40 protein-coding genes (1 of these 40 only partly in view) are annotated in these 44301 nt (G+C 72.6%); 16 read left to right on the top strand and 24 right to left on the bottom strand.

What is annotated here, in order from left to right; genetic code table 11:
- The first annotated feature begins 369 nt into the window (after positions 1-369).
- A complete protein-coding gene (locus tag JNK12_11035; GenBank protein MBL8776462.1) occupies positions 370-2208 on the top strand; it encodes a VCBS repeat-containing protein in 1839 nt (612 codons plus the stop codon).
- 1027 nt (positions 2209-3235) lie between these two features.
- Here the strand turns inward: JNK12_11035 and JNK12_11030 are convergent.
- On the bottom strand, positions 3236-3568 hold the full coding sequence (locus JNK12_11030; GenBank protein MBL8776461.1) for a DUF4279 domain-containing protein: 333 nt from the start codon (positions 3566-3568) through the stop codon (positions 3236-3238).
- An 81-nt stretch (positions 3569-3649) separates the two neighbouring features.
- On the bottom strand, positions 3650-4999 hold the full coding sequence (locus tag JNK12_11025; GenBank protein MBL8776460.1) for a cysteine--tRNA ligase: 1350 nt from the start codon (positions 4997-4999) through the stop codon (positions 3650-3652).
- Positions 5000-5021: 22 nt separating this feature from the next.
- Here JNK12_11025 and valS point away from each other — a divergent pair, with 22 nt between their 5' ends.
- Positions 5022-7622, top strand: a complete 2601-nt coding sequence (gene valS, locus JNK12_11020) for a valine--tRNA ligase (GenBank protein MBL8776459.1) — start codon at positions 5022-5024, stop codon at positions 7620-7622.
- A gap of 176 nt (positions 7623-7798) precedes the next feature.
- Here the strand turns inward: valS and JNK12_11015 are convergent, their stop codons facing one another.
- Both JNK12_11015 and JNK12_11010 read right to left on the bottom strand, forming a co-directional pair.
- A complete protein-coding gene (locus tag JNK12_11015) occupies positions 7799-8179 on the bottom strand; it encodes a hypothetical protein (protein ID MBL8776458.1) in 381 nt (126 codons plus the stop codon).
- 1 nt (position 8180) lies between these two features.
- Positions 8181-8864, bottom strand: a complete 684-nt coding sequence (locus JNK12_11010) for a hypothetical protein (protein MBL8776457.1) — start codon at positions 8862-8864, stop codon at positions 8181-8183.
- 85 nt (positions 8865-8949) lie between these two features.
- Here JNK12_11010 and JNK12_11005 point away from each other — a divergent pair, with 85 nt between their 5' ends.
- Positions 8950-9183: a hypothetical protein gene (locus tag JNK12_11005; GenBank protein ID MBL8776456.1), complete on the top strand. Its 234-nt coding sequence runs from the start codon at positions 8950-8952 to the stop codon at positions 9181-9183.
- Positions 9184-9253: 70 nt separating this feature from the next.
- Here the strand turns inward: JNK12_11005 and JNK12_11000 are convergent, their stop codons facing one another.
- The 7 genes from JNK12_11000 to JNK12_10970 form a co-directional block, all read right to left on the bottom strand.
- A complete protein-coding gene (locus JNK12_11000) occupies positions 9254-9934 on the bottom strand; it encodes a hypothetical protein (GenBank protein ID MBL8776455.1) in 681 nt (226 codons plus the stop codon).
- Between the two features lie 106 nt (positions 9935-10040).
- Positions 10041-11978 (bottom strand): glycoside hydrolase family 3 C-terminal domain-containing protein, encoded by a 1938-nt coding sequence (locus JNK12_10995; protein ID MBL8776454.1) that lies wholly within the window; start codon positions 11976-11978, stop codon positions 10041-10043.
- Between the two features lies 1 nt (position 11979).
- Positions 11980-13311, bottom strand: a complete 1332-nt coding sequence (gene xylA, locus JNK12_10990) for a xylose isomerase (protein ID MBL8776453.1) — start codon at positions 13309-13311, stop codon at positions 11980-11982.
- A complete protein-coding gene (locus tag JNK12_10985; GenBank protein MBL8776452.1) occupies positions 13308-14423 on the bottom strand; it encodes a mechanosensitive ion channel family protein in 1116 nt (371 codons plus the stop codon). The genes xylA and JNK12_10985 overlap by 4 nt, the downstream gene beginning before the upstream one ends.
- Positions 14424-14476: 53 nt before the next feature.
- Positions 14477-15007 (bottom strand): heme-binding domain-containing protein, encoded by a 531-nt coding sequence (locus JNK12_10980; GenBank protein MBL8776451.1) that lies wholly within the window; start codon positions 15005-15007, stop codon positions 14477-14479.
- A complete protein-coding gene (locus tag JNK12_10975) occupies positions 15004-15258 on the bottom strand; it encodes a hypothetical protein (protein ID MBL8776450.1) in 255 nt (84 codons plus the stop codon). The genes JNK12_10980 and JNK12_10975 overlap by 4 nt, the downstream gene beginning before the upstream one ends.
- 1178 nt (positions 15259-16436) lie before the next feature.
- Complete coding sequence (locus tag JNK12_10970) at positions 16437-18230, bottom strand: DUF222 domain-containing protein (GenBank protein MBL8776449.1); 1794 nt, start codon at positions 18228-18230, stop codon at positions 16437-16439.
- Between the two features lie 257 nt (positions 18231-18487).
- On the opposite strand from JNK12_10970, the gene JNK12_10965 reads away from it, so the two are divergent.
- The 8 genes from JNK12_10965 (at position 18488) to JNK12_10930 (ending at position 26776) form a co-directional block, all read left to right on the top strand.
- The gene (locus JNK12_10965; protein ID MBL8776448.1) at positions 18488-19243 is read left to right on the top strand and encodes a hypothetical protein; all 756 of its coding nucleotides are present in this window, start codon (positions 18488-18490) and stop codon (positions 19241-19243) included.
- Positions 19230-19631, top strand: coding sequence for a helix-turn-helix transcriptional regulator (locus JNK12_10960; GenBank protein MBL8776447.1), 402 nt, complete (start codon positions 19230-19232; stop codon positions 19629-19631). The genes JNK12_10965 and JNK12_10960 overlap by 14 nt, the downstream gene beginning before the upstream one ends.
- The gene (gene modA / locus JNK12_10955; GenBank protein MBL8776446.1) at positions 19631-20503 is read left to right on the top strand and encodes a molybdate ABC transporter substrate-binding protein; all 873 of its coding nucleotides are present in this window, start codon (positions 19631-19633) and stop codon (positions 20501-20503) included. The genes JNK12_10960 and modA overlap by 1 nt, the downstream gene beginning before the upstream one ends.
- Before the next feature lie 159 nt (positions 20504-20662).
- On the top strand, positions 20663-21478 hold the full coding sequence (gene modB, locus JNK12_10950; protein ID MBL8776445.1) for a molybdate ABC transporter permease subunit: 816 nt from the start codon (positions 20663-20665) through the stop codon (positions 21476-21478).
- Positions 21479-21770: 292 nt separating this feature from the next.
- Positions 21771-22823, top strand: a complete 1053-nt coding sequence (locus JNK12_10945; protein ID MBL8776444.1) for an ABC transporter ATP-binding protein — start codon at positions 21771-21773, stop codon at positions 22821-22823.
- Between the two features lie 337 nt (positions 22824-23160).
- Positions 23161-23937: a glucose 1-dehydrogenase gene (locus tag JNK12_10940; GenBank protein MBL8776443.1), complete on the top strand. Its 777-nt coding sequence runs from the start codon at positions 23161-23163 to the stop codon at positions 23935-23937.
- A gap of 77 nt (positions 23938-24014) precedes the next feature.
- Positions 24015-25379, top strand: coding sequence for a glutamine synthetase (locus tag JNK12_10935; GenBank protein MBL8776442.1), 1365 nt, complete (start codon positions 24015-24017; stop codon positions 25377-25379).
- 56 nt (positions 25380-25435) lie between these two features.
- Complete coding sequence (locus JNK12_10930) at positions 25436-26776, top strand: DUF2254 domain-containing protein (GenBank protein MBL8776441.1); 1341 nt, start codon at positions 25436-25438, stop codon at positions 26774-26776.
- Here the strand turns inward: JNK12_10930 and JNK12_10925 are convergent.
- The 3 genes from JNK12_10925 to JNK12_10915 all read right to left on the bottom strand — a co-directional run bounded on the left by JNK12_10925 (position 26749) and on the right by JNK12_10915 (position 28689).
- The gene (locus JNK12_10925; protein MBL8776440.1) at positions 26749-27462 is read right to left on the bottom strand and encodes a DJ-1/PfpI family protein; all 714 of its coding nucleotides are present in this window, start codon (positions 27460-27462) and stop codon (positions 26749-26751) included. The genes JNK12_10930 and JNK12_10925 overlap by 28 nt on opposite strands.
- A gap of 169 nt (positions 27463-27631) precedes the next feature.
- A complete protein-coding gene (locus tag JNK12_10920; GenBank protein ID MBL8776439.1) occupies positions 27632-28342 on the bottom strand; it encodes a DUF459 domain-containing protein in 711 nt (236 codons plus the stop codon).
- Between the two features lie 26 nt (positions 28343-28368).
- A complete protein-coding gene (locus JNK12_10915) occupies positions 28369-28689 on the bottom strand; it encodes a hypothetical protein (GenBank protein ID MBL8776438.1) in 321 nt (106 codons plus the stop codon).
- Between the two features lie 90 nt (positions 28690-28779).
- On the opposite strand from JNK12_10915, the gene JNK12_10910 reads away from it, so the two are divergent.
- Positions 28780-30222, top strand: coding sequence for a M20/M25/M40 family metallo-hydrolase (locus tag JNK12_10910; protein ID MBL8776437.1), 1443 nt, complete (start codon positions 28780-28782; stop codon positions 30220-30222).
- 111 nt (positions 30223-30333) lie between these two features.
- Positions 30334-30984 (top strand): NYN domain-containing protein, encoded by a 651-nt coding sequence (locus JNK12_10905; protein ID MBL8776436.1) that lies wholly within the window; start codon positions 30334-30336, stop codon positions 30982-30984.
- 13 nt (positions 30985-30997) lie between these two features.
- On the opposite strand, the gene JNK12_10900 is transcribed toward JNK12_10905, so the two are convergent.
- The 7 genes from JNK12_10900 to JNK12_10870 form a co-directional block, all read right to left on the bottom strand.
- Positions 30998-31924 (bottom strand): zinc metallopeptidase, encoded by a 927-nt coding sequence (locus JNK12_10900; protein ID MBL8776435.1) that lies wholly within the window; start codon positions 31922-31924, stop codon positions 30998-31000.
- Positions 31925-31948: 24 nt separating this feature from the next.
- Positions 31949-32419, bottom strand: a complete 471-nt coding sequence (locus JNK12_10895) for an RDD family protein (GenBank protein MBL8776434.1) — start codon at positions 32417-32419, stop codon at positions 31949-31951.
- Positions 32416-32892, bottom strand: a complete 477-nt coding sequence (locus JNK12_10890; GenBank protein MBL8776433.1) for a hypothetical protein — start codon at positions 32890-32892, stop codon at positions 32416-32418. Before JNK12_10890 ends, JNK12_10895 begins: the two co-directional genes overlap by 4 nt.
- 256 nt (positions 32893-33148) lie before the next feature.
- Positions 33149-34288 carry a beta-lactamase family protein gene (locus tag JNK12_10885; protein MBL8776432.1) on the bottom strand — a complete coding sequence of 380 codons (1140 nt, stop codon included), beginning with the start codon at positions 34286-34288 and terminating at the stop codon, positions 33149-33151.
- 99 nt (positions 34289-34387) lie between these two features.
- Positions 34388-35638, bottom strand: coding sequence for a cytochrome P450 (locus JNK12_10880; protein MBL8776431.1), 1251 nt, complete (start codon positions 35636-35638; stop codon positions 34388-34390).
- Positions 35639-35698: 60 nt separating this feature from the next.
- The gene (locus tag JNK12_10875) at positions 35699-36382 is read right to left on the bottom strand and encodes a sigma-70 family RNA polymerase sigma factor (protein ID MBL8776430.1); all 684 of its coding nucleotides are present in this window, start codon (positions 36380-36382) and stop codon (positions 35699-35701) included.
- Positions 36379-37563: a hypothetical protein gene (locus JNK12_10870; protein ID MBL8776429.1), complete on the bottom strand. Its 1185-nt coding sequence runs from the start codon at positions 37561-37563 to the stop codon at positions 36379-36381. Before JNK12_10870 ends, JNK12_10875 begins: the two co-directional genes overlap by 4 nt.
- 194 nt (positions 37564-37757) lie before the next feature.
- Here JNK12_10870 and JNK12_10865 point away from each other — a divergent pair, with 194 nt between their 5' ends.
- Together JNK12_10865 and JNK12_10860 are read left to right on the top strand one after the other, a co-directional pair.
- Positions 37758-39674, top strand: coding sequence for a hypothetical protein (locus tag JNK12_10865; GenBank protein MBL8776428.1), 1917 nt, complete (start codon positions 37758-37760; stop codon positions 39672-39674).
- Between the two features lie 26 nt (positions 39675-39700).
- The gene (locus tag JNK12_10860) at positions 39701-40537 is read left to right on the top strand and encodes a YihY/virulence factor BrkB family protein (protein MBL8776427.1); all 837 of its coding nucleotides are present in this window, start codon (positions 39701-39703) and stop codon (positions 40535-40537) included.
- A gap of 93 nt (positions 40538-40630) precedes the next feature.
- Here JNK12_10860 and JNK12_10855 read toward each other — a convergent pair whose 3' ends face one another.
- The 3 genes from JNK12_10855 to JNK12_10845 all read right to left on the bottom strand — a co-directional run bounded on the left by JNK12_10855 (position 40631) and on the right by JNK12_10845 (position 43932).
- The gene (locus tag JNK12_10855; GenBank protein ID MBL8776426.1) at positions 40631-41233 is read right to left on the bottom strand and encodes a class I SAM-dependent methyltransferase; all 603 of its coding nucleotides are present in this window, start codon (positions 41231-41233) and stop codon (positions 40631-40633) included.
- Positions 41234-41812: 579 nt separating this feature from the next.
- Entirely contained in the window at positions 41813-42322 is a 510-nt protein-coding gene (locus JNK12_10850) for a methylated-DNA--[protein]-cysteine S-methyltransferase (GenBank protein ID MBL8776425.1), read from the bottom strand.
- Entirely contained in the window at positions 42322-43932 is a 1611-nt protein-coding gene (locus JNK12_10845; protein ID MBL8776424.1) for a DNA-3-methyladenine glycosylase 2 family protein, read from the bottom strand. Before JNK12_10845 ends, JNK12_10850 begins: the two co-directional genes overlap by 1 nt.
- Before the next feature lie 95 nt (positions 43933-44027).
- On the opposite strand from JNK12_10845, the gene JNK12_10840 reads away from it, so the two are divergent.
- A protein-coding gene (locus JNK12_10840; protein ID MBL8776423.1) for a hypothetical protein crosses the window boundary here: on the top strand, positions 44028-44301 show its beginning. The gene runs 824 nt beyond the window's last position; the window shows 274 of its 1098 coding nt (coding positions 1-274); its start codon is at positions 44028-44030; the stop codon falls past the right edge of the window.

Here is a 44301-nt window from a genome sequence, read left to right as displayed (position 1 = left end):
TCGGCCGCGACGGGGCGCACCACCCCCTCGGCGAAGTCGTGGATCCACTGCTGGATCTGCTGGTGATCCTCGTTCAGCTCCAGCGAGAACTGGGACATGGCGCACACCTCTGCGGGTCGGTGAGAGAACGGAAACGCAAGTTACCCGTCGGTAACAAGACCACGGTAAACGCGCCGGCGGGGTCGCGCCAACCCCGGCGCCACGAGGGGCCGACGCCCTCGGGGCGCACCCGCCGCCGTCACCGGTCGGTTCACGGTCCGTGTTGCGGGATCTCACTGCGAGTGGTCAAGTCCCTGCCCTATCCTCCGATCATGACTGCACGGGCATCCGACCTTCATCGAACTGACGGGGTACCGAAACGTGCAGCACATGTCTCGCAGGATGGTTGCCATCCTGCTCTCGGGAGTGGTGGGGGCAGCCGCTCTCGTCGTTCCCAGCCTGGGCTCCATCGCTTCTGGCACTGAGTCCGGACCCACCTTCGCCAGTTCGCCCGATGCCGGGCTGACCGGCACCCCCATCGAGGCGTCCGGCACGGGCTGCTTCCTGCCCGCCACGACGACGGCGGGTGACGGGGTCATCGTCGACCTCCACACCACCGACGGCCCGGTGGTGGCCAGCGCCACCATCCCGGTGCGCTCGGACGGCCAGTGGAGCGGGGCCCTGGTCGTCCCCGCCGCCACGCCGGCGGCCGAGTACGTGCTCGCCGCCCGGTGCGTGTACCCCGGCTTCGACGAGTTCGACCCGGTGGTCTACGCCCCCCGCGCCTTCACGGTCACGGGCGAGGACGAGAACGCCCCCGCGGCCACGGGCTCGGCGCTCACCGCCGAGGCGGGAAGCATCGAGCCCCTGCCCCGCTACGACGGGCAGTCGACCTGCAGCCCCACCGAGAAGACCGGCACCAAGAAGCTCCGCACGATGGTCATGAACGCCTTCGGCGGCAGCAACATGGGCAGCGCCCGCGCCTGCAACATCGGCGGCACGTCCGAGCACAAGGAGGGCCGCGCCTGGGACTGGGGCATGAACGCGAACAGCAGTGCCGACCGGGCCAAGGTCCAGCGCCTGATGACCTGGCTGCTCGCCACCGACGCCTCCGGCAACCGCTACGCCATGGCCCGCCGCCTCGGGATCATGTACATCATCTGGAACCGCCAGATGTTCCGCCTCTACGACCCGGGCCGCGGCTGGACGTCGTACTCGGGCCCCAGCCCGCACACGGACCACGTGCACTTCAGCCTGACCCGGGCTGGCGGCGCCGGCACCACCAGCTTCTGGTCGGGCAGCTACCCCCGGCCGGGCGGCGGCGGCACCACCCCGACCACGACGCCGCCCCCGACGACCACGCCGCCGCCGACCACGCCGCCGAACCCCACGGTCCGCTCCGAGAAGGTGAACGTGGGCGGCACCTACGACGCACCGGTGAGCGGGGACTTCAACGGTGACGGCAACGCCGACGTGCTCTGGTACGGCGCCGGCAATCGGCCGGACTACCTCTGGTCGGGCAACGGCCGGGGCTTCACGGCCCGGGCCATCACGGTCCGAGGGACCTACCAGCCGCTCGTCGGCGACTTCAACGGCGACCGCCGCGACGACGTCCTGTGGTTCGGGCCCGGCGCCGCATCCGATTACCTCTGGCTCGGCAAGCCCGACGGCTCCTTCGCCGGCCGCGACATCAACGTCGGCCGCTCGTACGACCGCCCGATGGTCGGCAACTTCAACGGCGACCGCTACGACGACGTGTTCTGGTACCAGCCCGGGACCGGGTTCGACTACCTCTGGCACGGCACCGCCTACGGGTTCGCCGGCTCGAACATCAAGGCCAGCGGGGAGTACCGGGCCTTCACCGGCGACTTCGACGGTGACCGACGCGACGACATCTTCTGGTACGGCCCGGGCGAGGCTCTCGACTACCTCTGGTACGGCGACGCCGACGGCGGCTTCACCGGCCAGGGCATCAACGAGACCGGCGACACCACCCCGGTGGTCGGCGACTTCAACGACGACGGCGAGGACGACATCATCTGGTACGGCGTCGGGTCCCGCCCCGACGGCGCCTGGTACGGCCGTCCCGGTCGCACCTTCCACGCCGCCAACCTCACGGTCACCGGCAACTACGACGCCCCCTTGGCCGGCGACTACGACGGCAACGGCCACGACGACGTCATCTGGTACGGCCGCGGCGCCAAGCCCGACTACCTCTGGCGCTACTAGGCCGGCGCCTCAGCGGCGGAAACCATCGGTCGGCGGCGCCGGTCTGCGGCGTAAGGGCGGCGGCGTGCGGGCGGGGCGGCCGGCGCGACCCTCTCCTGTCCGGGAAAGTCGAAGGCGGCACCGGTCGGCGGTGAGCTGGGCTCCTCCGGCTGGGCGAAGGCACAGGCGGCTTCTCAAGGCGGCGCCGGCAGGGGGTCGACGGCGAGACGGCCCTCTCTGGTACAGCGGAAGTCGAAGGTGACACCGGTCGGCGGCGACTGGAGATCCTCCGGCTGGGCGAAAGGCCAAGGCGGCTTCTCAAGGCGGCGCCGACAGGGGGGTCGACGGCGAGACGGCCCACTCCAGCCCAGCAGAAGGTCGAAGGCGGCACCGGTCGACGGTGAGCTGGGCTCCTCCCGCTGAGCGAAAGGCAAAGGCGGCTTTTCAAGGCGGCGCCGGTCTCCTCGTCGCTCATCGGCGGGAGCGCGCCACGGGGTCTGCGAATTGCCGACCAGCGAGATCTCGGGTTCGACCGAGCAAGCCTGCGTCGGCCAGGCCTCCACGGCGGGCGCCACGCTGAGTGGCCGAACCTCGCCCGTTCGGCCCGGAATGGTCTTCTTTGGAGGAAATAGCTGTCGGATTCCGGGGGCTATTTCCTCCAATAGCCCTGCCGGTTCCTCCAATAGCCCTGCCGGCGGGGCGATCGGCCACGCCGAGTGAGATCGGGGCCAGCGCGAGCCTGCAACTGCGCCACCCACCGACCTGAGCGGACCCGAGACGGGCACCACGAACCGGCCCCGCCCCGCTCTTCGCGCCGGTGCCGTTCCATGGAGCGAGTGGCCCGCACCTTCGCCGCCTCGCCCGCACCTCGAGCACCGCCGACGTGAACGGACCCGAGACGGGCATCACGAACCGGCGCCGCCCCGTTCTTCGCGCCGTTGCCGTTCGCTGGGTCGAGTGGCCCGACCCTCCGGCGCCCCGCCCGCGTGTACGGCCCCCGAGATGTCCACCACGAACGGCACCGCCCCGCTGTTCACGCCGTTGCCCTTCAGTAGTGGATGTCGAAGGAGATCGGGAGGCGGCGCTCGGCCAGAAAGGTCGAGGCCTCAGGCGTGAGGTCTGGGCCACCCTGACCGTTGTCCGTCATCCAAAACACGAACACGTCCCAGGTGACGTCCTCCGTCGGCAGGGTGCGCCCTTCGAGCAGTTCCTCCAGCCACTGCAGGTGATCGGAGACTCGCAGCGACGTGACGTGGTCCATCGTCGAGAGCGACCAGAGGTGCTTGGTCGCCGCTGGCGCGTTTCCGCGGCCTCGCTCGCCCTTGACCCGCACCATCGTCGGCGGCACGCCGACCACCGCCGTGATCTCGTCGGCACTCATCGATGCGGAGAAACCTCGGAGCGAGAGGTAGGTCCGGGAACAACTCACGCCGCCGGCCGCCGACTGCCCGTCAGCGCCGCCTCAGCGGCGGACGACGGTGCCGTCGGGGGTGTCCTCGACGGTGAAGCCCGCCGCCTCGATCTCGCCTCGCAACCGGTCGGCCTCGGGCCAGTCCTTGGCCGCTCTCGCGGCATCGCGGGCCGTCGCCATCGCGGTGATCTCCTCGGGGAGACCGTCGTCCTGGGTGACGGGCTCCAGGCCCACGGCGGTGCAGATCTCGGCGATGTTGGCCCACGCCACCGCGGCGTCGTAGTCCCGGCCCTCGTCGAGGGCGGTGTTGGCGGCGCGTATCTGGTCGAAGAGCAGGCGGAACGCGCCGGGGGTGTTGAGGTCGTCGTCCATGAGATCCCGGAACTCGTCGAGCACCTCCTCGTCGGCGGGCCGGGGGGTGAGCTCGGCGGTCCGTCGGGCCACGTTGTCGAGGCGCTTGAGGGACGCGGCGGCGTCGGCGGCCGCCTCTCGGGTGACCTCGACCGGTGAGCGGTAGTGGGCGCGGAGGACGAGCAGGCGGTAGGCCCGCGGGTCCTCGGACTCGACCATGTCCAGCAGCGTCGTGAAGTTGCCGAGGGACTTCGACATCTTCTCCCCGCCCACCTCGACGAAGCCGTTGTGCACCCACAAGGAGGCGGACGTGCGACCGGCGGCGACCGCCTGGGCGCGCTCGTTCTCGTGGTGGGGGAAGGCGAGGTCCTGGCCACCACCGTGGAGGTCGAAGCCGTCGCCGAGCAGGTCGAGCGACATCACCACGCACTCGGTGTGCCACCCGGGACGGCCCGGGCCCCACGGGGAGGGCCAGGTGGGCTCGCCCGGCTTGGCCTTCTTCCAGAGCACGAAGTCGAGGGGCGTGCGCTTCTCCTCCCCCACCTCCACGCGGGCGCCCGAGCGCAGCGAATCGAGGGTCTGGCGGGCGAGCAGGCCGTAGTCGTCGACGTCCTCCACCGAGAAGTACACGCCGTCGCTCGTCTCGTAGGCGCTGCCGCGCTCGATCAGGCGCTCGATGAACTCGACCATGCGCTCGACGTAGGCGGTGGCGTGGGGGTCCTCGGTGGGGCGCTTGACGCCGATGGCGTCCATGGCCTCGTACCAGGTCTTCTCGCAGTCGATGGCGAGCTGCGCGGGGTCGACCCCGAGCTCGGCGGCCCGGTTGATGATGTTGTCGTCGATGTCGGTGATGTTCGAGACGTAGGTGACCTCGGAACCCGACCACTCGAGGTAGCGGCGCAGCACGTCGAACACCAGCGAGAAGCGCCCGTGGCCCAGATGCGGCGGGCCGTACACCGTCGGACCGCACACGTACATCGACACCTTGCCCTCCTCCTTCGGCTCGAAGGGGACGACTGCGCCGGAACCGGTGTCGAAGAGATGGAGCACGACCACTACCGTACGCTCCACCATGCCTGCGGAAGCACCGAGAAAACCGACGCTCGAAGGCCTCGAGGAGAAGTGGGCCGCCCGCTGGCGCGCCGACGGCACCTACGGCTTCGACCGCACGAAGACCCGCGACGAGATCTATTCGATCGACACCCCGCCCCCGACCGTGAGCGGGTCGCTGCACGTCGGGCACGTGTTCTCGTACACCCACACCGACCTCATCGCCCGCTACCAGCGCATGAAGGGCATGGAGGTCTTCTACCCCATGGGCTGGGACGACAACGGCCTGCCCACCGAGCGCCGCGTCCAGAACTACTACGGGGTCCGCGGCGACGCCCACCTCCCCTACGACCCCGACTTCACCCCGCCGGCCGAGCCGTCGAAGCAGCAGGTCGTCATCTCCCGCCAGAACTTCCTCGAGCTGTGCGACCAGCTCGTCCTCGAGGACGAGAAGGCCTTCGAGCACCTGTGGACCCACCTCGGGCTGTCGGTCGACTGGACCAACACCTACGCCACCATCGACGAGCAGTGCCGGCGGGTCAGCCAGCGGGCCTTCCTCCGCAACCTCGAACGCGGCGAGGCCTACACGGCCGAGGCGCCCTGCCTGTGGGACGTCAGCTTCCACACCGCCGTCGCCCAGGCCGAGCTCGAGGACCGCGAGCGGGCCGGCGCCTACCACCGCATCGCCTTCCACCGGCCCGACGGCCAGCCCGTCCACATCGAGACCACCCGCCCCGAGCTCCTGCCGGCGTGCGTCGCCCTCGTCGCCCACCCCGACGACGAGCGCTACCAGCCGCTGTTCGGCACCACCGTCACCACGCCACTGTTCGGCGTGGAGGTGCCCGTCCACCCCCACGAGCTGGCCGAGCCCGACAAGGGCTCCGGCATCGCCATGATCTGCACCTTCGGCGACCTCACCGACGTCATCTGGTGGCGCGAGCTCGACCTGCCCGTCCGGGCCGTGGTCGACCGCAACGGCCGCCTCTACGCCGACCCGCCCCCCGGGCTCGACGCCGACGAGGGCCGCGCCGCCTACGCCGAGCTGGCGGGCAAGACCATCAATCAGGCCCAGGCCCGCGTGGTCGAGCTGCTGGCCGAGTCGGGTGAGCTCGAGGGCGAGCCCCGGCCCATCACCCACGCGGTCAAGTTCTTCGAGAAGGGCGACCGCCCCCTCGAGATCGTCACCACCCGCCAGTGGTACATCCGCAACGGCGGCCGCGAGCCCGAGCTGCGCGACGCCCTCATCGCCCGCGGCGGCGAGCTGGCCTGGCACCCCGGGTACATGCAGGCCCGCTACGACAGCTGGGTCGAGGGCCTCAACGGCGACTGGCTCATCAGCCGCCAGCGCTTCCTCGGCCCGCCTATCCCGGTCTGGTACGAGATCGACGACGCCGGCGAGGTGCGCTACGACCGCATCATCACCCCGGACGAGGCCGCCCTCCCGGTCGACCCGCAGGCGCAGGCCGCGCCCGGCTACGACGAGTCCCAGCGTGACCAGCCCGGCGGCTTCGCCGCCGATCCCGACGTCATGGACACCTGGGCCACGTCGTCGTTGACGCCCCAGATCGTGTGCGGGTGGGGGGAGGACGACGACCTCTTTTCGCGCACGTTCCCCATGGACCTGCGCCCCCAGGGCCACGACATCATCCGCACCTGGCTGTTCTCGACGATGGTGCGCTCGCACTTCGAGTTCGGCACCGCGCCGTGGCGCCACGCCGCGCTGTCGGGGTGGATCCTCGACCCCGACCGCAAGAAGATGTCGAAGTCGAAGGGCAACGTCGTCACGCCCATGGCCAACCTCGAGCGCTTCGGCAGCGACGCCGTCCGCTACTGGGCCGCCAACGGCCGCCCCGGCACCGACACGGCCTTCGACGAGGGCCAGATGAAGGTCGGCCGGCGCCTCGCCATCAAGATCCTCAACGCCTCGAAGTTCGCCCTCGGCCTGGGCACGCCGCGCGAGGGAGAGCCGCCCGACCCGGTCCCGGCCGTCCCCGACGCCGACCCGGCCGCGGTCACCCAGGCCCTCGACCTCGCCATGCTCGCCCGACTGGGCGTCCTCGTCGACGAGGCCACCGCCGCGTTCGAGGGCTACGACTACGCCCGCGCCCTCGAGCGCACCGAGGCGTTCTTCTGGGCCTTCTGCGACGACTACCTCGAGCTGGTCAAGGGTCGGGCCTACGGCGCCCAGGGCCCCGAGGCCGCCGCCTCCGCCCGCGGTGCGCTCAACGTGGCGCTCTCCACCCTCTTGCGCCTGTTCGCCCCCTTCCTGCCCTTCGCCACCGAGGAGGTCTGGTCCTGGTGGCAGGACGGTGGATCCGTCCACCGGGCGCAGTGGCCGACCACCGACGACTTCCCGCCGGCGGCGTCCTCGGTCGACGCCGCCGTCTACGACGTGGCCGCGTCGGTCCTCGGCGAGATCCGCAAGGCCAAGACCGAGGCCGGCGTCAGCCTGCGGGCCGACGTCGAGTCCGCCGTCGTGCGCGACACGGCCGAGCGCCTCGCGCTGCTCGAGCCCGCCCTCGGCGACGTCCAGGAATCCGGCAACGTCGCCGCCCTCACCACCGAGGTCGCCGACGAGCCCTCGGTCGACGTCGTCCTCGCCCCCACCGGCGACAGCGACTGACGGGGTGGCCGTCCCGCACGCGGGCCGGCCACCTGGACAGCGGTCGCTCAGTCGGGTCGCCCGACGACGGCCGTCCAACCAAACGGTGACGTGACGGGCGGCGCGTCACCCCCGGTCGCGGGCGGCGTCCCGCACCCCGTTCGGAGCGCAGGACGCCGCCTCGACGGGCCTGAAGGTCAGCCGTCGCTGCGACCGCCGGACTGGTCCGAGCCGTCCACGCCGCCGGCGTCCACCCGGCCGCTCTCCGCTCCCCCGGTGGGGGTGCCACCCGGCTCATCCGGGCCGTCGACCTGGGTCGGTGCGCCGTTCGGGTCCGGGTTCGGGTTGGGCGGTTGGGTGACGTCGGGCGCCGGCGACAGCGGTGCGTCACTGGACGTGCCCGGTGGCGGCTGGGTCACGTCCGGTTGCGGGGACAGCGGTGCATCCGAGACGGTGCCGGGCGGCGGCTGCTCACCGTTGGCGCCGGCAACCGCGACCGTGAGGCCCACGGCCACTGCGGCGGCGGCGAGCGACGCCGCGAGCCACTTGGGGAAGCGCTTCAGCGCGCGGGGCGCCACGTCAGCAGACCACCACGAGCTGGAAGGCCCGGTCGACCAGCGCACCGGCGTCGGTCCGCACGGTGACGAAGACGGCTTCGACGTTCGCCGACCGGTCGGTCGCGCCGAGCACACCACCGGACGCGCCCCCGACACCGGCCTCACCCTGCGAGCCCACGAAGGCGCAACCCGAGATGTCGCGGCCGAAGTCGACCTCGTAGGTGCCGACGGCGCTGCGCGACGACGTGGCGGCGGCGCTGCTGCTGTTGGCCAGGGTGCCGTCGGCGTTCACCTGGGCGAAGAGCACACCGACGTCCTCGTTGGTCAGGCCGAAGTCGAGGACCTCGTCGGAGTCCACCGCGTTGGTGGCGATGTCGAACGTGGTGATCGAGTTGTCGATGATGTCCGCGTCGCCGTCGAGCTGGCCGACCTGGTTCGACTGGATGCTGTCCGTGGCGGCGATGTCGGTTCCGGTGATCTCCCCGTCGCGGATGTCGACGCTCTTGACCCCGTTGTCCTTGATGACGTTGGTCCCCAGGCTGTTCGGCTTGATGTCGACCTGTTGGATCGTCCCGTTCACGATGTCGGCGCTGGTGATGGTGGCGGCGGCGTAGGCCGTGCCCGTCGTCAACACCAGGAACACCGCCAGGCTCGACATGACGTTGGCGAAGGTGAGCTTCGCCTTGACTGCTCGTGCTGCCCGCATGCGCTTGGTCCTCTCTGTTCGTGAGTCGCCCCGCGCGCACCGTACTGCACGGTTACAGCCGACGCCTGTCTGTCACAATGCGGGCGTGCAGCGACTCTTCGCCGTCCTCCTCATGACCATCCTGGTCGCGGTCCTGGGCGTCGGTCTCGTCACCTGGCGCGCCGACGAGGCCGCCCGCGCGGACCGTCGGGAGCTCCTGTGCCTCGAGCGGGTGCAGGCCACCGCGGCCGCGGCGGCGCTGGTCCCGAACGTCGCCGTCGACGAGCAGGGCCGCCTCGACGCTGCCCGCACCCTGGGCGACCGGGTCGAGGCCTGCTGATCAGCGACCGCGGGGTCGCACCGTCACGCCGAGGACCCGGCGACGCCAGGTGTGCGAGCCCGCCGTCACGTCAGCAGACCACCACGAGCTGGAACGGCCGGTCCGCAAACGCGCCTGCTGAGTCCCCGGTGCCGACGAACACGGCCTGGACGCTCACGGCCCGGTCGGCCACGTTGATCGACCCCGTCGCCGACCCGGTGCCCGACGGACCGATGGTTGCCGTGAAGGCGCACGCTGAGACATCGCGGCCGAAGTCGACCGAGTACTGCCCGGCTCCCAGCCTGACCGCGGAGACCCCTCCACCACTGCTGTTGTCCAGGGTCCCGTTGGCCGCGACCTGGGCGAAGAGCACGCCGACGTCCTGGTTGCTCAGGCCGAAGTCGAGGACCTCGGCGGAGCCGACGCCGCCGGTGGCGATCTCCTCGGTGCCGACCGAGTTGGGCGCGGTCTCGTCGCCCGTGACCGAGTCGGTGGCGAGGTCGACGTCGTCGATCGACTGATCGAGCACGTCGGCACTGGTCACGTTCCCGTCGCGGATGTCCTGGGTCTTGACCCCGCCGTCCTTGATCGCCCTGGTACCCAGGCTGTTCGCGGCCACGTCCGCCTGCACGATCGTGCCGTTGACGATGTCGGCGCTCGTGATGGTCGCCGCGGCGTACGCGGTCCCCGTGGTGAGCGCCACTGCCAGCGCCAGCGTCGCGGTGACGTTGGCGTACGTGATCCGCGAGCGCGCGGCCTTGAAGAACGACATGTCCACCCTCCTGTGTCGGTGCCCATCCCGTCGGCGGCCGGACGCCGACTCTGAGCGATGGACCGCTACAGCCGCCGACGGCCCAAGCGCCGACGGGACTCGAGGCTCACCCGTCCAGAGCGACCAGGTGGGCAGGCTCGGCGCTGGGGCCGAGCCAGAGGACACCGGCCGCGCCGTCGTCCGGGAGGGGGACGGTGGCGGTGAGGGTCTCGCCGGGGGCCAGGCGGACCTTGGTGAAGCCCCGCAGGGTGCGCAGGGCCCGGGGCTCGGTGCCGAGCGCCTCCGATCGGTAGAGCTGCACGACCTCGACGCCGGGGCGGTCGCCGGTGTTGGTGAGGGCGACCCGCACCTCGCCGCCCGCCACCTCGGGCTCGCCCCACTCGATGGTCGTGTAGCCGAGGCCGTGGCCGAAGGCGAAGGCCGGGTGGGTGCCGTCGGCCTCGAACTTCCGGTACCCGTGGAGGGGTCCGTAGACGATCTTGCGGGTGAAGCGCTTGAACGGCGGGAGGTCGGCCGCCGACACGGGCCAGGAGCAGGGCAGGCGGCCACCGGGCACCTCGTCGCCGAAGAGGACGTCCGCGACCGCGGCACCGCCCTCCATGCCGGCGTACCAGGCCATCACCATGGCGCCGACCTGCGTGCGCCAGGCCTCGGTGACGAAGACCGAGCCGCCGTAGAGCACCACCGCGGTGCGGGCATTGGCCCGGGCGACCCGCTGGACGAGGGCCTCGTCGGCGGGGCGGAGGGTGAGGCGCTTGCGGTCGCCGCCGTCCTTGCCGATCCACTCGCCCTCGTCACGGAAGGTGTTGCCCACTGCCAGCACGACCACGTCGCACCGCTCCGCCAGGGCCGCCGCAGCGTCGAGGTCCGACCCGTCGTCATGCTCGATGGTCACGCCATGGCGCTCGCCGGCGCCGCGCAGGCCGTCGAGCAGGGTGACCACCTCGGGGGCCCGCACCCGGCTGGAGCCGAGGTCGCCGGTGTTGGCGATGGTGGCCAGCTTGCCGATGACCGCGACCGAGGTGATCCGGCTCAGGTCGAGGGGCAGGAGCCCGTCGTTCTGGAGCAGCACGGTGCCGGCGACCGCCGCCTCACGGGCCAGCGCCCGGTGCGCGGGGGAGGCCACCGACTCGGCGACGTACCGCTCGGGCTCTCCCCGTGCGGCCTGCCGGTCCTGCTGGTGGAGCAGGCGGCCGGCGGCGTCGACCAGGCGGGCGCGGTCGAGGCGACCGCCCCGGAGCGCCCGGCCCAGGTTCTTGAAGCGCCACCCGAAGGGCATCTCGACGTCGAGGCCGGCCTCGAAGCAGGCGAGGGCGCTCCCGCGCACGCCGAAGGTGAAGTCCGAGACCACGAAGCCGTCGAAGTCCCAATCGCCCTTCAGCACCTCGGTGAGCAGGTGGTGGTGGCCGCCGCACCACTCGCCGTTCACCTTGTTGTAGGCGGACATGACCGATGCGGCGCCCTCGTCCACGCACTTCTGGAAGTGCGGCAGGTAGAGGTCGCGCAGATCGGCCTCGTCGATCTTCACGTCGACCCAGAACCGCGAGTTCTCCATCGAGTTGCAGGCGTAGTGCTTGATGCACGCCATCACGTGGCGCTGGGTGCCCCGCACCAGCGCCGCTCCCATCTCGCCGAGGAGGTGTGAGTCCTCGCCGTAGGTCTCCTGGGCGCGTCCCCAGGCCGGGTGGCGGAGGAGGTTGATGCACACGCCGCCGAAGAAGTTCGCCCCTTGGACGCGGGCCTCGACGCCGATGGCATCGCCGATGCGCTCTTCGAGATCCGGGTCGAAGGCGGCGCCACGGGCCATGGGCACGGGGAAGGCGGTGGAGCGCCCCATGACCACGCCGCGCGGGCCGTCGGTGAAGCGGATGCCCTCGATCCCGCGGCGGTCGAGGCGGCCGGCCTCGATGGGCTCGGCGTTGTAGCGCTTGGCCATGGCGAGGTTGCCCTGGAGCGCCGGCCCGTCACCCGCCACGAGGTGAAGTAGCTCGAGATCGCTCAGCGCGGCGATGCGTGCCTGGACGTCGGCGTCCGGCTCGAACACGTCAGTTCGTCTCCCAGAGGATGCGGCTCACCTGGTTCTCGAGGCGCTCCTGTCGGCCCGACACCGGCTGTGGGTCCAGCCCGGCGGCCACGGCGCCGTCGGCGAGCGACGCGAGGGTGGTGCCGTCGGCGAACACCTCGCGCCCACGCTCGCCGTCCCATCCGGCGTAGCGCTCCGCGCGGGCTCGGTCCAGGACACCGTCGTCGAGCAGGGCCTGCGCCACCAGCAGCGCCCGGGCCAGGGTGTCGATCCCGCCGACGTGGGCATGGACCAGGTCGTCGCGGTCGAGGCTCTGCCGGCGCAGCTTGGCGTCGAAGTTGAACCCGCCGGTGGTCAGGCCACCCGAGCGGAGGATCTCGTGGAGCACGAGCGCCAGTTCCTCCACCGAGTCGGGGAACTGGTCGGTGTCCCAGCCGTTCTGGGGGTCGCCCCGGTTGGCGTCGATGCTGCCGAGCAGGCCGTGCTCGACCGCGTAGGTGACCTCGTGGTGGAACGAGTGGCCCGCCAGTGTGGCGTGGTTGGCCTCGATGTTGAGCTTGAACTCGTCGACCAGCCCGTAGCGGTCGAGGAAGCCGTGGATGGCGGCGGCGTCGTGGTCGTACTGATGCTTGGTGGGTTCGTGGGGCTTGGGCTCGATGAGCAGCGTGCCGGTGAAGCCGATGGCCGCCTTGTGCTCGGCCACCAGGTGCAGGAACCGCGCCAGCTGGTCGGCCTCGCGCTTCAGGCTGGTGTTGAGCAGGGTGTCGTAGCCCTCGCGGCCACCCCAGAGGACGTAGTTCTCGCCGCCGAGGCGGTGGGTGACCTCGAGGGCGGCCCGCACCTGGGCGGCGGCGTGGACGAACACCTCGGGGTCGGGGTTGGTAGCCGCACCCGCTGCATACCGGGGATGGCCGAAGAGGTTGGCCGTGCCCCAGAGCAGGCGCACGCCGGTGGCATCCATCTTGTCGGCGGCCTTGTCGGCCATGGCGTCGAGGTTGGCGCGGCTCTCCGTCAGCGACGCCCCTTCGGGGGCGAGGTCGAAGTCGTGGAAGCAGAAGAACGGCGTGCCCAGGATCCCGAACAGCTCGAAGGCGGCGTCGAGCTTGGCTTCGGCAGCCCCCATCGGATCGCCGGCGGCGGCCTCGAGCCAGGGGCGGTCCCAGGTGCCCCGGCCGAACACGTCGTCGCCCGGCGAGCAGAAGCTGTGCCAGTAGCAGACGGCGATGCGGAGGTGGTCCTCCATGCGCTTGCCGCCGACGATGAGGTCAGGGTCGTACACCTGGTAGGCGAGGCCCGGCCCGGGCTCGTCGCCCGCGGGCCGCACCGGACCGGTCGAGAAGAACGACTCGTTCATGGGTGGTCTTCCTCCCCGCCCGGGTGCCAGGTGGCGCCGGCGGCGTCGGCCCCTGGGCCTTCGTCCTCGTCCACGTGTCGGTCGGCGCCGGCGTCGGCGCCGTCGTCCTCGTCCTCGTCATCCACCTCGTCGGGGACCTCGTCACCCTCGCCGCCGCCGTCATCGGGGACCAGGCCGGCGTCGGCCTCGCCCTCGTTGCGGATCCAGAGTGTCCGCTGCTGGAAGGGGATCTCGATGCCGGCGGTGTCGAGCGATTCCTTCAGCCGGATGCGCAGCTCGCGCATCACCTTCCACTGCATGCCGGGCTTGGTCTTGAGCACGAGGCGGATGTCGACGCTGTCGGCCGCCAGCATCTCGACGCCCCACAGCTCGGGCTCCTCCAGGAGCAGGTCGGTCCACTCGGGGTCGCGCCAGAGCCCGTCGGCGGTGGCCTTGATGACGTCCTGGGCCTGGCGCAGGTCGGTCCCGTAGGCCACCGACACGTCGAGCAGGGCCCGGGCCCACTGCTGGGACTGGTTGCCGACCCGCTGGATGACGCCGTTCGGGACGTGCCACACGGTGCCGTCGACCGAGCGCAGGCGGGTGGCCCGCAAGGTGACCTTCTCGACCGTGCCCGTGGCCTCGCCCACGTCGATCACGTCGCCCACGCCGAACTGGTCCTCCACCACCATGAAGAAGCCGGCGAGGAAGTCCTTCACCATGCTCTGCGCCCCGAAGCCCAGGGCCACGCCGGCGATGCCCGCGCCGGCGAGCAGCGGGCCGAGGCTGATGTTGAACTCGCCCAGGATGGTGAGGAAGGCGATCGTGTAGATGGTGGCGGTGGCCAGGCCGCCGAGGACGCTCGACATCGTGTGGGCGCGGGCGCTGGCGCGTGCCACCGCCTCGGCGTTGAGGGGGCCGACGCCCAACGGCTGCTTGTCGAGCCCTCGGACCACCCGGGCGATCACCCGCTTGGAGAGGCGCACCCCGATCCACGCCAGCAGGGCGATGAGCAGGATCTTCAGGGGGCGGTGCACCAGCCAGGAGAGCGCCTCGGCCAGCGCCTCGTTCTCGGTCGCCTCGTAGACCCGCTCGCACACCCAGGTCGGCGATTCGCCACACGGCACAGCCACCCTGGCACGTTAGCCATCGCCCCTCGCGACGGCGCCCCGTCGCTCGCCGGCGCTCAGCCCGGACCGCGGTGATCGGACTCGTCGGTCCCGTCACCGTCGTCGTCCTCGTCGTCCTCGCCGCCACGACCGGGGCCCGAGTGGTCCTCGCCGTCGTCCATGGACTCGAAGGCCGCGACGAGGGCGGCCTTCTCCTCATTGCTCAACCGGGCATCGGGGTGCAGGGGCAGGTAGCGCCCCGGGGGCATCGAACCCTCCGTCAGCTCCTCAGCGGCATCACCGGCATCGGAGTCGGACTCGTCCCACGTGGAGAAGTTGAGCGACTCCCGTCCGTCTTCGACGTCGCGGACGATCAGCCACGACATCGGGGCGAGGTTGGCGTAGAAGGGCCACTCGGTCTCGTTGCTGTGGCAGTCGTAGCAGGCGGCGACCGCCAGGTTGCGGGCGTCGTCCGACGGCCACGGCGCCTCGTCGGTCACCGGCGGGTTGGTGTGGGTCCGCCCGTAGGGCACCAGTTGGATGGCGACCAGGAGGGCGACGGCGGCGAGCCCGCCCCGCAGCCCCCAGCGGCGCACCGTGGCGCTCACCGCGTCGGCCGACCCTCGAGCCAGGCCTTGGCGCCCGACGCCACGCCCTTGAACTTCGGATCGTCGGCCAACGGCGCCACCACCAGCGCCGCGCTCTCGGGAATCCGCCGCTTGACGGCGTGGTACACCGCCGAGCGCGACTCGACGCTGTCGATCAGCGTGAGACCGTCGCGCAGGACGAACCAATCCAGCCACGGACCGTCGTCGAGGTCCTCGACGACGTGCCCGTCGGTGGCGGCCAGGTAGAGCATCGTGCCTTCCTACCCGGGCGAGCCGCGCTCGACCGCTCCCCGGCGCGAGCCGCCTCGCGCTCGCTCCCCCGAGGCAACAGCGGCGACTCCGCCCCATCCGCGTCGAGGAACACCGCTCGTACGGGGCCAAGTGACCCTCGGTTCAGCGGTCAGCGCCCCCGACCGCTCACTGCGACGAACCGCCTCGCGCTCGCACCCCCGAGGCAACAGCGGCGCTCCGCCCCATCCGCGTCGAGGAACACCGCTCGTACGGGGCCAAGTGACCCTCGGTTCAGCGGTCAGCGCCCCCGACCGCTCACTGCGACGAACCGCCTCGCGCTCGCACCCCCAGGGCAACAGCGGCGCTCCGCCCCATCCGCGTCGAGGAACACCGCTCGTACGGGGCCAAGTGACGCTCGGTTCAGCGGTCGGCGCCCCCCGACCGCTCGCTGCGACGAACCGCCTCGCGCTCGCTCCCCCGAGGCAACAGCGGCGACTCCGCCCCATCCGCGTCGAGGAACACCGCTCGTACGGGGCCAAGTGACCCTCGGTTCAGCGGTCAGCGCCCCCGACCGCTCGCTGTGACGCCGCCGCCGCGCCGCGCTCCCCAGTCCTGCGGCAGCGCGTCCCGACCCGTGTCGGGACAGACCCCGACGACAGGTGAGTGGGGCCCAGTTCGCCCGCGGTCGGCGCTCGAGCCGATCACCACGATCATCACGTCGCTCGCTCCCCGACCCGTCGTCCCCGGCCGTGCGCCGCCGCCACGGGCGGAGTCGACAGCCGGCGGTTTCCGACCGTGCGCTCGCGGGCGGGTGGCGCCGGGAGGTTCGGCCTCGCCCGCACCAGTGGCCACCAGGGTGGGCCGCCGCTCTTCCCTGCTTCCTTCGGTTCGCTGCTGGTGCCGCCCGCGGCATCGGCGACCACCAGAGCTCCAGTCGCATCGGGGAGCGCGGGGGCGCCGGCGCCTCGGCCTCGTCTCTTCATGCCAGCCTCTCGAAGGCCAGCTGCGGGGGAGCGCCAGGTGGCTCCGCCTCGGGACACCGCCGATGGCCGAGCCAGGCACTCACGGCGTGCTCGACGTCCAGGTCGAGGTTGCTCGGAAGTCTCACCTCGCTCTGACCGGGAGGTTTCTGCATCGGCGCCCTGCGGGCTCGGGACGAGCACCGAAGGGCGCCGGCGAGCACCGCGCCGCAGGGCGGTCAGGCCGCGTGTGGGGGCGTGCCGGTCGCCGGTGTTTCAGCGCCCTCGAGCCAGGGCTGTTGGCCGGGTGGGCACATGGGGCGCTTGCCGGTGCCGGGTTCGAGCTGCCACCCCTCGTGGGTCTTCAGGCGGTGGTCGTGGGGGCAGAGCCAGTCGAGGTTGGCCAGCTCGGTGACCTTGATCTTGTGCCAGTCGATCCGGTGGTCGACCTGGAGGTGCTGGGTGGCGCCGCAGCCTTCCCGCGAGCATCCGATGTTGAGGAGGTCGAGCACGACCTGCTGGCGGGCGGTGGCGTGCCGGCCGAGGTGGGAGACGTTGAAGACGTCCCGGCCGTTGGTGATGACGAAGTCGATGGCGGCGTCGGGTAGCAGGGCCTTGACGTCGGCGACCGACACCGGTCCGAAGCCGTGGAGGTCGCACAGCTCGCCGGGCACGGTGTGGCCCCGTTGCAGGGCGCTGCCGTCGATGCGGACGATCAGCTTCACGTCGGGGCGGATCGGCTCGCGTTTCGGCCGCAGGGGCGGCGGCGCCGAGGTCGACCCTGGAGGTGAAGGTGGCGCCGCCCCCGGCGGCCCGGCGGACCCTGGCCCTGGCCCTCTCGGGGTGCCCGAGCCCGCCGCCAAATCGTCGGCATCGCCGTCGAGCCCATCGCCGTCGAGCCCGTCGCCGTCGAGCCCGTCGAGTCCCTCACCGTCGAGGCCGTCGAGGAGGGTGAGCGGTGCGGACGCGGCGGCAGCTCGCCCGGCCGGCGATTGGGGTGCGGTGGCGTCCTGGCCGTCGGATGCTCCCTCGGCGTGCGGCCGTGTCCCTTGCTGCGCACCCGGAGTACGTGCCCGGCGGGCGCCACTGGTCGCGGCGGTTTCCCGGCCACCAGTCGGCTGCGACCCGGCATCGGGGGCGTCGCCGCCGGCGTTCGAGTGGCCTGCCGGCGCCCCGACCCCGTCGCCCGAAGCGGTCGCGGTCGACCGTGGAGGCGCGTCCTGGGCCCCGTCGCCCGAAGGGGTGTCGGCCGACCGCGGCGGCGAGTCCTGGGTCCCGTCGCCTGAAGCGGCCGAGGACTCGGTTGCGGATCCCGGGCCGTCGAGGTCGAGGTCGACGATGCCGGCGAAGGCCATCAGGGCGTCGTAGGCGAGGGCGTCGGCTCGTTCGCGGCGCCCCTTTCGGCGGGCGCCGGCGAAGGCCCGCTCGAGAAAGGGCTTGAGCTGCGCGTTCAGCAGCGCCACCTGGTGGGCAGGGCCGTTGAAGCGGCCCCACCCCTCGCCCATCGCGTTCGTGCCGCTGGTGAAAGACCGGTTGCGGTGCGCCGCCCGGGCGCGGGCCTCGTCGTCGCCCAGCGCGGCCGCCTTGCGGGACTTGGCTTTGCGGTTGAGCTCGCCCAGAGACCCCCGCCGGGCGGTGTCCAGCAGCTCCTGCTCGGCGGCCGGATCGGCGGCGGCACCGTCGGCCACCGCCTTGGCCTGGTCGGGCGAGAGCTCGCCGTTGCGCACCGCATCCGATGCCTCCGGCAGCGCCTGGAGGCGACGGGAGCACTCGAGGTCCCGGGCGGCGTCGTTGGTGGACTGCCCCGTCTGGCGGGCCAGCCAGTCCGCCGCCGAGCGCTCACCCGACTCACCCCACAACGATTGGTTGTCGACCCGCCGGGCGAGCAGCAGGCGCAGTCCGGCGGCCGCCTTCTCGATGGCGGCCAGCAGCGAGATGGCCTCGGCGGCCTGGGCGACCGTGAGGGTGTCCGGATCGAACGTGCGCGCCAGGGCGGCGAGGTGGCCCTTGACCGATCGCAGGATCCGGAACATGTGTTCGATGGTAGCGGCGCGAGGCGGACCTAGCAAGTATTTTCAATGGATTTTCTATGATCTCAATACAGGTATCGACGACTCGAAGGTTCGACGTGCCTTCAGATCGCCCCATCGCCCGTCTCCTGCGCGAGCCGGCTCGGAACCGGTGCCCCTCGGGCTGGTCGGCCAGGCCCCAGCGGGCCGCTGGCCTTGCGGGGCGAGGAGCAGCGCGCACGGCCCCACCCACCTCGGAAGCGGGATGACGAGCTGGCGACGTGGACCCAGCCGAGGAGCTTCGGGAGGCCATCGAGTGGTACCTCCAGGTCATCCCACCTCGCAGGACGTCGCCGCCGGGCCCGCCCTCGGATCGAGCCCGGGTCGAAGCCGTCATCGAGCAGGTCGACTCGGCCATCGCCCCCTTCCACCTGCCGGCGGAGATCGAGTGGTTCTGCCGCAATTGGCGACCCGAGGCCTTCTCACCCCTGCCGCACCCCCGCCTGGCCGACCCCACCAGTGCGCAGGAACTGTGGGAGGACGTCGCCGGCCCGCACTTCCCGGAGGTGCTGGCCCCCATCGCCTACGAGAGCCACGGCTTCCTCCTCGTCGAGCTCGGCCTCGAGGCAGAGGGCCCTGCGCCCGTGTGGCGCTACGCCTACGGCGACGAGGCGGTGGTGCTCACCTACCCCTCCCTCGCTTCCCTGTTCCGGGTGTGCGCCACCGCCGTGGAGGCTGCCGGCGTGCGGCCCCCGGCACGGGCGGAGAACCGCTGGGCCACCTATGCGGACCTGCTCGGCGGGGCAGACTTCGAGCGGCTTGCGGAACGCCAGCTGGCGGCCTCGGCGCAGGCCGGGCGCGCCCGCCAAGTGCCCGTGCGGGACCTCCGCGCCTGGCCGCCGGCGTGGCGCGTCGCATCGTTCCCCTGCAGTGAGGGGCCCGGTGTCTCGGTCCACGAGACCGACGGACGATGTCGCCGCCCTGACCGCACCTGCGAGGCTACAGGCCGTCTAACCTATGCAGATGCCAAGCTATAAGCCCGGTCAGGTTGCCGATCTGCTGGGAGTGAGCGCCGACACGGTGCGGCGCTGGTGCGACGACGGGCGCCTCGCCACCACCCGCAGCGAGCGGGGCGACCGGGTGATCGACGGGGCCGACCTCGCCGCCTTCCTCGAGTCGTCGGCCGGCGCCGTCGAGATCCCCGCCGTCGGCGCCAGCTCGGCCCGCAACCGCTTCACCGGGATCGTCACCAAGGTGACGAGCAACGACATCGTGGCCAAGGTCGAGCTCGCGGTCGGCCCCCACCGGATCGTCTCGGTCCTCACGTCCGAGGCCGCCGAGGAGCTGAAGCTCGCCCCGGGCGTGCTTGCCGTGGCCTCGGTGAAGTCGACCGACGTCGTCATCTCCCTCCCGGCGGCGCCGTGATGCGGCGGTCCAGCAGCACCGCCGCCACCTCCAACGCGATCCGCCGGCTCGCCGCCATCGGCTTCGCCGCCACTCTGGCCCTCACCGTCGCGGCCTGTGGATCGGACAGGGAAAGCGACGTGGCCGAGTCCGGCGACGCCACCACCACGACGGCGGCGGGGGGTACGACCGACGCCACCCTCGGCGAACAGACCATCACGGTGTTCGCCGCCTCGTCGCTGACCGACGCCTTCACCGAGATCGGCGCCGCCTTCGAGGCGGCCAACCCGGGCACGACGGTCGAGTTCAACTTCGGCGCCTCCTCGGACCTCGTCGAGTCGATCACCGGCGGCGACGCTCTGGGCACCGCCGACGTGTTCGCCTCGGCGGACGAGAACAACATGGACAAGCTGGTCGACGCCGGCGACAACGCCGACGGGCCCGACGTGTTCGCCCGCAACCAGGCGGAGATCGCGGTGCCCGCCGGGAACCCGGGCGACGTCACGGGCCTCGAGGACTTCGAGAACGAGGACCTCTTCCTCGGCGTGTGCGCGCCGGACGTGCCGTGCGGGGCGTACGCCCAGGAGATCTTCGACAACGCCGGCGTGACCCCGTCGATCGACACCGAGGAGGCCAAGGTGACCGACGTGGTGGCCAAGGTGGCGGCCGGAGAGCTCGACGCCGGCATCGTCTACGTCACCGACGTCCTCGCCAACGACGACGAGGTCGAGGGCGTCGCCATCCCTGCGGACGTGAACGTGGACGCGGTCTACCCCCTCGCCACCGTGGCCGAGGGCCCGTCGCCCGACGGCGCCGACGCCTTCGTGGGCTACGTCCTCTCGGACGAGGGCCAGCAGGTGCTCGCCGACTTCGGCTTCCTCCCGCCGACGTGAGCCTGACCGCCCACCAAGAGGAAGCCATGTTCCGGGGGAGGACGGCGAACAGGGTCCCGTCCGCCCGCTGCGAGACGATGCTCGCCCTCGGTTCGGACCGGTGACCCGAAAGGACCAGCACCAGGGCCGGGGCCGGGGTCGCCCCGACGGTCCGACGCCGTGAGCGACGGTCGCCGGCGGCGGGCGCCGACCATCCTCGTCGTCCCGGCCGTGCTCGGGGGGCTCCTGGTGGTGCTTCCCCTGGTCGGCTTGCTGCAGCGGGCGCCGTGGGGCGACCTCTGGACGCTGCTCGGCACCTCGACGGTGCGGGAGGCGCTCCGGCTGTCCATGGTCACGTCGCTGGCGGCGACGGCCATCTCCCTCGCGCTCGGGGTGCCGCTCGCGTGGGTGCTCGCCCGCGTCACGTTCCCCGCCAAGCGGGTGGCCCGGGCGCTGGTCACCCTGCCCATGGTCCTGCCCCCCGTGGTCGGCGGCGCCGCCCTGCTCTTGGCGCTCGGCCGCCGCGGCCTCGTGGGTCAGTGGCTCGACCAGTGGTTCGGCATCGTGCTGCCGTTCTCCACGACCGGTGTGGTCATCGCCGAGACCTTCGTGGCCATGCCTTTCCTCGTGGTCACGGTCGAGGCGGCGTTCCGCTCGGCCGACCGCCGCTACGAGGACGCTGCCGCCACCCTGGGCGCCCGCCCGTGGACGGTGTTCCGCCGGGTCACGCTCCCCCAGGCCCGCTCGGCCCTCATCGCCGGCGCCGTCCTCTGCTGGGCAAGGGCGCTCGGCGAGTTCGGCGCCACCATCACCTTCGCCGGCAACCTCGAGGGCCGCACCCAGACCATGCCCCTCGCCGTGTTCGTGGCCCGCGAGAGCGACCGCGGCGCCGCCATCGCCATGAGCCTCGTCATGGTCGCCATCTCCCTGGCCGTGCTCATCGGCCTGCGCGACCGCTGGCTGGCCACCGGCGACACCCACGACGAGGACCGATGACGGGCGCCGCCGCGACTCGCGGCGCCGCCAGCCGACGGACCGCACCGACCACCCGCCGTCGCCGGCCGGCCGACCGCACCGGTGCCAGCGACCGGGCGAAGCAGCAGGGGGCGCGGCCGACCGGGCTCGCCGCCGCCGCTCGACCTCCGACCAGTCGCACCGACGGCCGCCGGGCCCCACGCCCGCGGGCGGCGGTCCCGAACGCCGCTATCCACGAGACCGGGATCACCCGCTGTTCCGGGCCGCCGACGTCGGGTCCCTCGAACCCCCACCGAGGCGGGAGGGCAGCCCGGTGAGCCTCGACGCCGCCGTGCGGGTGGAACGCGGCGCCTTCGCGCTCCACGTCGAGGTGACCGCCGCCGACGGCGAGCTGGTCGTCGTGCTCGGTCCCAACGGCGCCGGCAAGAGCACGCTGCTGAGCGCCCTCGCCGGCCTGTTGCCCGCGTCCGGGCGCATCGCCATCGGCGACCAGGTGGTGCTCGACGACGCCACCGGCGTCGACCTGCCCCCTGAGGAGCGCCCCGTCGGTGTGGTCTTCCAGGACGGGCGCCTCTTCCCCCACCTGTCGCTCGTCGACAACGTGGCCTTCGGGCTGCGCAGCCGGGGCGCCCGCAGGGCCGCGGCCCGCACCGAGGCGACGGCATGGCTCGAACGCATCGGTCTCGCCGACCGCGCCGGCGACCGGCCGTCGGCACTGTCCGGCGGCCAGGCCCAGCTGGTGGCGCTCGCCCGTGCCCTCGCCCCCGAGCCCCGGCTCTTGCTCCTCGACGAGCCTCTGTCCGCGCTCGACGCACAGGTGCGCCCCACGGTCCGCGCCGATCTACGCCGCCACCTCGCCGCCTTCCCGGGCAGCCGCCTCCTGGTGACCCACGACCCGGTCGAGGCGCTCGTGCTCGCCGACCGGCTCGTCGTGGTGGAGGACGGCCGGGTGGTCCAGGAGGGCACACCCGACGACATCCGCCGCCGGCCGCGGTCCGCCTACGCCGCCAGCGTCGTGGGCCTGAACCTCTGGCGGGGCACCGGAACGGGCGGCCGCTTCGTGCTCGACTCGGGAGGCGAGCTCGTCACCGCCGGCTTGGTGCCCGACGGACCCGCCCTGGCGGTCGTCGCCCCGGCGGCGGTGGCCCTGCACCGCACCCGGCCCGAGGGCTCGCCCCGCAACGTCGTCGAAGGCGGGGTGGTGGGCATCGAGCACCGCGGCGCCGCGGTGCGGATCCAACTCGACGGCCCCCTCCCGCTGCTCGCAGAGGTGACGGCGGCGGCGGTCGCCGATCTCCACCTCGCCGTCGGCGATCGGGCGTGGGCCTCGGTGAAGGCATCGGAGATCACCGTCACACCGGCCTGACACCGGCCTGAGCCCGGTCCGGGTCCCCGCTCGGTCCCGCGGGCGGCGCGGGCCCGCCCGCACGGCGACCGCCCGCACGGTCGCCGCCGGCGCCGCCATCGCCAGCCGGGCCCGACCTGAGCCCGGCACGGGTCCCCGACCACGGGCCGGCGGAGGCCGCCGGCCGGCGGCGATCCGGCGCGGATGCCCTCACCTGCCCCCCGGCCGCCTCCCGCGTCCTCGGGGCGGCCCACCCGTTCCCGAGGCAATAGGGTGCGGGATCCACACGCCGGCGCCCCGGGAACTGGGGCCGCCGGACGAGTCGAGCAAGAGACGAGAGAAGGGTGGGCCGGGACCCATGGGCAGGTTGGACGGGAAGGTCGCGCTGATCACCGGCGCCGGACAGGGCCTCGGGCGCGTCGCCGCCGAGCTCTTCGCGAGCGAGGGCGCCACGGTCGTGGTGGCCGAGTTCTCCGAGGCCAACGGCCGCGAGGCGGTCGCCGCCATCGAGGCCGCCGGCGGCACCGCCGCCTTCGTACAGGTGGACGTGTCGAAGGCCGACCAGGTCGAGCGCATGATCCAGTTCGCGGTCGACACCTTCGGCGGCCTGCACGTGCTCTACAACAACGCCGGCATCATGCCGCCCGACGACGGCGCCACCCTCGACACCCCCGAGTCCACGTGGGACGTGGTCATGGAGGTCAACCTGAAGGGCGTCTGGCTGTGCTGCAAGTACGGCATCCCGGCGATGATCGCCTCTGGCGGCGGCTCCATCATCAACGTGTCGTCGCTCGTGGCCATCATGGGCTCGGCCACCGCCCAGATCGCCTACACCGCCAGCAAGGGCGGGGTCCTGGCCATGAGCCGCGAGATGGCCATCGAGCACGCCAAGGACGGGGTGCGCATCAACGCCCTGTGCCCCGGGCCGATCATGACCGACCTCATGGCCGAGCTGCTGTCCGACGACGCCAAGCGGGCCCGCCGACTCGTGCACGTGCCCATCGGCCGCTTCGGCCAGGCCCAGGAGATCGCCAACGCCGCGCTCTTCCTCGCCTCCGACGAGTCGTCGCTGATGACCGGCCAGCAGCTCGTGATGGACGGCGGCATCAGCGCCGCCTACGTCACGCCCGAGTAGCCGCAACCAGAGCAGACCGACCACCCGCCACCACCCGCAACCACCCGCACCGCACCACCGACGCCAAGGGGACGCTGATGGAGCTCACCGAGCTGGAAGCCATGATCGGAGCCGGGGAGATCGACACGGTGCTCACCGTGTTCCCGGACCTGCAGGGGCGCTTGATGGGCAAGCGCGTCACCGGCCAGTACTTCCTCGACCAGGTGCTCGACGGCGAGGGCGCGGTCCACGTCTGCAACTACCTGCTCGCGGTCGACGTCGACATGACGCCGCTCCCCGGGTACCGCTACGCCAACTGGGACCAGGGCTACGGCGACGCCAAGTGCATCGCCGACCTGTCCACCCTGCGCCTCGTCCCGTGGCTCGAGAAGACCGCGTTGGTGATCTGCGACCTCGAGGACGAGGAGACCGGTGAGCCGGTCGAGGTGTCCCCCCGCCAGATCCTGAAGCGCCAGATCGAGCGCGCCGCGGCCATGGGCTACTCGGTCAAAGCGGCCACCGAGCTCGAGTTCTTCCTCTTCGAGGACACCTTCGAGCAGGCCCACGACAAGGGCTACAAGGGGCTCGTCCCCCACTCGAGGTTCATCGAGGACTACCACATCCTCCAGACCACCAAGGACGAGTACCTCATCCGTCAGATCCGCAACGGCATGCTCGGGGCCGAGATCCCGGTCGAGTTCTCGAAGGGCGAGGCCGGCTACGGCCAGCACGAGATCAACATCACCTACGACGACGCCCTGCCGATGGCCGACAACCACACCGTCTACAAGAACGGGGCCAAGGAGATCGCGGCGGCGAACGGGCGCTCGCTGACGTTCATGGCCAAATGGTCCATCGACGACGTCGGCTCGTCGTGCCACGTGCACTCCAGTCTCTGGAACGCCGAGGGCACCGAGTCCCTCACCTGGAACGCCGACGCCCCCGACCACATGAGCGACGTGTACCGCAGCTACGTCGGCGGCCTGCTGGCCACCGGGCGGGAGCTGGCCTGGTGCTACGCCCCGTACGTCAACTCGTACAAGCGGTACATGCCGGACTCCTGGGCGCCGACGGCGCTCGTGTGGGGCCGGGACAACCGCACGTGCGGCCTGCGCACGGTCGGCCACGGCAAGGGCTTCCGCGTCGAGTCCCGGGTGCCCGGGGCCGACTGCAACCCCTACCTCGCCTTCGCCGCCACCATCGCCGCCGGCCTGTACGGCATCGAGCACGGCATCGACCCGGGGCCGGCCTTCGAGACCAACGCCTACGAGGCCACCGATGTCCCCCGCGTGCCGTCCACCCTCGTCGAGGCCATCGAGCTCTTCGAGGGCAGCGACATGGCCCGCGAGGCCTTCGGCGAGGACGTCCACCACCACCTGCTCAACACCGCCAAGCAGGAGTGGGCCGCGGCCAATCGCACCGTCACCGACTGGGAGCTCCAGCGGGGCTTCGAGCGCATCTGAGCACTCGGCCCGCCCGCCACTCTGCCGCCGCCCCCGACCCCGACCGCCCCTCCCCCATGCCCACCCGTTGGTACCGCCGGCACCGCTACGAGCTGCGCACGTCGCTGTGGTTCGTGCCGTCGATCATCATCAGCGGTTTCGTGCTGCTGGCGCTGCTGGCGCTCTTCGTCGACGACCGGCTCCTCACCACGGGCCGCCTCCCGGTGCTCCTCGACCCGGGCGGCGCCGGCGACGTCCGGGACCTCATGGCCGCCATCGCCGGCGCCTCCATCACGGTCGTGGCGCTGGTGGCGTCGCTCACCCTCGTCACCCTCACGGTGGCGTCGACGCAGTTCGGCCCCCGGCTCATCCGCACCTTCCTGGCCACCCGGGCGCCGAAGATCACCATCGGGCTCTACGTCGGGACCTTCGTCTACAGCCTGATCGTGTTGCTGGCCGTCCACGACAGCGGCGACGTCGTCTTCGTGCCGCGCCTCGCGGCCGACATCGCCGTGTTCGCGGCGATGGTCGACGCCGTCGCCCTCGTCTGGTACCTCCACGCCACTGCGGTGTCGATCCAGCCCGCCACCGTGGTGAACCGCATCGCCGCCCAGCTCGACGAGGCCCTCGACGAGCTGGCGGCCATGGGCGAGCTGGTGGGCGACGGGAACCCCGCCGAGGTCGACGCCGTCCTCTCGTCCACCCGCGCGGACGGTCGGGTGGTCACGTCGACCGACAGCGGCTACCTCAAGCACGTCGACCACCCCGCCCTCGTCGCCGCCGCGACCACCACCGGGTGTGTCGTGGAGCTCACCGTGCGGCCGGGGCAGTTCGTGCTGGCCGGCTCGCCCGTGGCCCGGGTCGTCCGAGGACCGAACGGCGACGGCGTGGGCGACGCCGTCATCACGTCGTCGCTCGTCATGGGCGCCCAGCGCACCGTCGAGCAGGACCTGCGCTTCGCGGTGGACCAACTCGTCGAGATCGCCCTGCGGGCGCTGTCCCCCGCAATCAACGACACGTTCACCGCGCTGACGTGCATCAACTGGCTGGCCGGTGCCCTGCTGCGGCTGTCCGAGGACCCGCTCCCCCAGCGGGCGCACCGCGACGCCGACGGCACCATCCGCGTGGTGGACCGCTACCTCAGCTTCACCGACGTCACCGACAGCGCCTTCGACAAGATCCGCCAAGCGGGGGACGACAACACCGCGGTGCTCATCCGCCTCCTCGAGTCGGTCACCCTCCTCGGCCCGCAGATGCGCACCGACGAGCAGCGTTGGGCCCTGCGGTCACAGGCCGACATGGTCTGGGAGAGCGCCGAGGGCAACCTCCGGATCGGGGGCGACCTCGCCGACGTGCGCCGACGCTACGACGAGGCCCTCGAGGCGCTCGGTCAGACCGGGGACGACGGCGACGACTGACGGCGCCGGCGGCGGCCCCGCCGTCCGGGACCATCGCCCGCCCCGCGCTCCTGCTCGTCGTCGATGACGTAGCGACCCGCAATGCGATGGCGCGTCGACCGCCCTCGCCAGCGATGCACGCGACCCTGGCGGCTCCCGTCGGGGTCGTCGGCCAGCCCCGCCCGCACCCGCTCGGCCGTCTCGGCGCCGAAGGTGCGGTCGACCACGAGCAGGGCGAGGTCGAACGCGCTGGTCGCCCCGGACGCGGTGATCACCCGGCCGTGGCGGACGAGTCGTTCGGCGCTCGCCACCGCGCCGGCACCGCTCAGCTCGTCGAGCAGCAACCAGTGCCCGGTGGCGTCGCAACCGTCGAGCACGCCGGCGGCACCGAGGAGGTGGACGCCGGTCGAGACGCCGGCGGTCCACTGGGTGGTGCGATGGGCGTCGGCGATCCAGGCGAGGAGGGCGTCGTCCTCCACCAGCCGGCGCACGCCCAGCCCACCCGGGACGACGAGGGTGTCGGGGTCGGGCCAGTCGGCCACCGACCGGTCGGCCACGAGCACGCCGGGGCGGCCCTGGGTGGCGTGGGGGCCGGTGCGGTGCGCCACGAAGTGCACGGCGACGTCGGGCACCGCGCCGAACACCTCCGCCGGCGCCAGGGCCTCGGCGGCGCTGACCCCGTCGTGCACCAGGATGGCCACGTCCACGGGACCAGTGTGGCACCCGGTCGCCGGCAGTGGTCGGGCGGACGGGGCGCCGCCGCCGGGTGCGGCGAGGCGCCTTCGGCCAGGCTCGGGCCGTACTCGTCCGCGCTCGGGCGGCCGGCGCGCGGGGACGGGCGCCGCACCGACCGGTGCTCAGCCGTCGTGTCGGCGCTCAGAGGTCCTGTTCGACGGCCTCGTGGATGAGGCGGGCGAGGCGGCGGGCGCCCACGTCGGTGAGGTGGACCGTGTCGGGCACGCGCAGCGGGACGACCTCGCCCTGGCGGTTGGTGATCGACGCCAGGTACTCACCGTTCGGCCCCGCGAGCGCGTCGTTGGCGTCGATCAGCGTGATCTGGGGCCACCGCTCGGCCAGCGCCTCGTACTCGGCCCGGAGCCCGGCGGTGGTGATCTGGTTGACCTCGGTGTACTGGGGCGGGGGGAGCACCCAGTAGACCGCCGCGTCCGAGCCGTTGTCCTCGAGCACCTGCATCAGCCGGTCGGCCTCCTTGCCCCACGCCTCGAAGAACTCGGGGGTGTTCTTCAGGATCGGGTTGCCGTCGGCGTCGGTCGCGAAGTCCGTGTCGGTGTAGTTGCCGATGAACAAGAAGACGACGGCCTCGGGGTCGTCCTGGGCGAGCTGCTCCTCCAGGCGCTTCGTCCAGTCGACGAAACCCGGCGTGAGCAGGCCCGAGTTGTTGAGCGCGGCGTTGTCCACCGCCACCTCGCGGCCGAAGGTCTCGTCGAGCTTGGGGCCGGTCTGGCGCAGGATGGAGTCACCGGCGAGGAGCAGGTGCGCCGGCTCGGCCAGGAGGCGGGCGACCAGGAGACCGACCAGGCCGAGCACCACGACGGCGCCCAGGACGTTGCGGGTGCGCCGGGACATCGCCCCTTCCTACCGCGTCGGCGACCTCACGCAGACTCGCGGCGCACGAGCTCCTTGCCCGGCGGACCCGATCCGGCCGACCGCCCGTTGCCCTGACCGTCGGCCGAGGGGACCGGCGTGACCGCCGAGGTGCGGGCGGGAGGCGTCGCCGGGGCGTCCGCCGGCGCCGTGCCCGCCAGGCGGTTCAGGGCTTCGGCCATCTCCGAGGATGCGGCGGCCGACGCCAGGCTGGCGAAGATGGCGGCGCGGTTGTTGTGGTAGGTCGCGTCGGAGTCCGGGGACGCGGCCTTCTTCAGCGACGCGAGCGTCAGCTTCTCGTACTCCTCGGAGCTGCCCTCCATGGGCATGCGGCGGCCTCCCGTAGGTCGTTGTACCTATCGGCTGGTGACCGGCCGGCGTTGAACGGCTCGTTCGGACGGATGGGGCAGGCTGGTGCCATGCCGCTGCCCGCCGCCGAGCTCACCGCTTTCGTCACGGACCGCTGGGACGCCACGGTCGTCCCGCTGCTGCACGACTACATCGCCATCCCCAACGTGTCGCCGGCGTTCGACCCCGCCTGGGACGAGCACGGGCACATGCAGGTCGCGGTCGACCTGCTCGAGCAGTGGGCCCGGGCCCAGGAGATCGAGGGCCTCACCGTCGAGGTCGCCACCCTGCCGGGGCGCACCCCGCTGCTGGTGATGGACGTGCCGGCGCACGGCGAGGGCGCCCCCGCCCCCGCCGACGTCGCCGCCCCTGACACGGTGCTGCTCTACGGCCACCTCGACAAGCAGCCGCCCATGGTGGGCTGGCGGAATGGCCTGGGGCCGTGGTCACCGGTACTCGACGGCGGCCGCCTCTACGGCCGCGGCGGCGCCGACGACGGCTACTCGATCTTCGCCGCCCTCACGGCCATCGAGGCCGTGCAGCGCTTCGGCGGGGCGCACCGCCGCTGCCTCGTGGTCATCGAGGCGTCCGAGGAGAGCGGCAGCCCCGACCTCGAGGCCCACGTCGAGGCGCTCGGCGACCGCCTCGGCGCGGTCAGCCTGGTGGTCTGCCTCGACTCGGGCTGCGGCACCTACGACCGACTCTGGACCACCACGTCGCTCCGCGGCCTCGCCGGCTTCACCCTGTCGGTGCGGATGCTGGAGGAAGGCGTGCACTCGGGCGCCAGCGGCATCGTCCCCTCCACCTTCCGGGTGCTGCGCCAGCTGCTCGACCGGCTGGAGGACGTCGACACCGGCGAGGTGCGACTCCCCGCGTTCCACACCCCCATCCCCGACGAGCGGGTGGCGCAGGCGGACGCCGCCGCCGCCGTGCTGGGCGACGCCATCTGGCAGCGCTTCCCCTTCTTCGAAGGAGCCGGCCCGGTGGCGGGCTCGCCCGCCGAGCTGCTGCTCAACGCCACGTGGCGGCCGGCGGTGGAGATCATCGGCGCCGACGGCCTGCCGTCCATCGAGGACGCCGGCAACGTCCTCCGCCCCGTCACCGCCGTGAACGTGTCGGTGCGGCTCCCCCCGACGTGCGACGCCGCCGCCGCGCTGGCCGCGGCCACCGAGGCCGTCACCGTCGATCCGCCCTACGGCGCCACCGTCGAGGTGCAGGGCGACTGGGCCGCCACGGGCTGGAACGCCCCGCCCACCGCCGATTGGTTGGTGCCGGCCATCGAGTCCGCCTCCCAGGCTGCGTTCGGCCAGCCCGCGGCGGCGATGGGCGAGGGCGGCACCATCCCGTTCATGGCCATGCTCGGCCAGCGCTTCCCCGACGCCCAGTTCCTGGTGCTCGGCGTCCTCGGCCCCGGCTCGAACGCCCACGGCCCCAACGAGTTCCTCGACATCCCGATGGCGAAGGGAATCTCGGCGGCGGTGGCGCACGTGCTGGACGCCCACGCCCGGCGCTGACGGTGAAAAAGCGGATGGCCCCGCACGAGGCGGGGCCATCTGGGTCCCCACGCTCACACGTGAGGGAAGCTCGTACCATCGTACCGACGACCGATCGAAGGGACAAGCCGGGTGGAGATCGCTGCCTTCGTGGACGGGCTGAATCTGTATCACGGCATGGAAGCAGCGAACCTCCTCCGATACCGATGGCTGGACATCACTGCGATGTGCAAGCGACTAGCGAGGACGGCGGGCGAGAAGGCTGGAGGAATCGAGTTCGACCTGACCCAGGTCGTCTACTGCACCAGCTTCGTATCCGAGCACGCTGCGCAGCGACGGCAAGACATCTACCTTCAAGCACTCCAGTTCAGCCAGCCGCCCTACTTCAGGACCCTCCTCGGCAAGTACGAACTTAAGACGCGACCTTGCACCAAGTGTGGCGAGCTGGTGGGCTTTCAGAAGGAGAAGCGAACGGATGTCAACCTCGCCGTCGAGATCGTCCGTGCGGCTTCAGCCGATGACCGACCCGACGCCATCCTCCTCGTCAGTGGCGATACCGATCTCATCCCCGCGATCGAGGCGGCGCAGGACTACGGCCTTCTGACCTGCGTAGCCGCTCCGCCTCGACGGGGCCTTCAGCACCTGAACAACGTGGCGGACGTCTATCTGCGGGTTACGGCTGGACACCTGAAGTACTCACCCCTCCCCGACGTAGTCCACAACCCTGACAACGGCTATCCGTTTCGTCCGCCCGACGGATGGCCGTCACCAGACTCCTGGTGAGCAGACGCGTCGGTCAGGAGAAGGTGTCGCACTGGTTGACGTCGCCGGTGTCGAAGCCGCGGTTGAACCACTCCTGGCGGTCCTCGGACGAGCCGTGGGTCCACGTCTCGGGGTTCACGTCGACGCCGGCGGACGCCTGGATGCGGTCGTCGCCGACCGCCGCGGCGGCGTCCAGGCCCTCCTGGAGGTCGCCGTCCTCGAGGACGCCGCGGTTGTAGACCGAGTGACCCCAGATGCCGGCGAAGCAGTCGGCCTGGAGCTCGAGGCGCACGGACAGGTCGTTGGCCTCGCCGGGGTTGGCCGCCTGCTGGCGGTTCACGTCGTCGCTGATGCCGAGGCGGTTCTGCACGTGGTGACCGATCTCGTGGGCGATCACGTAGGCCTGGGCGAAGTCGCCGGGAGCGTCGAAGCGGTCGTTCAGCTCCCGGAAGAAGCCGAGGTCGAGGTAGGCGGTCTGGTCGGGCGGGCAGTAGAAGGGCCCGACCGCCGAGGTGGCGTTGCCACAGCCGGTGTCCACGCCGTCGCGGAACAGGACCAGCTCGGCGTTGCGGTACTGCTGGCCCGACTGCTGGAAGATCTCGTCCCAGGTGGCGTTCACGTCGTCGAGCACGAACGAGGCGAAGTCGACGAGCTCGGCCTCGGGGTCCGGTGCGCCGGGCACCTCATCGTCGGCGCCGGAGGGGGCGGTCTGCGCCTCACCGAGCCCACCCAGGATGTCGGTGATGTCGATGCCCGTGTCGGACGAGCCTCCGTCCCCGCCGCCGCCCCCGAGCAGGCTGCCGCCGCCCAACAGGCTGACCACGACGACGATGGCGAGGACGACCAGGCCGCCCTTGCCCGACGGGATGGGCAGCCCGCCCAGGCCACCGCCGCCACGGCCCTGGGTCGACGCCCGCTCGTCACGCAGGTCGCCGCTCCGCTGCCCTCGTTGCCACCTCATGGGTCGTTGCCTACCCCGCCGCCCCTACTTGGGGTGCGGCTCGGCCTTCGTCCAGTCGTAGACGACCTCGGTGCGCAGGACGACGTCCCACACCGCGGCGCTGCGCCGGGACACGACCGACCAGAACAGCAGGGCCAGAAGGTAGGTGGCCATCCAGCCGCGGGCGATGGACTGGAAGAAGCCGATGCGCCCGCCGCCCACGCGGCGCACCCGCAGCCCGAGCAGCAGTTGCCCGATCGTGCGGCCGCCGACGATCCAGCACAGCGACAGGTAGGTGAACAGGAGCGCCGCCCCGGCGAGCAATGCGCCGGCAGCACCCAGCTCGCCGCTGGCGTCCGTGCCCAGCACCGACTGCACCAGGTTCAGGCTGAGGGAGATGGCCGCGCTGATGACCCACACGACACCGAAGTCCACGAGGGCGGCGGCGCCCCGGGACACGATGCCGGCGGGCTGGCCGTGGCGGGGCGAGATCTCCTCGACGGTGACGACGCTCATGACGCCACCTCGGCCGACGCCACCTCGACCGCCGGCGTGGGCGCCGTGGCCGATGCCAGCTCGGGGTACCGGGGGGTGCGATGCAGCAGGCGGTCGATGAAGCGGGACAGGAGCACGTCGCCGTTCATGGTGCGCACCCGCACGAGCTTCACGGAGTCGCTGGCGAGGACGCCGGTGGACTGACGGACGATGTCCTGGAGGCCGATGTCCGCCATCAGTGCCTGGAGGTCGACCCGCTTGATGATGCCGTCGACGTCGACCCGGTCCAGCAGGGCGTCCATGTCGATGCGCTCGAGGAGCGCGTCGATGTCGATGCGGGTCAGCAGGTCGTCGATGTCGACCTGACCGACGATGGCGTTGACGTCGAGCTCGCGCACCACGCCGTTGACGATCTGGTGCACCACGCCCTCGGCCATGGCCCGGCCGGCGCCGAGCGGCCCGAGCGCACGTCCCTCCGGTCGACTGTCCGCCATCGTTCGCTCCTGGGGTCGGTGAAACGGCCGACACTAGCGATGCCGGGTGGCTGGCGTGACCGCCGGGTGTCAGACCGCGTCGGGGCCGCGGCGCCCTCGGCCGCGACGGCACGCTCGCCGAGCGCAGGTCGCCCGGCCGCGAGGCCCCCGTGATCAGATCGACTCGATCACGGGCCTCGGGAGAAGGCACACCCTCGCCCCGCGACGGCACGCTCGCCCGCGCGCAGCATGCGACGACGTCGAGACATGCCGGGTGTCAGGTCGCCTCGAGCACCTCGAGGGCCAGGTCGTAGACCTCGGCGTCGTCTCGGTTGCAGAGGACGACGACCGACGTCGACGAGTCGGGCGCCACGAGGAAGTCCGAGCTGAACCCGGCCCAGGCGCCCGAGTGCTCGATCAGCCCGTCGCCCAGGGTCAGCCCGCCGCCGTAGCCGTAGCCCTCCTCGTCGAGCACCGGCCCGGGGGTGAGCAGCCCCTCCTCCAAGGGCGGGCCGCCCAAGGCGAAGGTCTCGAGGTTCGCCGCCCAGCGCTGGAGGTCCCGCACGCTGGACCACACCGCGCCGTCGCCGGCCTGCTCCCAGTTCGTCGTGTTCGCCTCGAAGCCTCCCTCGCCGTCGGCGGCGTAGCCCTCGGCGGCGGCGTCCACCACCAGGTCGGCGTCGTCGCGCACGACGGTCTGGTCCATCCCGAGGGGGCCGAACACCTCGTCGGCCAGGAAGTCCGCGAGCGTGCGCCCGTCCACCCGTTCGACCACCTGCCCCAGGAGGAAGTAGTTGGTGTTCGAGTACTCGAACGCGGCGCCCGGCTCGAAGGCCAGCTCGTCGGCCCCGGCGAGGGCCTCCAGCGCCTGCGCCGTCGTGGTCACGTCGGTGTCGTCGAAGTCCTCGGCGAGCAGCTCGGTGTAGTCCGTGAGCCCGCTGGTGTGGTGCACGAGGTCGTCGAGCGTGATGGCGGCGCCGTAGTCGGGGAGCTCGGGCAGGTGCTCGTGGACCTCGTCGTCCAGGGAGAGCTCGCCCCGGTCGGCCAGTAGGTACACGGCGGCGGCGGTGAACTGCTTCGACACCGAGGCGATGTCGAACGTCGTGGCCGCGTCGATGGCCTCGCCGGTGGCCAGGTCGGCGGTGCCGTACCCGCCCTCGAACACGACCTCGCCGTCGACGACGGCGCTGACGGCGCACCCCGGCTCCCCGTCGTCCCCTTCGCCGGCGACGATCTCGGCCACCGCGGCCGACGCCTCCGCCGCCGACGGGTCGTCGGGCTCGAACACGGGGGCGGTGGTGCTCGACGCCGAGCCGGCGTCGCCCGACGGGTCGCCGTCGCCACACGCGGTCGCGCCGGTCGCCAGCAGCAGGGCCACCAGCACGGCGAGGGCCGACCCGGCCCGACGCCGACTCACTACACGGCACCCCCGCTCCCGGCGCTCCGGGACCAGCGTGCTGTCGTCATGTACATCAGCCTGGTCCCAGAGCGGAGGCGGCCGGCCGGGGCGGGCACCTCAGCGGGCCCGAAAGGAGACCGGCAGGTGGCGCAGGCTGGTGTGCTTGTTGCTGCGGCCCCACTCGACGGGGCCGGCGAGGGCGAGGTCGTCGAAGCGGGCGAGCACCGCACCGAGCACGACGGCGATCTCCTTGCGGGCCAGTGGCGCCCCGAGGCAGTGATGCAGCCCGTGGCCGAAGGCGACGTGGGGGTTCGGGTCGCGCCCGACGTCGAAGCGGAACGGGTCGGCGAACGCGGCGTCGTCCCGGTTGGCCGACGGGTACCAGTGCGTCGTCTTCTCCCCCGCCCGGATGGTGTGGCCCGCCAGCTCGGTGTCACGGGTGGCGGTGCGCCGGTTGTAGGCGGTGGCGCTGGTCCAGCGCAGCACCTCCTCGACCGCGGTGGGCAGCAGGGCCGGGTTCGCCCGCAGGCGCGCCTGCTCGTCGGGGTGCTCGATGAGGGCCAGCACGCCGCCGGCGATCGAGTTGCGGGTGGTCTCGGAGCCGGCGGTGAAGAGCAGGCTGAAGAAGGCCTGGAGCTCGGCCTCGGACAGGGTGCCCGAGCCGTCGTCGGCGACGGCGTGGACCACCTGGGAGAAGAGGTCGTCGGTGGGGTGGGCCCGGCGCTCGGCGATGAGGTCGTCGCCGTAGCCCCGCAGGCCGAGCCCGGCGGTGGCCAGCTCGTCGCTCGACCCGGTGAGATCCCGGTCGCGGTAGTCGAGGATGGTCGTCGTCCACTCGAAGAGCTGGTGGCGGTCCTCCTGGGGGACACCCATCAGCGTGGCGATGGTCTGGAGGGGCAGTTCGGCGGCGACGTCGAGGAGCAGGTCGCACTCGCCACGGTCGGCGACCTCGTCGAGGATGGCGTCGGTCCGGGCGCTGAGCCACTGGTCGAGGGCGTCGACCGCCCGCGGGGTGAAGGCCCGGTTCACCAGCGCCCGGATGCGGGTGTGGGTGGGCGGGTCCGACATGTTCAACATCACGCCGGTGACGAAGCCCGGCGGCAGGTCGTCGAGCGTGGTGCCACCCCCGGTGCGCCCGGGGCCGGTCTCCGAGGAGAAGGTGGCCGGGTCGTGGAGCACGGCGAGCACGTCGGCGTGGCGGGTGACCACCCAGAAGCCCTCGCCACCGGGCGCGTGCTCGGTCGGCGGATGCCAGAACACGGGGTGGTCGCGGCGCAGCGCGGTGAACACCTCGTGCGGGAAGCCGTCCGCGAACAGGTCGAGGTCGGTCAGATCGACGTCGGGCGCATCCCCCGCTGCGGTTCCCACGGCCGCCGACGCTACCCGGGGGGGCATCGCCACCCCGGGCGGTCCTGCGACGCCCGGGTGCTACCTGGGGGCGAGGACCTGGCGCAGGTTGGCCAGCGCCCGGTGCTGCATGGCCTTCACCGCGTTGACGTTGCGACCCGTGATGGCGGCGACGTCCTCGAGGGAGAGGTCGGCCAGGAAGCGCAGGACCACGACCTCGCGCTGGTCGTCGCCAAGCTCTTGGAGCGCGGCGATGAGCTCGTCGTCCACCGGCTCGGGCGCCGGCGCCGCCGCGACCACCGGCGGGGTCCGGTCGACCACCTGGGGACGCCGGGCGCGGCGCCGGAAGGCGTCGGTCATGCGGTTCCGGGCGATGGTGAACACCCAGCGGCGAAGGTCGGTGGCGTCGCCGGTGAAGCGGTCGAGATCCCGGCTCACCTGGAGGAAGACCTCCCCGAGGACGTCCTCGGGATCAGGGGCACGGCGGGCCCGCAGGTAGCCGAGCACCGCCGGGGCGAGCTCGCGGTACGCGGTGGCGGCATCGGCGGCGAAGGGCGGAGCCTCGGCGGCGGCCAGAGTTGCACCGGCTCGGGTGGCCCCGGACGCCGACCGGTGCGCCACCGCGCCGACGGGGGTCGACCCGGAGATCAGGGGGTGCGCCTCCGCCCCGGCGGCGGCAGCCCCGGACGACGGTGGGTGCCCCTCCGCGCCCGACGCCGGCGCGCCCCGGGCCGGGTCGCGATAGTCGGTGACGACCGACGTCATCCGCGCTCCGAGGAGGATCCGAGGAGGCCGGTCGCGCCTCGCCTGGGGGCGGTCTCCGGGGCCGTGGTCGTCCCCGGCGTTCGGGTCGCGCCGGCGCCGGCCGCGAGGGAGCGGGACAGGACGGTCCGGGGGACCGTGGCAGCCCGGACCCCGTCCGGGGACCCCAGGACCGAGCCGGCGCCGGCGGCGAGGGAGCTGGCCAGGACGGTGCGGGGGACCGTGGCAGCCCGGACCCCGTCCGGGGACCCCAGGATCGAGCCGGCGCCGGCCGCGGCCGGGCGACCAGGCGCGACCGAGGCGCCCGCCGCGGACCGGGCGGCGCCGCCACCGCCGCCGGACGCCGTCGCAGCGGGGCCTGGCGGGTTGGCACCCGGCACGGAGGCCACCCCGGCGGCGCCCGACGCCGGTGCCCGGCCAGGGGCTCGTGCCGAGGCGGCGCCCGCCGGCGCGGCCGTGCCACCGCCGGCGCTCGTGCGGGGCGGTCGGCCGCCGCTGGCCGTCCCGGCGCTCGGGCCTACGGCGCCGGCCGGGCCGTTGACGTCGGTCGTCCCGCCGGGCGCCGTCGTCGCGGGCGGAGCGTCCTGCCCGGGACCGTCCCCGGGCGGCGCCGCCGAGTTCGGGGCCGGCCCCGACGCCGCGGGGCGACCGGCCCCGGCGTCGTCCGCCCGCCCGGCTCGACCGCCAGCGGTCGTCGGTGCCGTCCGACCCCCTCGCTCGGCCTGCTCACCCGGTCGGGCGGGCCGCCGGGAGCCGCCGTCACCGGCGCGGGCGCCGATCGACGAACCGGGCGGTGACGCCGGCGGCGCCACCTGCGCGTCGCCGGCCTCTCCGTCGTCGGCGCGCCGACCCCCACCCTGGGACACCTCGATGCCGATGCGGCGCAGCGTCGAGGACATGGCGGTCTGGGCCGGTGCGGGCAGCACCCCGGCCGCGGCCAGGCTGGTCGAGCCGAGGAGCAGGCCGGCCGCCGCCATCCCGACCACGGCCGCCCTCCCACGGCGTCGCCCTGCTCCCGACACCGAGCCGGTCGGCACCTCCGCCTCGACCCCCATGGCCCGGAGGTGCGCGGCCGCGACCGCTGGCGGCACCGGCGCGGTCCCGAGGGCACGCAGGCGCGCCACGACGGGGTCGCCGCCATCGGGTTCGCCCGCCAGGGGAACGACATCGGTCGGAAGGTGCATGGCTCCTACAGCGCCGGGGGACGGCCGGACGGTACGGAGGCCACCTGAGAGGAACCTGAGTGCTCGTCGCCGTATCCCCGTGGCGCCCGCCGGCGCTGGGCCGACCCGAGAGCAACCTCCCGGAAGGGGATCCCATGCACCGAAACCCACCTCGACGAACGCCGCGCACCCGACGCCACCGGGCGCGGGCCGCCGTGGCCTTCGCGCTCGCTGCGACGATCGTCACCGGCGCCACGACCGCCAGCGCTCAAACCGACGAGGCCGCGACCGAGGCCGCTCGCCCCGGCGGCCAGGGCGGCGGCGGTGGCGCCACGGCGCGGCTCGTGGTGCCGTCGTTGAACGGCACCGGGAACAACGCCCGCCGCCCGAACCAGGGCGCCGCGGGCCAGGCCTACTCGCGGGTCGCCGCGGCCGCCTACGCCGACGGCGCGGCCGCCATGGCCGACGGCGCCTCACCGCGCTACGTCAGCAACCGCATCTTCAACGACACCGGCCAGAACCTCTTCTCGGCCCGTGGGGTCACCCAGTGGGGCTGGGCCTGGGGCCAGTTCCTCGACCACGCCCTCGGCCTCGCCCAGGGCGGCACCGAGTCCGCCAACCTCGCCTTCGACGCCGCCGACCCCCTTGAGGAGTTCACCAACGACTTCGGCGCCATCGAGTTCACCCGCGACGCCGCGGCGTCGGGGTCCGGCGCCCGCCAGCAGGTCAACACGGTCAGCTCCTACCTCGACGCGTGGAACGTCTACGGCGGCACGACCGAGCGCCTCGAGTGGCTCCGCGAGGGCCCGGTCGACGGCAACCTCGCCAACAACGGCCCCCACCTGCTCCTCGACGCCGACGGGAACCTGCCCCGGCGCGACGAGCGGGGCGACTCGTCCATCGCGCCGACGATGGACCTGATGGGCCGCCTGACCGGCACGACCGACGAGGCCGCCGTGGCCGGCGACGTGCGGGCCAACGAGAACATCGGCCTCACCGCCATCCACACGCTGTTCGCCCGCGAGCACAACCGGATCGTGGATCGGCTGCCCACCAGCCTGAGCGCGCAGCGCCGCTTCGACATCGCCCGGCGCATCGTGATGGCCGAGCAGCAGTACATCACCTACCGGGAGTTCCTCCCCGCCCTCGGCATCAACCTCCCCCGCTACCGGGGCTACGACCAGCGGGTGGACGCCACCGTCTCGAACGAGTTCGCCACGGTGGGCTACCGCGCCCACAGCATGATCCACGGCGAGTTCGAGGCCGAGGTCGGCGCCGACGAGCTGACGCCCGACGAGGTCGACTCCCTGGAGGCCCAGGGCGTCGCCGTCGAGCCCGTGGGCGACGCCCTCGAGCTGGCCATCCCCCTGAACGTCGCGTTCGGCAACCCGGACCTGCTGGAGCTCGTCGGCGTGGAGGGCGTACTCGCCAGCCTCGGCGCCGAGGTGCAGTACGCCAACGACGAGCAGTTCGACAACCAGCTGCGCAGCGTGATGTTCCAGGTTCCCGGCCCCGGCGTCACCGACCCGGCCACCCAGTGCAACGACCAGTCCGACCTCACCCAGTGCTTCTCGGGCGTCGTCGACCTGGCCGCCATCGACATCGCCCGGGCCCGGGACCACGGCATCCCGTCCTACAACGACCTGCGCGCCGCCTACGGGCTGCCCCGCATCACGTCGTTCACCCAGCTCACCGGTGAGGCCACCGACCAGTTCCCGGCCGATCCCGAGATCGACGCCGCCAACCCGATCGACGACCCCGACATCCTCGACATCGTCGAGACGGTGCCGGCGACCGGGCTGCCCACCCGGGCGATCCGGCGCACCACCCTCGCCGCCCGGCTGCGGGCCATCTACGGCTCGGTGGACGAGGTGGACGCCTTCGTGGGCATGGTCGCCGAGCCCCACCTCCGCGGCAGCGAGTTCGGCGCGCTCCAGGCGGCGATGTGGAAGAAGCAGTTCACCGCGCTGCGCGACGGCGACCGCTTCTACTACGAGAACGACACGGGCCTGCGCACCATCCGGGAGCGCTACGGGGTGGACTTCCGGGTCAGCCTCAGCCGGCTGATCACCCGCAACACGGACCTCGAGAACGGCGAGATCGCCGCGGACGTGTTCCGCATCGCCCCCTGAGCGGGGCCATGCGGTAGCAAGGGCCGGTGCCCCCACGTCCACCGGCCCGTGGGGGGGCGGCCGCCCGGCGCCCCACGCGGCGGGCGGACGACCACTTCCTGCCCCTGGTGGCGGCCGGCGTGGCCTTCTACGCATTCCTCGCCCTCGTCCCCACGGTGATCGTGGCCATCACCCTCTACGGCGTGTTCGCCGACCCCGCCGAGATCGAGCAGCAGGTCGCCGAGCGCGCCGGCGCCGTCCCCGAGGAGGTGCGCTCGCTCGTGCTCTCCCAGGTCCGCGCCATCGCCGCCGGCGGGGGGACGAGCCGCACCGCAGCCGTCGTCCTCGGCACCCTGGTGGCGCTCTGGACGGCGTCGACCGGGATGAACAGCCTGGTGCGGGGCATCGACATCGCCCACGGCCGCCACCCCCGCCGCTTCGTCGAGCAGCGGGGCCTGTCGCTCGCCCTGACCGTCGGCGCCATCGTGCTCCTAGTGGTCGTCGGTCTCGTCACGGTGGTGGTGCCCCCCTGGCTGGGCGCGTCCGACCTCGGCGACGCCGGGCGCTGGCTGGCCGACGCCGTGCGCTGGCCGGCGCTCTACTTCCTGATGGCCGGCGCCCTGTCGGCGCTGTACCGGATCGTGGGCGGCGGCCACGGCCGCCTGCACCTCACGCCGGGGCCGGCGATCGGCGCGCTCTGCTGGCTGGTCAGCTCGGTCGGGTTCTCGGTCTACACCGCCAACTTCGCCCGCTACGGCCGAACCTACGGCTCGCTGGCCAGCGTCGTGGTCGTGCTGCTGTGGCTCTGGCTCGGCGCCGGCTCGGTCCTCGTCGGCGCCGAGGTCGACGCCGACCACACCGAAGGTCGATCGACGACGGTCTGAACCCGGACCCACCACCGGCCAGTCCCACGGCGCCCCGATGCGTCACGAACACACGAGAGATCTCCAGAGAGAGGTCGAGCAAAAGGAAGACCGCTACTTGCGAAGCACGATCGCTGTCTGAAAGTCGAACGCGTCCTCACGTACGTCCACGATCTCGAGGAACTGCCCCCAGGTCTCGAGGACATAGCTCCGGTCGTAGTAGACCATCGCGTCCTTCGATGCACGCCCGATAGACAGCATCGATGCGGTGATCCCGAGCTGTTGGAGGTCATCCGCGCGATCGCGGACCAGTTGCGTAGTCCAGTGGTCGAGGCTCGACTCCTGGACCCGCCGGATGTAGGACTGATCCATGATCGTGATGAACAGATGCCCCCCGGGGCGAAGGGTTCGCCGGAGCTCGAGCAGCCACGACGTAGCCATCTCAGAGATGTGGGAGAAGACAGACGTCGCGTAAACGAATCCGAACTGCCCATCCTCGAATGGCAGGTGTGGCAGCGTCGAGCACGGTGCGAACTTGAAGGGAGGCGTCAGGTGCTGCTGGCACCAGATGATCGAACTCTCGTTGATGTCGACGCCCCAGAACTCACCCTGCGTCGCACCAGCGACATCGGAGAAGTGTCGAGTGACGCGACCGGATCCACACCCGAGTTCCAGCACCGAGCCCCACGATGGCGCCGGGTAGCCGAGGTCGCGCATGACAGCGCGGATTGAGGACGCGTGTCCAGCACCAGTCGTCTCGTAATCCTCGTGCTCCCACAACTCGCGGGGGGGGGGATGGGGAACTCCCCTGGCGGCGGCCGGTCGACGCGCCCAATGGCCACCTCACCATCTGAGCCTTCGAGCGGAATGGACTTCGCCGGCAAGAGCGGCGAGTACCGGAGCGAGCGGTCGACCTCGAGCCGTGCAAAATGGGTGATCGTAGGCCGAAGCCGACCTCTGATGTACTCCCGCGCCTTACGCGGTAAGCGTGTGCCCACGAAGCCCACACTAGCCAACCGTTCAGGACTGCCGATCGGCCCGCCGGGCCGCCATCCGGCTCATCGAGAGCGTCAGGCGGTCAGGCTGCGGCTTTCACGACGCCACCACCATTCGCGCTCATAGGCGGCACGAACCGGCGCGCGCCTCGCCGCGTCACTGGCGTCCGAAGCGGCCGCCCCCTTGGTCTCCTGTGGTCCCATGACGACTCGGATCGCCACAGGTGTCACGTGAGAGGGCTCTCTTCGAGGACACCACCTCCTGTCCGGGTCCATCGGGAGACCCGGAGCAGTCGGGCGATCAGGCGCCGGCGGCCTCGTGGTCGAGGAGCCAGCGCTTGACCTCCAGGCCGTAGCGGAAGCCGCCGAGGCCGCCGCCGGTGCGGATGACCCGGTGGCAGGGGACGAACAGGGCGGCGGCGTTGCGAGCGCAGGCACTGGCCGCTGCCCGGACGGCATCGGGACGACCCGCCTTGGCCGCCAGCTCGGCGTAGGTGACGGGAGCGCCGGCGGGGACCGTGCGCAGCACCTCCCAGGCCTCGACGAGGAACGGTCCCGACCGCTGGTGCACGGCCACGGCGTCGATGGCGCCGAGGTCGCCGTCCACGTAGGCCGCCACGGCATCGGTGACGGGGCCGAGGTCGGCCACCGCGTCGAGCGCGTCCGGGCGCAGGGCGGGCGCCATGAGGGCGACGAGCTCGGCCGGGTCCTCGGTCCAGCCCGAGCCGTGGACGGTCACGCCGTCGGCGACGACGGTGAAGGGGCCGGCGGGGGTGGGGACGGTGGCGGTCTGCATCGTGGTGATCGACATCAGCGGTCCTTTCGGGGACGGGTGGAGCGGGCGGGTGCGGGACCCGACGATCGAGCCGGTCGGGAGCTGCCGGGTGGGCGGGGCGACCCGTGGCGCTCGGCAGACGGCGCGGGTGTGACGGTGGGGGTGGACCCATTCCCGGCGGCGGCAGGGGCGGCGCCGAGGCTGGCCCAGAGGTGCTGGAGGGCGTAGGCCCGCCAGGGGCGCCACCGCTCGGCCAGGGCGGTGGCGGCCGCCGGGTCCGCCGCCTCCCCGAGGGCGGTGAGGGCGTGACGGACGCCGAGGTCGCTCGGCAGGAACGCGTCGGGATCGGCGAGCGCCCGCATGGCGATGTAGGAGGCCGTCCACGGGCCGATGCCCGGCAGCGCGAGCAGCTGGGCCTCGGTGGCGGGCCGGTCGGCGCCGGGGTCGAGCACGAAGTCGTCGCCGGCGAGCGCCTCGGCGAGACCGGCGAGGGCGCGCTTGCGGGCGGCCGGCATCCCGAGGGCGTCGAGGCCGCCGACGATCTGGTCCGGTGCGGGGAACAGGTGGGTGAGACCGCCGACGGGCTCGCCGAGGGGCGTGCCCGCGGCGGCGACGAGCCGACCGGCCATGGTGCGGGCCCCGGCCACCGACACCTGTTGGCCGAGCACGGCCCGCACCGCCAGCTCGGCGCCGTCCACCGTCCCGGGGACCCGCCGGCCGGGCGCCGCCGCCACGAGCGGGGCGAGCAGCGGGTCGGCGCCCAAGTGCCCGTCGACGGTGACCGGGTCGGCATCGAGGTCGAGGAGGCGGCGCGTCCGCTCGACCGCCGCCGAGAGGTCGCGCAGGTCGTCGAGGCGCAACGTCGCCACCACGTGGCGGTCGTCGGGCTCGACGGGCAGGCGCACCGACACCACCCCGGCGCCGCGGGGCAGCCGGAGCGTGCGGTGGTAGGTGCCGTCGGCGGTGACCTCCTCGACGCCGGGGACCGTGCGCATCGCGAGGAAGGCGAGGAGGCCGGCGCCGTCCAGGGGCGCCCGGAACGGGAGGCGGACGGTCAGCGAGCCCGGGGTCACCTCGTCGTGGCCCTGCCGGCGGGCGCGCAGCTCGCTGGGGGTCTTGGCGAAGACCTCACGGATGGTGTCGTTGAACTGGCGGATGCTGGCGAAGCCAGCGGCGAAGGCCACCTGCGACAGCGGCAGGTCGGTGGTCTCGATGAGCAGCCGGGCGGCGTTGGCCCGCTGGGCCCGGGCGAGGGCGAGCGGCCCGGCGCCGACCTCGGCCACGAGCTGCCGGTGCAGGTGGCGCTCGCTGTAGTGGAGGCGCCGGGCGAGGCCCTGCACCCCCTCGCGGTCGACCACCCCGTCGGCGATGAGGCGCATGGCCCGGCCCACGAGGTCGGCCCGCAGGTTCCACTCGGGCGAGCCCGGCGACGCGTCGGGCCGGCAGCGCAGGCAGGCCCGGTAGCCGGCGGCCTGCGCCGCCGCCGCGGTCGGGTGGAACGTGACGTTCCCGGGCTTGGGCGTGAGCGCCGGGCAGCTGGGCCGGCAGTAGATCCGCGTCGTGCGCACGGCGGTGAAGAACCACCCGTCGAAGCGGGCGTCGCGGCTCTGCACGGCCCGGTAGCAGCGCTCGAAGTCCTCGATCACGGGAGCATCGTCGCACGACCCCGGTCGGAATACTGGCGGGAATCGGACACGGAGGCGGAAGGGCCCACACCGAGGGCGCGCCTACGATCGGGGCGATGAGCGGGGGCTGGGGAGCGCGGCTGTCACGGATCGGCGACCGCTCGACCGCGGCGAACCGCCTCGCCTTCGACCGCCCCGACCTCCTGCACCCGAACGTTGGCTCGAGCACCCGTGGTTGGGCCCACTACGGCGTCATGATCCCCGACCTGCCCGAGCCGTACGCGTACTTCGACGTCATGAGCATCGTCGGCACCCCGGGCGCCGCCGTGTTCGACAACGACCACCTCATGCAGGGCTCGCCCCGCAACACCGCCACGTTCGTGTCGGCGA

It is taken from the genome of Acidimicrobiales bacterium (genome assembly GCA_016794585.1).
Classification (GTDB): domain Bacteria; phylum Actinomycetota; class Acidimicrobiia; order Acidimicrobiales; family DATDAH01; genus JAEUJM01.
Note: the sequence above shows the minus strand (reverse complement) of the source record. Positions and strands in the feature narration are given on the sequence as shown.

Bases quoted from the DNA above. Each gene is read 5' to 3' on its own strand.
- JNK12_10975 (MBL8776450.1), bottom strand. From the start codon at position 15,258: ATGCTCTACCTGGCCGCCACCGACGGGCACGTCGTCGAGGACCTCGAC.
- JNK12_10875 (MBL8776430.1), bottom strand. From the start codon at position 36,382: ATGACGTCGGTCGTCACCGACTATCGCGACCCGGCCCGGGGCGCGCCG.
- JNK12_10930 (MBL8776441.1), top strand. From the start codon at position 25,436: ATGCCCACCCGTTGGTACCGCCGGCACCGCTACGAGCTGCGCACGTCG.
- valS (MBL8776459.1), top strand. From the start codon at position 5,022: ATGCCTGCGGAAGCACCGAGAAAACCGACGCTCGAAGGCCTCGAGGAG.
- JNK12_10870 (MBL8776429.1), bottom strand. From the start codon at position 37,563: ATGCACCTTCCGACCGATGTCGTTCCCCTGGCGGGCGAACCCGATGGC.
- JNK12_11030 (MBL8776461.1), bottom strand. From the start codon at position 3,568: ATGAGTGCCGACGAGATCACGGCGGTGGTCGGCGTGCCGCCGACGATG.
- JNK12_10910 (MBL8776437.1), top strand. From the start codon at position 28,780: ATGCCGCTGCCCGCCGCCGAGCTCACCGCTTTCGTCACGGACCGCTGG.
- JNK12_10900 (MBL8776435.1), bottom strand. From the start codon at position 31,924: ATGAGGTGGCAACGAGGGCAGCGGAGCGGCGACCTGCGTGACGAGCGG.
- JNK12_11000 (MBL8776455.1), bottom strand. From the start codon at position 9,934: ATGTCGTTCTTCAAGGCCGCGCGCTCGCGGATCACGTACGCCAACGTC.
- JNK12_10850 (MBL8776425.1), bottom strand. From the start codon at position 42,322: ATGTCGATCACCACGATGCAGACCGCCACCGTCCCCACCCCCGCCGGC.
- modA (MBL8776446.1), top strand. From the start codon at position 19,631: ATGCGGCGGTCCAGCAGCACCGCCGCCACCTCCAACGCGATCCGCCGG.
- JNK12_10970 (MBL8776449.1), bottom strand. From the start codon at position 18,230: ATGTTCCGGATCCTGCGATCGGTCAAGGGCCACCTCGCCGCCCTGGCG.
- JNK12_11010 (MBL8776457.1), bottom strand. From the start codon at position 8,864: ATGCGGGCAGCACGAGCAGTCAAGGCGAAGCTCACCTTCGCCAACGTC.
- xylA (MBL8776453.1), bottom strand. From the start codon at position 13,311: ATGAACGAGTCGTTCTTCTCGACCGGTCCGGTGCGGCCCGCGGGCGAC.
- JNK12_10940 (MBL8776443.1), top strand. From the start codon at position 23,161: ATGGGCAGGTTGGACGGGAAGGTCGCGCTGATCACCGGCGCCGGACAG.
- JNK12_11035 (MBL8776462.1), top strand. From the start codon at position 370: ATGTCTCGCAGGATGGTTGCCATCCTGCTCTCGGGAGTGGTGGGGGCA.
- JNK12_10920 (MBL8776439.1), bottom strand. From the start codon at position 28,342: ATGTCCCGGCGCACCCGCAACGTCCTGGGCGCCGTCGTGGTGCTCGGC.
- JNK12_10935 (MBL8776442.1), top strand. From the start codon at position 24,015: ATGGAGCTCACCGAGCTGGAAGCCATGATCGGAGCCGGGGAGATCGAC.
- JNK12_10895 (MBL8776434.1), bottom strand. From the start codon at position 32,419: ATGAGCGTCGTCACCGTCGAGGAGATCTCGCCCCGCCACGGCCAGCCC.
- JNK12_10855 (MBL8776426.1), bottom strand. From the start codon at position 41,233: ATGCGCGACCTCGGCTACCCGGCGCCATCGTGGGGCTCGGTGCTGGAA.
- JNK12_10960 (MBL8776447.1), top strand. From the start codon at position 19,230: ATGCCAAGCTATAAGCCCGGTCAGGTTGCCGATCTGCTGGGAGTGAGC.
- JNK12_10915 (MBL8776438.1), bottom strand. From the start codon at position 28,689: ATGCCCATGGAGGGCAGCTCCGAGGAGTACGAGAAGCTGACGCTCGCG.
- JNK12_10890 (MBL8776433.1), bottom strand. From the start codon at position 32,892: ATGGCGGACAGTCGACCGGAGGGACGTGCGCTCGGGCCGCTCGGCGCC.